The sequence below is a fragment of the Kitasatospora misakiensis genome (assembly GCF_042656005.1).
Classification (GTDB): domain Bacteria; phylum Actinomycetota; class Actinomycetes; order Streptomycetales; family Streptomycetaceae; genus Kitasatospora; species Kitasatospora misakiensis.
Window position 1 is genome coordinate 55,780 of sequence record NZ_JBHSOF010000030.1, and the last position, 46,249, is coordinate 102,028.

A 46,249-nucleotide genomic window follows, 5' to 3' on the forward strand; every position below is an offset into this window, starting at 1 on the left:
CAGGGGCAGCAGGGCGGCCACGCCGAGCAGCGGCGCGACCCGGACGGCGGGGTCGAGGGCGCGGTTGGCGACCCCGGTGGCGGTGCAGAGGGCGACGGCATCGACGGCGGCCAGGGCCACGGGCAGCGCGAGCCGGGCGCGGACCGGGCGGCGGTGCCGGCGGGCCGGTGCGGCGCTGCGGGCCTGCGCCGAGCGCGCCGGGCGGTCGAGCAGCCCGGTGGCGGGGCGGTGTGGGCCGGACAGGGGTCGCCCGGGCCTTGGCACGCTGTCGTGGTCAATGGTCATCAGCGCACGAACTCCCCTGCTGTGTGCCCGGGGTGACGGCGTCCCCGCACCGGTTGGTCGGGGGCGGCCGTCCCGGCCCGGTGGGCGCGGTCCTGACAGCACCTGCTGCCGCTGGCGGCTTTCGATTTCCTCACGAATTTCCGGCGTGAAATCGAAACGAAGCAGGCAAAATCAGACATTACCGAACGCTGGCTTGAATGCTGGAAGTTGACTTGCCATTTCATTCCAGCCGCCCATTAATAGGTATTTCTGATTTGGCCCCTCGCCCACAACCGGTTGAGGGTGCGAATAGGACGGCGCCGGATCGGCGGGCCATTCACGGCATGTGAAACGATCAGATCCGCTGCGGGACACGGGCGCGGCGGCGCCCGGCCGCTGGACCGGCCCCCAGCAGGTCGCGGTAGAGCGCGTCCACCTGTTCGACCACCGAGCGAACATCATGGCGAGCCGCGGCGTGCTCGCGCAGGCGGGTGCCCCGTCGCTCGCACTCGATCGGATCGGACAGGGCCTCGGCCATTCGGGTGATGAGCGCGGACACGTCCTCGGACGGCACCAGGGCCGACCCGCGTTCGACCGGCGGCAGGCATTCGCGCGCGCCCGGCACGTCGGTCAGCAGCACCGGACGCCCCGAGGCCATCGCCTCCAGCGGGGCCAGCGCCATGCCCTCCCAGCGCGAGGGCAGCACCACCAGGTCGGCCGCGGCCAGCCACGGCCGCGGGTCCGCGACGTCCCCGACCAGCCGGATCCGGGACGGCTCGGCGGACTCCCGGACCGCCGCCGCCAGCCGGGCCTCGTCCGGGCCGCCGCCGACCAGGGCCAGCCGGGCCGCCGGCACCCGGCGCTGCACCTCGGGCCAGGCGGTGAGCAGCACGTCCTGCCCCTTCTGGCGGCAGAGCCGGCCCACGCAGACCGCGAGCGGGGCGTCCAGCTCCAGGCCGAGCGCGATCCGGGCGGCCCGGCGGTCGGCGGGCGCGAAGTGGCGCACGTCCACGCCGTTGGGCACCACCGCCCAGTCGGCGTGCAGGCCGGCCGCGACTCCGTCGGTCCGCTCCTGGACCGAGACGCAGAGCAGCCGGTGCGCCCAGCGGGTCGCGTACCGCTCCCAACGCAGGGTGGCGGCGTGCAGCGCGCCGTCCACCGCGGCGAAGGACCAGGCGTGCGGCTGGAAGACGGTCGGCACCGCGCCGCGGACGGCGAGCCGGCCGGCCAGTCCGGCCTTGGCGCTGTGCAGGTGGAGCATGTCGGGCGCGGCGGCCCGGACGATCCGGCGCAGCCGCCAGGCCTCGGCGGCGGTGGCGGGGCCGGGTGAGCGGCTAGCGGGCCAGTCCTGGACCAGCGCCCCGACGGCGGCGGCCTCCTCGGCCAGCCGGCCGCCGCGCGGACAGGCGACCAGCACCCGGTGGCCGGCCTCGCGCTGACCGCGGACCAGGTCGACCACGACGCGGGCCACTCCGCCGTCGACGGGTTGGGAAATGTGAAGGATCGTCATATGCACGGCGGCGAGCCTAGGGTGGCCGCACGGTGCTGCGGGGCCCTCGTCACCCGGAGGTGGCGGGGGGTCCACCCGTACGGCGCGCCGCTCGCACGGGTGGGCGAACTCCTCGAATCCCTGGACGAGTCGACGGGCGGTCCGGAGCGCGCCCGCGGGGCCGGCCGGAGCCGGCCCCGGGAGGCGTCAGTGGACCTCGGCGGCCAGGTTGGCGAGCACCTGGTCGTGGATCCGGTTCAGGCCCTTGGGCGCGAAGGTCCGCTCGAAGAAGCCGCCGATGCCGGTCGCCCCCTGCCAGGCGGCCGTGACGGTGACCTTGGTCCGGCCCTCGCCGGCCGCCGCGACGGTCCAGGTGATCACCATGCTGGAGTTGGCGTCCTTCTCCACCAGCTGGTCGGGCCGCGGCGCCGAGACGGTGAAGAGGCAGTCGCGGATCCGCTTCTCGGTGGCCTGGAGCTTCCAGTGCACCTGGGTGCCCGCGCCGGTGCCGCCGACCCGGACCTCGTACTCGCTGTACTGCTCCGGCAGCAGCTTGGGGCGGATCACCTGGTAGTCGGCCAGGGCCTCGTACACCCGCTCCGGGGCCGCGTCGTAGACCCGCTCGGTGGTGGCCTGCACCTGTCCCATGGTCGTGCTCTCCTTGTCCGGTCGTCCGGCACCGGTTCGGTCCGGGGGTAGTCGGGGGTACTCACCGACAAGCCAACCACAGCACCCCGCCCACGCCCGGCGGCGCCCTCCGCTCCGGCGCGGGCAGGGCTTAGGCTGACGGATGTGCTCGAACAGGTGACAGCAGTGCGCTACGTCGACCCGCTGCGGGCCGGCGGTTCCGTCCCCGGCGTGGTGGAGACCGACGACCTGGGCACCTACGTGGTGAAGTTCGCCGGTGCCGCCCAGGGCCGGAAGGCGCTGGTGGCCGAGGTGATCGTCGGTGAGCTGGCCCGGCGGCTCGGTCTGCCGGTGCCGGAGCTGCGGCTGGTGGACTTCGACCCGGCGGTGGCCGCGCACGAGCCGGACCACGAGGTCCAGGACATCCTGCGGGCCAGCCACGGGCTCAACCTCGGTATGGACCTGCTGCCGGGCGCCCGCGACTTCCGGCCCGGCATGATCGACGTCGGGCCGGTCGAGGCCGGCCGGGTGGTGTGGCTGGACGCGCTGACCGGCAACGTCGACCGGACGGTGCACAACCCCAACCTGATGGTCTGGCACGGCGGGCTCTGGCTGATCGACAACGGCGCCGCGCTGATCTTCCACCACCGCTGGTCCGCGGCCGGGGCGGCGGTCGGCAAGCGGTACGACCTCAGCGCGCACGCCCTCGGCGGGTACGGCCCGGACGTCCGGGCGGCCGACGAGGAGCTCGGGCCGCTGGTCACCGTCGGGCTGCTGGAGCAGGTGGTGGCGCTGGTGCCGGACGCCTGGCTGGCCGACGAGCCGGGGTTCGACTCGGTCGAGGAGCTGCGCCGGGCCTATGTGCACCACCTGGCCGCGCGGGCGGCGCGCTCCGCCGAGTGGCTGCCGGACGGGTTCCCGACCCCCGAGCAGCTGCACGAGGCGGAGCGGCAGCGGGCCGAGCGGACCAGGGCGGGGCGGCCGGCCTGGCTGCGGGAGGTGCCGGACCTGAGCGGCAAGCCGTCGGTCGAGACGGTCTGGGAGCAGCACGTCGACTGATCCTCCGACACCCCGCACAGGACGCCGGACACGCGAAACGGGGGCGGGACTCGCGTCCCGCCCCCGTCGGTGGTTCAGGGGTTCAACCGGTCAGCCGTGGCTCACCGCCACCACTGGACCGCCTTCTCGGCGTTGATGATGCCCGCGCCGTAGAAGCCGTTGTCGTCCACGCCGCCCTCGCAGGTGGCCGCCCACTCGCCGGTGCCGCCCGGGTTGTACGGGCCCGCCGGGCAGGCGTGCGACTCGGCCTGGTTGGTCAGCAGCTCGGTCAGCTCCTCGGGGCTGGCCCACGGGAAGGTGCTGGCGAGCAGGGCGAGCACGCCGGCGGCGTGCGGCGAGGCCATCGAGGTGCCCTGCATGTAGCCGTACTGGCCGCCCGGGATGGTGGACAGCACACGGCCGTTCTTGTCCGGGGTGTCCGGGATCTGGTAGCGGCGGTCGCCACCGGGGGCGGCCACGGTGACCTTGTTCTTGCCGTAGCTGGAGTAGTACGACTTGTCGCCGTTGACACCCACGGAGGAGACCGAGACGACGCCGTCCAGCTCGGTCGGCAGGTTCAGGCAGTCCTGGGTGATCGGGCGCTCGACCGGCGTGGTGTCGTCCGGGCTGGCGACGTCCTTGGTCTTGTGGGCCAGGTCGATGTTCTCGTTGCCGGCCGCGGCGACGTTGAGGACGCCCTTGCGCTGCGAGAACTCGACGGCGCGGCGGACGGCGGTGGTGATCGCCGCCTGGTCCGCGTCGTTCTGGCAGTTGAACATCCACGGGTCGACGAAGTAGCTGTTGTTCGTGACCTTGAACTTGTGCTCACCGGCCCAGACGAAGCCGCAGATGGCGTACTCCGGGTAGATGAAGCCGCCGTCGTCGACGACCTTCACCGCGGCGAGCTTGACGTTCGGGGCGATGCCCTCGATGCCCTTGCCGTTCTTGGCGGCGGCGATGGTGCCGGCCACGTGGGTGCCGTGGGCGCCGTCGACACCCGGCTGCCAGGCGTCCCAGGCGGTGTTCGGCTTGCCGCCGTCGATGCAGGAGACCGACTGCGAGGCGTCGATGTTGGCGGCGAGGTCCTCGTGCTTGCCGTCGATGCCGGAGTCCAGCACGCCGACGGTGACCTTGTTGCTGCCGAGGGACAGCTTGTGGGCCTTGTCCACGCCGATCTGACGCATGTCCCACTGGTTGGCCCAGTAGGGCTCCTCGCCGGCGGCGGGGGCGGCGGTCGGGGCGGCGGCGACCTCGGCGACCTTGTCCTCGGAGGCGGTGATGCCCTTGGTGCGGCTCGCACCGACGGACTCGACACCCTTGGCCTTGCGCAGCTTGGCGGCGAACTGGGTGTCGGTCGAGCGGGCGATCACCACGCCGATCTGCTCGTAGGAGTAGACCACGGTGCCGCCGAGGGCCTTGACCGCGGTCTCGACCTTCTGCACCTGGCCGTGGTTGGCCTTGGTGTTGACGACGTAGCTGAGCAGCGGACCGGTGGTCGTCTCCGCCCCGGCGGCGAAGGCGGTGCCGGCCGGCAGCGCGAGGGCGCCGGCGGTGGCGAGGACAACGCCCACCGCCGCGATCCGGGTCCGGCGGATCCGAGGAACACTCATAGGGGTTGGCCCTCCCGAGTCGTCATGCGGGCAGCTGCGGTTGGCAGGTGCACCTGGAATGATCGGGACGCTAGTGAACAAGTGTTGCAATCCGCAAGAGGTAGTCATCCAATCGTCACAAGTCGTCCACCGCCGGAAGGTGTGATTCCGGTTCTGCTGGGCAAGGGCGGGCGGCGGACGACCGGATGGGCGACCGGACGAGTACAGACCCCTCCTGGCGGGCGATCCTAGTCAGCGCGGCCGACGGGGGGACAGGCATCCACGCGGCCGAAAGCGGCCACTGGCGGATGGCCGCCAAGCCGCCGCGCCGGGTACTCAGAGCGCGTACAGTCGACGGGCGTTGTCGGCCGCCACCGCGCGGGCCAGCCGCTCGGCGTCGGCCGCGGTGCAGGCGCCGTCGGCGCGCCAGCCGTCCAGCAGGGTGCCCAGGCCGTGGCGGAACTGCGCCGCGCCGACCAGGTACAGCTCCGGCAGCCCGTAGGCGTCGGTGGAGAACAGCACCTTGCCGAACGGCGCCAGCTCCAGCATCTCGCCGAGCACCGCCGCCGCCCGGGGGCCGACGTAGGAGGTCGTCAGCCCGAGGTCGGTGTAGACCAGCGGGAAGGCCTGGGCCAGCCAGGCGGCCTGCCGGTGGTACGGGTAACCGTGCAGCAGCACCAGCGGGACGGCGTACGGCTCGGCGGCGCGCACGAAGTCGGCCAGCAGTGACGGGTCGGCCCGGTGCAGGGTGACGTCGGGATCGCCGAAGCCGGTGTGCAGTTGGAGCGGCAGGCGCAGCTCGGCGCAGACCTCCAGCGCGCCGTGGAGCAGCTCGTGCAGCAGGACGGGGTCGGTCAGCCGGCCGCCCCCGGCGCGCTGCCAGGCGGTGGCGGCGGCCGTCACCGCGGCCGGGGACGGGCGCTCCGCGGGCACCGCGAGGCCGGCCCGGTAGGCCACCACCGACTTGACCGCGACGGCGCCGGCGGCCGCGGCGGCCAGGGCCTCGCGCGCCGCCCGCGCCCACTGCCCGGGCGGATCGGTGACGGCCTCGGCGAGCGGCTCCAGCCGGACCACCTCGCGCACCCGGGCGCCGGACGCCTCGGCGAACTCGCCGAGCGGCAGCAGCGGACGGCCGGCGGCGGTGGCCAGTCCGGTGTCCACCAGGCAGGTGTCCAGCCCGGCGGCGGCCAGCAGCCGGCGGGCGGCCTCCCGTGCGCCGAGCTTGCGCCGCCGGGCCAGGTAATCCTCGGCGGAGGCGTGCGCGGGCAGCCCCAGCGCGGGCGGGCACCAGCGGCGGACGGCGAGGCCGAGCGCGCTGTCGAACGGCGAGGTGCCGGGCGCGGGCGGGCGGTCGGACTCGGTGAGCAGCCCCGCCAGGGCGTCGTCGGGGAGGTCGGCCGTCAGCACGCTGTGGCAGTGGTGGTCGACCAGCGCGGGGACGTCCAGCGGCGGCACCGGTCAGTACCGCCAGCGGGTGGCGGCGGCCAGCCGCTCGGGGGTGGCGTCGGCGTACTGCTCGGCCTCGGCCTGCCGGACGGCCAGCACCGCCTCGAAGAGCGGCTCGCCGAGCGCCTCGCGGAGCACGGCGGAGCCCCGGTAGGCGGCGAGCGCTTCTTCCGGGCCGGCCGGCAGCCGGGGGACGGTGCCGGGCTCGGCCTGTGCCGGGTCCCCGGTGAACTCCGGGGGCAGCGCGAGCCGCTGGTCCCGCCCGGCGAGGCCGGCGGCGATCACCGCGCCGACCGCCAGATAGGGGTTGGCGGTGGCGTCGAAGCACTTGATCTCGGCGTTGGCCGCCGAGGACCGCTCGCCGGTGGAGCCGGTGACCAGGCGGAGCGCGGCCTCCCGGTTCTCCAGGCCCCAGCACTGGTAGGCGCCGGCCCAGTGCGAGGGGACCAGCCGCAGATAGCCGACCGGGCTGGAGCAGCCGAGCACCAGCAGCTCGGGCAGCGCGCCGAGCACCCCGGCCAGGAAGCCCTCGGCCTCGGCGGTCAGCCCGTGCGGGCCGGGGCCGCCGTGTGCGAGGTTGTGCCCCTCGCGCCAGAGGCTGAGGTGGAGGTGGCCGCCATTGCCGACCGAGCCGGCCTCGACCACCGGGGCGAAGGAGGCCCGCAGGCCGTGCCGCGCGGAGACGGCGCGGACGGTGTGCCGGACCAGCACCGAGGTGTCGGCGGCCTCGACCGGGCCCTCCGGGGCGACCGAGACCTCGAACTGGCCGGCCGCGTACTCGGGGTGGATCTGGAGCACGGTCAGGCCCTGCTCGCCGAGGGCGCGGAGCACGTCGCGCAGGTAGTCGGAGAGGTCGGTGAGCCGCTGCATGCCGTAGGCCGGGCCGGCGGTCGGGTACCGGGGCTCCTCCTGGGCCGGGCCGGCCAGCGCGACCACCCACTCGATCTCGATGCCGGCCCTGAGGGCCAGCCCGCGCTCGGCGGCGGCCGCGACCATCCGGCGGGCGAAGAGCCGCTGGCACCCCGGGTGCGGGGCGCCGCCCTGGGTGTAGCGGTCCCCCGGGGCCCAGGCCCAACCGGGCTGGGCGGCCAGCGGCACGATCCGCTCGACGTCCGGGTAGAGCCGGAGGTCGCCGGTGGGGCCGCCGATCAGCCGGCTGGTGACGATGGTGTCGTCGGCGAGGAAGACGTCGAAGCAGGGGGCCGCGCCGACGCCCCACTGCGCCGCGTGCACCAGGCCGGCGAGCGGCACGGCCTTGACCCGGGCGATGCCGGCGTTGTCCACCCAGGTGACGGCGACCGCCTCGATGTCGTGGGCGCGCAGCCGCTCGACGGCGGCCTGCGCGCGCTGGCCGCGCTCGGCCCGGTCCGCGCGCGGCGGCAGCGCGACGCCGCCGGGGGCGGGGTCGGGCGCGGCTGTGGACGCCGCCGCGGCGGAGGGCTCGGCGGAGGGCTCGGGACGACCCGGGGCGACGGTTCCGGTGCTCATGCCCCCATGCTTCCCCGCCCCGCGGGGGCGGGGAACTCCCCTATCGAGTGGTCCGAACGGACGTCCGTCCACCCTGTCACCCGTACGAGTGCACACCTCGAAATCGACGGACGGACGGCGCGTGGACGCCCCGGGACCGGCGCGCGGCCGGCCTCGGGCGATCACCCCGCGCGCGAGCAGCGGGAATCCGCCCTCCCACCCCCTTCCTACCGATGGGTAACTTCGCTACAGTGTCGGCACACACCACCGCCGGGCTTCGGGAGCCGCACCGGCGGGGGCGTCGTCCGTCGCGCCGGAACCGCGCGGAGCGGACGACGCGCGACGGTGCGTTCGTTCACCGGTCGGTGCCGCGGATCGCGGCCGGGGCCGGCTTTCTCTCCTCTGTGTTCAGAGCCGCTTCCTTCACATCGAGCGCCTGAGTACCACGGCACACCCGCAGCACCGCCGGAGCGGACCGGCGGCTGCGCGGTGGCCGCAACCGTCATCCCCCTGCCCCGCGCGCGAACCCTCCTCCGGGGGCGCGCCCTCCGGAGCGCGCGCGGGCTTTCCATGACAAGGAGTCAGGACAGATGGAGCGTCCCTTCCCCACGGTCGCCGTGGTCGGACTCGGCACGATGGGTGCCGGCGTCGCCGTCGCGGTCGCCCGGAGCGGCCGCCGGGTGATCGGCATCGAGGCCGACGCGGGCTCGGCCGCCCGGGCGCTGGCCCGGATCGAGGAGGCGACCGCGCACGCGGTCGCCCGGGAGCGGCTGACCGCCGAGGAGCGGGCCGGGCTGCTGGCCCGGCTCACCGTCGGCCACGCGCTGGAGGCGGCCGCCGAGGCCGACCTGGTGATCGAGGAGGTCCCCGAGCAACTGGAGCTGAAGCGGCGGGTCTTCGCCGAGCTGGACCGGATCTGCCCGGCCTCCACGGTGCTGGCCACCGGCACCACCGCGCTCTCGGTGACCCGGATCGCCGCCGCCACCGCCCGCCCGGACCGGGTGCTCGGCCTGCACTTCTTCAACCCGGTGCACACCATGAAGCTGGTCGAGGTGGTGCGCACCGTGCTCACCGCCCCGCAGGTCGCCGAGGACGCCGCGGCGTTCGCCCGGGACCTCGGCAAGGAGCCGGTGGCGGCCGGCGACCGGGCGGGCTTCGTGGTCAACGGCCTGCTCTTCGCGTACCTCAACCAGGCCGCCGCGATGTACGAGTCCAAGTACGCCACCCGGGAGGACATCGACGCCGCGATGCGGCTCGGCTGCGGCCTGCCGATGGGCCCGCTGGCGCTGCTCGACCTGATCGGCGTGGACACCGCCAGGACCGTCCTGGAGGCGATGTACGAGCAGTCCCGGGACCGGCTGCACGCGCCCGCGCCGATCCTCGGCCAGCTGGTCGCGGCCGGGCTGCTGGGCCGCAAGACCGGCCGCGGCTTCTACACCTACGAGGCGCCCGGCTCCTCCCGGGTGGTCGAGGCCGCCGCCGGCGCGGCGAAGTCCGCCGCGCCCGGCCGGGAGGTGCGCAGCATCGGCGTCTGCGGCTCGGGCACCATGGCCACCGGCATCGTCGAGGTGTTCGTCAAGGCCGGGTACCCGGTGCTGCTGGCCGCCCGCAGCCTGGAGAAGGCGGAGCGGGCCAAGGAGCGGCTGGCGAAGTCGCTGGAGCGCTCGGTGGCCAAGGGGCGGCTGACCGCGCGGCAGCGGGACGCCGCGCTGGGCCTGGTCACGCCGGTCGGGCAGTACGGCGAGCTGGCCGAGGTGGACCTGGTGGTCGAGGCGGTCGCCGAGGACCTCGCGGTCAAGCGCGAGCTGTTCGCCACCCTGGACGCGATCGTCAGGCCGGGCGCGGTGCTGGCCACCACCACCTCCTCGCTGCCGGTGGTCAGCTGCGCCTCGGCCACCCGGCGGCCGCAGGACGTGGTCGGCATGCACTTCTTCAACCCGGCGCCGGCGATGCGGCTGGTCGAGGTGGTCTCCACGGTGCTGACCGCGCCGGACGTCACGGCCACCGTGCTGGAGCTGTGCGCCAAGGTGCGCAAGCACCCGGTGGAGTGCGGGGACCGGGCCGGGTTCATCGTCAACGCGCTGCTCTTCCCCTATCTGAACGACGCGGTGCGGATGCTCCAGGAGCACTACGCGACGGTGGACGACATCGACACCGCGATGAAGCTCGGCTGCGGCTACCCGATGGGTCCGTTCGAGCTGCTGGACGTGGTCGGCCTGGACGTCTCGCTCACCATCGAGCGGGTGCTGCACCAGGAGTTCCGCGAGCCGGGCCTGGCCGCGGCGCCGCTGCTGGAGCACCTGGTGGCGGCCGGCTGCCTGGGCCGCAAGACCGGCCGCGGCTTCCGCGACCACGCGCGCCGATGACGACCCCGCCGTCCTACGGGGGACAGCCCGGCCGGCCGCCGTTCCGCCCGGAGCGGCCCGGCTGGGGGGCGGGCGCGGTGTCCGCGCACTGGCCCAGACCGGCGGTCGGCGGGCCGGTCGCCCCGGTACGCCGGGGAAGGCCCGCTGTTCCGGCGCCCGGGACGTGTAGCGTTCCGGGCATGGATCGGGTTCAGTCAGTCTCCCCGCAGCAATCCGCCCCCGCGCGCGACGGCCGGTCGGCCGGGGCGGGCCCGGACGGGAGCCAGAGCGGTCGCCGGGCGGCGGCGCAGCGTCAGCAGATGCGCCAGGACCTGGCCACCGCCGCGATGGAGCTGTTCGCCTCGCAGGGCTACGAGGAGACCACGGTCGACCAGATCGCCGCGGCCGCCGGTGTGGCCCGGCGGACCTTCTTCCGGTACTTCCGGTCCAAGGAGGAGGCGATCTTCCCGGACCACGACGACACCCTGGTCCGGGTGGCCGACCTGCTGGCCAGCGCCGAGTCCGAGGAGCACCCGCTGGACGTGGTCTGCCGGGGCATCAAGGAGGTGCTGCGGATGTACGCCTCCACGCCCGGGGTCTCGGTGGCGCGGTACCAGCTGATCCGTCAGGTGCCGGCGCTGCGCGAGCGGGAGATCGCCGTGGTGGCCCGGTACGAGCGGCTGTTCACCCGCTACCTGCTGGGCCGGTTCGACACGGCCGGGGAGATCCCCTCGGGCTGGCAGCGCGGCGGCGAGGACGACTCGATGCTGGCCGAGGTGTCGGCGGCGGCCGTGGTCGCGGCCCACAACCACGTGCTGCGGCGCTGGCTGCGGGCGGGCGGTCGGGGCGACGTGGAGGCGCAGCTGGACCACTCCTTCGAGGTGATCCGGCGGACCTTCTGGGCGTCCAGCGAGCCGGGTGCGCGGCGGCGCGGTGCCCTGGTGGCACCCGGTGCCAATGGTGCGGAGGCGGAGGCCGCGGCGACCGGCGCACTGAGTGCCACCCGCGGAGGTGAGGTGCTCATCACAGTCGCCCGGACGGACGCTCCGCTGGACGTGGTGGTGGATGCCGTGCGGGCCGCCCTGGAGGGCGCCAAGCTGGCCTGACCGCAGGCGTTTTCGCAGGTCGTAGTGGGTTTTCGGGCCCGTGCCGAAGTGTCGGCACGGGCCCTTTCCATGCCCGTCGCGGGCCCTCCGGAGGTGGCCGCGAGGCGACGGAATTGATGGCACCCCGTGTCTTTACGAGTGGCACAGGGTGCCATTACCTTGTTACCCACCAGTCGCGGCGCCGCGGCTCCCCACCTCGGCGCGCCGTCGTACCGGCGCTCCCCCACCCCGGGGGCGACCCAGCGCAGTGCCCGGCCCACCAGCCACCCACCCACCACCCCGTTCAGCGAAGCCGGTGTCCGCTCCCGGCTCCCCCAGACGCCCTGTGCCCTCACACAGGTACGCCTTCGGAGGCAGCCATGAAGGAAATCCTCGACGCGATCCTCAGCTCCGACAGCACCTCGGCGGACTTCGCCCACGTGAAGCTGCCGGAGTCCTACCGGGCGGTGACGCTCCACAAGGACGAGGAGCAGATGTTCGCGGGCCTCGACAGCCGCGACAAGGACCCCCGCAAGTCCCTCCACCTCGACGAGGTCCCGCTGCCCGAACTCGGCCCCGGTGAGGCCCTGGTCGCCGTCATGGCGAGCGCGGTGAACTACAACACCGTGTGGAGCTCGATCTTCGAGCCGGTCTCCACCTTCGGCTTCCTGGAGCGCTACGGCCGGCTCTCCCCGCTCACCAAGCGCCACGACCTGCCGTACCACGTGCTCGGCTCGGACCTGGCCGGCGTGGTGCTGCGCACCGGCGCCGGGGTGAACGCCTGGAAGCCGGGCGACGAGGTGGTCGCGCACTGCCTGTCCGTCGAGCTGGAGTCCTCCGACGGCCACAACGACACGATGATGGACCCGGAGCAGCGGATCTGGGGCTTCGAGACCAACTTCGGCGGCCTGGCCCAGCTGGCGCTGGTGAAGACCAACCAGCTGATGCCCAAGCCCGCCCACCTGACCTGGGAGGAGGCCGCCTCCCCCGGCCTGGTCAACTCCACCGCCTACCGCCAGCTGGTCTCGCGCAACGGCGCGGGCATGAAGCAGGGCGACAACGTGCTGATCTGGGGCGCCAGCGGCGGCCTCGGCTCGTACGCCACCCAGTACGCGCTGGCCGGCGGCGCCACCCCGATCTGTGTGGTCTCCAGCCCGCAGAAGGCCGAGATCTGCCGCGCGATGGGCGCCGAGGCGATCATCGACCGCTCCGCCGAGGGCTACCGGTTCTGGAAGGACGAGCAGCACCAGGACCCGCGCGAGTGGAAGCGCTTCGGCGGGCGGATCCGCGAGCTGACCGGCGGCGAGGACGTCGACATCGTCTTCGAGCACCCCGGCCGGGAGACCTTCGGCGCCAGCGTCTACGTCACCCGCAAGGGCGGCACCATCGTCACCTGCGCCTCCACCTCCGGCTACATGCACCAGTACGACAACCGCTACCTGTGGATGTCGCTCAAGCGGATCGTCGGCTCGCACTTCGCCAACTACCGCGAGGCCTGGGAGGCCAACCGCCTGGTGGCCAAGGGCAGGATCCACCCGACCCTCTCCAAGGTCTACCCGCTGGAGCAGACCGGCCAGGCCTCGCTCGACGTCCACCGGAACAAGCACCAGGGCAAGGTCGGCGTGCTCTGCCTGGCCCCCGAGGAGGGCCTGGGCGTGCGCGACGCCGAACTGCGCGCGCGGCACCTGCCGGCGATCAACCTCTTCCGCGAGCTCGACGAGCGAAGCATCCAGCCCAGCCGCGACATCTAAGGCGACCCGATGACCGATCAGAAGCGCGACCGGCCCTGGCTGATGCGCACCTACGCCGGGCACTCGACGGCCAAGGACTCCAACGCGCTGTACCGGCGGAACCTCGCCAAGGGCCAGACCGGCCTCTCGGTGGCGTTCGACCTGCCGACCCAGACCGGCTACGACTCCGACCACATCCTCGCCCGCGGCGAGGTCGGCCGGGTCGGTGTGCCGGTGGGCCACGTCGGTGACATGCGGACCCTGTTCGACGGCATCCCGCTCGAACAGACCAACACCTCCATGACGATCAACGCCACCGCGATGTGGCTGCTGGCGCTCTACCAGGTGGTCGCCGAGGAGCAGGGCGCGGACATCGCCAAGCTCACCGGCACCACCCAGAACGACATCGTCAAGGAGTACCTGTCGCGCGGGACGCACGTCTTCCCGCCCGGGCCGTCGGTGCGCCTGATCACCGACATGATCGCCTACACGGTCGGGAACATCCCGAAGTGGAACCCGATCAACATCTGCAGCTACCACCTCCAGGAGGCCGGGGCCACCCCGGTCCAGGAGATCGCCTACGCGATGTGCACGGCGATCGAGGTGCTGGACGCCGTCCGCGACTCCGGCCAGGTGCCGGCCGAGCGGATGGGCGAGGTCGTCGCCCGGATCTCCTTCTTCGTCAACGCCGGTGTGCGCTTCGTCGAGGAGATGTGCAAGATGCGGGCCTTCGGCCGGCTCTGGGAGAAGGTCACCCGGGAGCGGTACGGCATCGAGGACCCCAAGCAGCGCCGGTTCCGCTACGGCGTGCAGGTCAACTCGCTCGGCCTGACCGAGGCGCAGCCGGAGAACAACGTCCAGCGGATCGTGCTGGAGATGCTCGCCGTCACGCTCTCCAAGGACGCCCGCGCCCGCGCCGTCCAGCTGCCCGCGTGGAACGAGGCGCTCGGCCTGCCCCGCCCGTGGGACCAGCAGTGGTCGCTGCGGATCCAGCAGGTGCTCGCCTACGAGTCCGACCTGCTGGAGTACGGGGACATCTTCAACGGCTCCGAGGTCGTCGAGGCCAAGACCGCCGAGCTGCTGGCCGGCGCCGAGGCCGAGATCGCCAAGGTGCTGGAGATGGGCGGGGTGATCCCGGCCGTCGAGTCCGGCTACCTGAAGTCCAATCTGGTCGCCTCGCACGCGGCCCGGCGGGCCCGGATCGAGTCCGGCGAGGACAAGATCATCGGGGTCAACTGCTTCGACACCACCGAGGAGAGCCCGCTGACGGCCGACCTCGACACCGCGATCATGGTCGTCGACCCGGCCTCCGAGCAGTCCGTGCTGGCCGCACTGGAGGCCTGGCGCGGGAAGCGCGACGAGGCCGCCGCGCTGCGCGCCCTGGAGGAGCTCAAGGCCGTGGCCGGCACCGACGAGAACCTCATGGCGGCCACCCTGGCCTGCGCCCGCGCCGGGGTGACCACCGGCGAGTGGTCCTTCGCCCTGCGCGAGGTGTTCGGCGAGTACCGCGCGCCCACCGGCGTCGGCGGCGCCCCGGTCGCGGTCGCGGCCGAGCCCGGCGGCGAGCTGGCCGCCGTCCGCGAGGCCGTCGCGGCGACCGCCGACGAGCTGGGCGCCGGCAAGCTGCGCCTGCTGGTCGGCAAGCCCGGCTTGGACGGGCACTCCAACGGCGCCGAGCAGATCGCCGTCCGGGCCCGCGACGCCGGGTTCGAGGTGGTCTACCAGGGCATCAGGCTGACCCCCGAGCAGATCGTCTCGGCCGCCGTCGCCGAGGACGTCCACTGCGTGGGCCTGTCCATCCTCTCCGGCGCCCACTCGGAGCTGGTGCCGGACGTGCTGCACCGGCTCCGCCGGGCCGGGGTGGAGGATGTCCCGGTGATCGTGGGTGGCATCATCCCGGCAGCGGACGGCGAGGCCCTCAGGGCCGCCGGCGTCGCCGCCGTGTTCACCCCGAAGGACTTCGGCATCACGACCATCATCGGCCGGATCGTGGACGAGATCCGGCTGGCCAACAGGCTCCAGCCCTGGACGCCCGCCCCGGCCACGACCACCGGCTGACCCGGAAGGACCCCACCCAGATGACTCTCAACCGCCTCCGCCCGCGCCGCTCCTGCCTGGCCGTGCCGGGCAGCAACCCGCGCTTCCTGGAGAAGGCCCAGGGCCTGCCGGCCGACCAGGTCTTCCTCGACCTGGAGGACGCCTGCGCCCCGCTGGTCAAGGAGAGCGCCCGGCACACCATCGTCGACGCCCTCAACAACGGCGACTGGGGCGGCAAGACCCGGGTCGTGCGCGTCAACGACTGGACCACGCACTGGACCTACCGCGACGTGATCACCGTGGTCGAGGGCGCCGGCCCGAACCTCGACTGCATCATGCTGCCGAAGGTCCAGGACGCCGAGCAGGTGCGGGCGCTCGACCTGCTGCTCACCCAGATCGAGAAGACCATGGGCTTCGAGGTCGGCCGGATCGGCATCGAGGCGCAGATCGAGAACGCCAAGGGCCTCATCAACGTCGACGCCATCGCCCAGGCCTCGCCCCGGCTGGAGACCATCATCTTCGGCCCGGCCGACTTCATGGCCTCGATCAACATGAAGTCCCTGGTGGTCGGCGAGCAGCCGCCCGGCTATCCGGCCGACGCCTACCACTACATCCTGATGCGCATCCTGATGGCCGCCCGCGCCCACGACCTCCAGGCGATCGACGGCCCCTACCTCCAGATCCGCAACCAGGAGGGCTACCGCGAGGTCGCCGGCCGCGCCGCCGCGCTCGGCTTCGACGGCAAGTGGGTGCTCCACCCGGACCAGGTCGCCGCCGCCAACGAGATCTTCTCGCCCTCCCAGGAGGACTACGACCACGCCGAGCTGATCCTCGACGCCTACCACTGGTGCACCTCCGAGGCCGGCGGCTTCAAGGGCTCGGCGATGCTCGGCGACGAGATGATCGACGAGGCCAGCCGCAAGATGGCGCTGGTCGTCTCCGGCAAGGGCCGCGCCGCCGGTCTGCAGCGCACCTCCAAGTTCGAGCCCCCGCAGGCCTGAGACCCCAAGGACCACTGAGATGCAGTTCGGACGCACCTACGAGGAGTTCGAGGTCGGCGCGGTCTACAAGCACTGGCCCGGCAAGACGGTCACCGAGTACGACGACCACCTCTTCTGTCTGCTCACCATGAACCACCACCCCCTCCACATGGACACCAACTACGCGGAGCGGACGACGGACTTCGGCAAGAACGTCGTGGTGGGCAACTACATCTACTCGCTGCTGCTCGGCATGTCCGTCCCGGACGTCTCCGGCAAGGCGATCGCCAACCTGGAGATCGAGTCGCTGCGGCACATCGCGCCGACCTTCCACGGCGACACGATCTACGGCGAGACCACCGTGCTCGACAAGTGGCCGTCCAAGTCCAAGGACGACCGCGGCATCGTGTACGTCGAGACCAAGGGCTACAAGCAGGACGGCACGGTCGTCTGCGTCTTCCGCCGCAAGGTGATGGTGCCGACCGCGACGTACATCGAGGCGCGCGGCGGCGAGCAGCCCGCCCGCCCGACCCCGCTCGCCTGAGCCCTCCCGCAGGTCTCGAAACCCCTCAGGACCCCGGACGGGCCGGCCGCCGTCATCGGCCGTGCCCCCACCCGGTTCACGGGGGCTCCGCGGAGCCACGCCCGCGGAGCCCCCGTCCACTCCCCCCACTCCGCTTTCCAGGCATGACAGGAGCCGCACGATGGGACGCCTCGCGCAGACCGACGGCCTCACCGAGATCCAGCGGGACATCCTCGCCACCGTGCGCGAGTTCGTCGACAAGGAGATCATCCCGGTCGCGACCGAGCTGGAGCACAAGGACGAGTACCCGACGGCGATCGTCGAGGGCATGAAGCAGCTGGGGCTGTTCGGCCTGACCATCCCCGAGGAGTACGGCGGCCTCGGCGAGTCGCTGCTCACCTACGCGCTGGTGGTCGAGGAGATCGCCCGCGGCTGGATGTCCGTCTCCGGCATCGTCAACACCCACTTCATCGTCGCGCACATGATCAACGCGCACGGCACCCAGGAGCAGAAGGACTACTTCCTGCCGAAGATGGCGGCCGGCGAGATCCGCGGCGCCTTCTCGATGTCCGAGCCCGGGCTGGGCTCCGACGTCGCCGCGATCAGCACCAAGGGCGTCAGGGACGGCGAGTTCTACGTCCTCAACGGCCAGAAGATGTGGCTGACCAACGGCGGCACCTCCACGCTGGTCGCGGTCCTCTGCAGGACCGACGAGGGCGGCTCCACCCCGTACAAGAACATGACCACCTTCCTGATCGAGAAGACGCCGGGCTTCGGACCGAACCCGACCGTCCCCGGCCTCACCGTGCCCGGGAAGATCGAGAAGATGGGCTACAAGGGCGTCGACACCACCGAGCTGGTGCTCCAGGACGTCCGGATCCCGGCCGACCGGATCCTCGGCGGGGCGCCCGGCCGCGGCTTCTACCAGATGATGGACGGCGTCGAGGTCGGCCGCGTCAACGTGGCCGCGCGCGGCTGCGGCGTCGCCCGCCGCGCCTTCGAGCTGGGCATCTCCTACGCCCAGCAGCGCACCACCTTCGGCAAGAAGATCGCCGAGCACCAGGCGATCCAGTTCAAGCTCGCCGAGATGGCCACCAAGGTCGAGGCCGCCCACCAGATGATGGTCATGGCCGCCCGCAAGAAGGACGGCGGCGAGCGCAACGACCTGGAGGCGGGCATGGCCAAGTACCTCGCCTCCGAGTACTGCAAGGAGGTCGTCGAGGACGCCTTCCGGATCCACGGCGGCTACGGCTTCTCCAAGGAGTACGAGATCGAGCGGCTCTACCGGGAGGCCCCGATGCTGCTGATCGGTGAAGGTACTGCGGAGATCCAGAAGATGATCGTCGGGCGCCGGCTGCTGGAGGAGTACCGCATCGCGGAGTGAGGACTCCGCTGAGCGGAACTCGCGGCCGGTCCGTGAGACCGCCGGTCGACGGGCGTGCGGGCCCGTCCCGGCTCCGCGCCGTGCCCCGCCCCCGCCGCCTGGTCCGCCCCGGGGGCCGGCACGGCCGCTCCGAAGCGGCCGCAGGGCGTACAGCTGCTGTCACGCGCCCTGCGGCCGCTTCGGCCTCCCCTCAGCACGCCCTCGACGGGCCCGCGCCACGCCGTCACCGCTCCCTCGACACGCCCTCGACGGGCCCTCTACGGGCAGTGACGGGGCGACCGACCGGGCGGTCCTGAGACAAGAGTCACCAGCTTCGCCCGGTCCCTTGGGAACCGGGGCGGGGCGAGCTACGGTCGTATACAAGGGGGCGCACCGGCGCCTCTCGCAGGTCACATGAACGAGCAGGCGGGTTGCCCACCCACCGTGTGCTCCCGATAGCATCCACCGGGACAGCAAGACGTCCCTCTATTACCCGATCCCGCGGTGGCCCCCGTCCAGCGGCCATGATCCCCCGCGACAAAGGTCTTCGATGCCCATCAGCCCGTCCCCTCACACCTCCGTCACGGACCGCGACGCCCGCGCCGCCACGACGGCCGGTCGGCGACCCCGCGTGACCATCGCGCGCGGAGCCACCCCCTGGTTCGTCCCCACCCTCGCCACGGCCGCCGTGACCACCGCCCTCACCCGGCGCAGTGGCAAGTGGGCCCTGGCCGCGGTACCCGCCTGTGCGCTCGGCGCCGGCATGCTGTGGTTCTTCCGCGACCCCGAGCGTGAGATCGGCACGGGCAGAGTGATCTCCCCCGCCGACGGCGTGGTCCAGAGCATCGACGCGTGGCCGGACGGCCGGACCCGCGTGGCGATCTTCATGAGCCCGCTCAACGTCCACGTCAACCGGGCGCCCCTGCCCGGCGAGGTGACCTCCGTCGAGCACGTGCCCGGTGGCTTCGTGCCCGCGTTCAACAAGGACAGCGACCAGAACGAGCGGGTCGTCTGGCACTTCGACACCGAGCTCGGCGACATCGAGATGGTCCAGATCGCGGGCGCCGTGGCGCGTCGCATCGTGCCGTACGTCGACGCCGGTACCAAGGTCGAGCAGGGCGAGCGGATCGGTCTGATCCGGTTCGGGTCCCGGGTCGACACCTACCTGCCGGCCGGCGTCGAGGTCGGCGTCGAGGTCGGCCAGAAGACCACCGCCGGGGTGACGCGCCTTGACCGTGACTGATCCTGAGACGATCGTCGGCCTGGACGACGAGGAGACGGCCCTGCGCCGGCGTCGCTGGGCCCGCGACCGCGAGCTGCGCGCGCCGCGCTCACCGCAGCACCTCTCCACCGCCGACTTCCTGACCCTGGGGAACGCCGTCTGCGGCTTCCTGGCGATCTACTCGATCACCACCGGGGTGCTCGTCCCGCACATCACCAACCCGGACGCCGCGCCGGACAAGCACAGCGCCGCCACCGCGGTGACGCTGCTGCTGATCGGCTCGATGTGCGACCTGTTCGACGGGCTGGTGGCGCGCAAGCTGCGCTCCTCCGCGCTCGGCGCCGAGCTCGACAACCTGGCCGACCTGATCAGCTTCGGCATCGCGCCGGCCTACTTCGTCGCGGTCTGGGGCATGGTCTCGCCGGGCTCCAACAGCCGGCTCTCGGCGCTGATCGCGCTGACCGTGCTGCTCGCGGTGGTCCTGCGGCTGGCCCGCTTCTCCGCCGTGAAGATGCGGCCCGGGGTGTTCCAGGGCATGCCCTGCCCGATGGGCGCGATGACGGTGATCGCCATCGTGCTGCTCGACCCGCCGTTCCTGCCCGGTCTGCTCGCCATCTTCGGCGCCGCGTACCTGATGGTCAGCCGGATCGAGTACCCCAAGCCGCAGGGGCTGCTGGCCACCGCCACGCTCTGCTGGATCGTCGTCTCGATCGGCTGCCTGGCGGCCTGGGCGACCGGTCTGCCGGGCGGCGACAACCTGATGCACATCGGCGCGTTCGCGCAGATCGCGCTCGCCGCGATGGCGCCGCTGCTGGTGATCCGCCGCAAGGTGGGGCAGAAGGTCGGCGACGTGCGGGCCCGCCGTGCGGAGTCGCGGATCGGCTGAGCCGCCGCCGCGGACCCGCCGACCGGACATGTGGAAGGGCCCGGTTCCCCTCGGGGAGCCGGGCCCTTTCGCATGTCCTGGTGCCATGTCCTGCTGCTATGTCCTGGTGCGGCCGCTCAGGCGCCGCCGCGGTGGACGCTGAAGGCCGAGCGGCGGGCCGCGCGGGCCACGGCCGGGTCCGGGTGGACGCCGGAGACGGCGGTCAGCACCGAGGCCGCCCGGGGGTGCCCGGACTGCCGGGCCCGGGCGAACAGCCGGACCGGGTCACCGGCCGAGGCGCCCTCGACGTGGCCCACCAGGAGTTCCGTTTCGCCGTGGTCGAGCACGGCCGCGGCGGTGTCCACCCAGAGCCAGGCGGCGTCCTCCGCGCCCAGCACGTCGGCCGGGGAGACCTCCTCGTCCGAGCGCTCGGCCAGCCAGAGCAGCGCGTACGGGCGCAGCACCGGCTCGTCGACGGCGGCCCGGACGGCCTGCTCGGCGGTGGATCCGGCCACCCGCAGCGCCTCGAAGGCCAGACCGCGCAGCAGCGCGTCCTCGCCCTGGGCGGCCTCCAGCAGCTCGGCCACCGCCCGGTCGGCCGGGCGGGCGGCCAGCCAGGCCCGGTACTCGGCGCGGGCCGGGCCGGGCGAGTAGTCGGCGCAGGCGCTCAGCAGCTCCAGCGCGCTCTGCTCGATGTGGCCGGCGGCGGTCTGCGCGACGGTGCAGATCTCCTCCAGCTTGGCCCGCACCGCCCAGTGGCCGAGCGGGGAGAGCTCGGCCGCGTTGTCCCGGCGGACCAGGGCGCCGACGGCGGCCAGGCCGTCCAGCATCCAGTCCAGGACGGCGGCGACGTCGGCGGGCGAGGCCGGGGTGTCGATCTGCGGCTCGCGGCAGGTGCCGCGGACGGCCGAGACGGCGGTGGCCGCGTGCGGGACGGGCGAGACGCCGAAGGCGCCCTCGCCGCCGCCCACCCGGCGCTCGTCCAGGCCGCGCCGGAGCAGCTCCAGCAGCTCGACGTCGGCGACCGGGCCGTCCACCAGGTGCAGGAAGGAGAGCAGCTGCGGGGCCTGGTCGACGGCCTGCCCGGCGAGCAGCGCGAACACGCCGCGCAGGGCGGCGGGCGGCACCGGGGCGAGCAGCGTCCAGGCGTCGAACAGCGCCGACCAGCCGCGGACCACGGCCTCGTCGTCGTGCTCCCAGGCGTGCAGGCGCCAGCCGGGGACGGCGCCGCCGTCCCGGGGCTCGACCAGGCCGACCAGCAGGGCCTGGCCCCAGGCCTTGGCCGCGGCGCCCACCGTCATGGCGAGGGCGCGGCCGGCGGCGCGGGCGTCGTCCGGGAGCAGCTCGCCGCGCTTGTCGACCTCGTCGAGGTCGCCGGCCCAGCGGGCGATCCGGACGGCGTCGACCAGCATGCGGCGGGCCAGCGGGGCGAGTTCGGCGGGTGCGGGGAAGCCCTCCGGCACGGGGACCCGGCCGCGGCCGGGTGCGGGGGCGGGGCCTCGTCGGCGGGGTACGCCCTGGCCCCCCGGCCTCGCGCCGGCGGGGCGGTGGGCCGTTCCGGGGAGACGGGTCACCGTCGCACCGGTACCGATCGTCGGCGGGAGCGGGGCATCACGGTCGCGCGGATTCCGAGACGTCACGTCGAGCAGTCTTCCCCTTGTACCGGCCATCTGTCACATCCGGTTCTCCGCGCGGGGCGGGCGGAGGGCGCGGGGCCTCGACAAGATCGGGCAACAGAGCCCAAACCGACTGGCTTGATCTTTGTGACGGGTGCATGCCAGGTCAGAGAGTAGGGGCGGACGGGTGGTCCGTACGAGGTCCCTTGCGGCCCGCGCGCCGATCGCGGACCGTCCACGCTCCCCCGGCTCCCCCCGGCTCCCGTGCCCCGCGGGCCACGGCGGGCGACGACGGGACACGGCGGCCTGGGTCGGGCGCGGGGCCGGGGCCCGGGGTCAGGCCCGGGGTCAGCAGAAGGGCGTGAGCCAGCGGCGCAGCGTCTCGGCGTAGCGGTCCGGGGCGGCGTTCCACAGGGCGGCGTGGTCACCGCCGGGGAAGGCCTGGAGGTTCACCAGCTCCGGACGGCGCGCGGCCAGCCGCTCGGCGGCCCCGAACGGCGCCACCGGATCGTCGGGGCCGTGCAGCACCAGGGTGGGCACGCGCAGGTCGGCGCCCTCGGCGAGGCGCGCGAAGTCGGCCAGATCCACGCCGGTGCGGCCCTGGGCGGCCAGCGCGCCGAGTTCGGCGGCCGCGCCCCGGAAGCCGGCCCGGGCGGCGCCCCGGCGGGCGGTGGCCGGCCAGTCCAGGACCGGGGAGTCCAGGACCAGGCTGCTGATCGAGGGGGCGTAGTCGGACCGGGCGGCGGCCTGCAGGGCCATCGTGGCGCCCAGCGACCAGCCGTAGAGGATCACCCGGCCCGCGCCGCTGTCCAGGGCCAGCCGGATCGCCGCCTCGACGTCCCGCCACTCCGTCTCGCCGAAGTGGCCGAGGCCGTCCGGGGAGGCCGGCGCGCCCGCGTCGCCCCGGTAGCTGACGGCCAGCGCGGGCAGGCCGAGCCGCCGCAGGACGGGGAGGACCGGCAGGGTCTGGGAGCGGTCGGCGTCCGGGCCGTGCACCAGGATCACCCAGGTGCCGCGCTTGCCGTCGAGCCACCAGGCGGGCAGCGCGCCCAGCTCGCCCTCGACGGCGGTCTCGCCGAAGGTCAGGCCGAGCGCCGCGGCCGGGTCGCCGAGGTAGACCCGCGGGGTGAAGCGGACCTCGGTGCCGGGGGCGAGGGTGCCGCGGTCGGCGCGGACCAGACGGCGGGTCACCCCCTGCTCGTCGCGGTGCAGCACCTCCTCGACGACGGCGTGCCCGTCCTGGCCCCACTCCACGGCCCAGCGGCCGGGGCGCTCGCTCAGCGGGCTCCGGGTGAAGGTGATCCGGCCCGCGCCCAGGCTCTGAACGACCACCGGGCCGGTCCGCTCCCGGACGCCCGCGGCCGGGCGGACCATCCGCTCCGAGGCCCGGCGGCCGATCACCAGGACGGCCGCCCCGGTGCCGACGGCGGCGGCCGCCACGGTGGCCGCGATTCCCCAACGCATACTCGCTCCCCGCTGATCGGTGTCTGGACCCACTCCACAGCCCAGTCCACTCGGCGGGGCGGGGCGGGGCCAGCAGGACACGGCCGTACGGGTTGTCACGCTAGGAAGGTCACACCGGGAATGTCACCACCGCGGGCCCGCCCCGGCCGGAAGACGCCGGAACGGCCGGATCGGACCGGGCGGGATCGGACCGCAGGACGGCGGCGAGGTCCGCCCGGTCCACCCGCACGATCCGGCCGATCGCGTCGGCCCGCGCCTGTCGGCGGGCGCGGAGGCAGCGACGGGAAACGGCGGGCGCCGGGCGGGGTCCGCCGTGTGACCAACCCCTCCGCGACCTCGGTTGACTCCCGGATCGGGCCCGTGATGGGATCCTTCAGCCATTACGGAGGCATGCAGAGGAAGCCGGTGCGAGTCCGGCGCGGTCCCGCCACTGTCACCGGGGAGCACGACCGGAACCAGCCGCAGCGAGCCGTCAGAAGCCGCCGGAGGGCCCGGGAGCGCGTCCGACCCGGAAGCCAGGAGACTCTCGCCCCCGGTACGTCGATCCAGGGCGCGGACCCTGAGTGAGGACACGCACGCGATGCAGGCTGCCCCGCCGGGCCCGAACCCACCCTCGACGACGCCGCGCAGCGTGCCGTGCGCCCGCTGACCCGGGCCGCCGCGTTCGGCGCGGGCGCCGTCGCCGGATACCTGGCCGACGCCCGGTTCGGCGATCCGCGCCGCGGCCACCCGGTGGCCGGCTTCGGCACCGCGGCCGGCCGGCTGGAGCAGCGGCTCTGGCGCGACCACCGCGCCGCCGGCGCCGTCTTCACCGCCCTCTGCGTGGGCACCGTCGCGGCCGGCGCGCTGGCCGCGGACCGGCTGCTGGCCCGCCGTCCGCTCGGCCGGGCCGCGCTGGCCGCCGCCGCGACCTGGACGGTGCTCGGCGGCGCCTCGCTGACCCGGGAGGCCCGCACCGTCGGCCGTTCGCTGACGGCCGGTGACCTGACGGCGGCCCGGGAGCGGCTGCCGCACCTGTGCGGACGCGACCCGAGCGGGCTGGACGAGCGGCAGATCGCCCGCGCGGTCGTCGAGTCGGTGGCCGAGAACACCGCCGACGCCGTGGTCAACGCCCTGGTCTGGGGCGGGCTGGCCGGCACCCCCGGGCTGCTGGCGTTCCGCGCGGTGAACACCCTGGACGCGATGGTCGGCCACCGCTCGCCGCGCTACGCCCGGTTCGGCTGGGCCTCGGCGCGGCTGGACGACGTGGCGGGCTGGCCGGGCGCCCGGCTGACCGCGCTGCTGACGGTGGCCGCCGCCCCCGAACCGCGCACCGCCTGGCGGGTCTGGCGGCGGGACGGCTCCGCGCACCCCAGCCCGAACGCCGGCCAGGCCGAGTCGGCGTTCGCCGGCGCGGTGGGCGTCCGCCTCGGCGGGACCCTCCGGTACGGCGAGCGCACCGAGCACCGGCCGGTGCTGGGCGAGGGGCTGCGGCCGGTCGGGGTGGACGACATCGAGCGGGCGTGCGTGCTCTCCCGGCGGGTGAGCGCGCTGGCCCTGGGTACGACGGTCGCCGGGCACCTGCTGCTCCAGGCCGCACTGGGCAGATCGGGCAGGCTGGGCAGGTCGGGCGGTCCGGGCAGTCCGGGCGGTCCGGGCAGTCCGGCCCGGAAGGCAGCGAGCGGGAGAAGGGGCGGGGCATGAGCAAGGCACTGCTGGTCGCCGGGACGACCTCGGACGCCGGCAAGAGCGTGGTCACCGCGGGCATCTGCCGCTGGCTGGCCCGGCAGGGCGTCGCGGTCGCGCCGTTCAAGGCGCAGAACATGTCGCTGAACTCCTTCGTCACCGCGGACGGCGCCGAGATCGGCCGCGCCCAGGCGATGCAGGCGCAGGCCGCCCGGGTCGAGCCGGAGGCGGCGATGAACCCGGTGCTGCTCAAGCCCGGCGGGGACGGCCGCAGCCAGGTGGTGCTGCTGGGCCGCCCGGTCGCCGAGGTCGGCGCGCTGGACTACCGCGAGCGCAAGCCGGTGCTGCTGGAGCGCGCCCTGGAGTGCCTGGCGGACCTGCGCCGCCGCTTCGACGTGGTGGTCTGCGAGGGCGCGGGCTCGCCCACCGAGATCAACCTGCGCGACCGGGACATCGCCAACATGGGCCTGGCCACCGCCGCCGGGCTGCCGGTCGTCGTGGTCGGGGACATCGACCGGGGCGGCGTCTTCGCGGCGATGTACGGGACGCTGGCGCTGCTGTCGGCCGAGGACCAGCGGCACGTGGCCGGCTGGTTCGTCAACAAGTTCCGCGGCGACGCGCGGCTGCTCGCCCCCGGGCTGGAGATGCTGCGCGAGCTGACCGGCCGTCCGGTGCTCGGCACCCTGCCGATGCTGCCGGACCTCTGGCTGGACGCCGAGGACTCGCTGGACCTGTCCACCGTCGTCGACCGGACCGCCGCGCGCGGCCCGCTCGGCGCCGACGTGCTGCGGGTCGCCGTGCTGCGCTTCCCCCGGCTGTCCAACTTCACCGACCTGGACGCGCTCGTCCAGGAGCCCGGTGTGCTGGTCCGCTGGGCGACCCGGCCGGAGGAGCTGGCCGACGCCGACCTCGTCGTCCTGCCCGGCACCCGGGCCACCGTGGCCGATCTCGCCTGGCTGCGCGAGCGCGGCCTGGAGCCGGTGCTGAAGGCGCGGGCGGCGGCCGGGCTGCCGCTGCTCGGCGTCTGCGGCGGCTACCAGATGCTGGCGCGCTCGATCGTCGACGAGGTCGAGTCGAAGGCGGGCGCGGTGGACGGCCTCGGGCTGCTGCCGACGCAGGTGCGGTTCGGCGCGGAGAAGGTGCTCGGCCGCCCCGTCGGCGAGGCCTACGGCCAGCGCGTCGAGGGCTACGAGATCCACCACGGCGTGGTCACCGTGGAGGCCGGGGAGCCGTTCCTGGACGGCTGCCGGGAGGGCTCCGTCTGGGGCACCACCTGGCACGGGGCGCTGGAGAACGACGGCTTCCGGCGCGAGCTGCTGCGCGAGGTCGCGGCGGCGGCCGGCCGGGCGTTCGTCCCCGCGCCGGACACCTCGTTCGCCGACGCGCGGGAGGCCCGGCTGGACCGGCTGGGCGAGCTGATCGAGGAGCACGCCGACACCGACGCGCTGTGGAAGCTGATCGAGGGCGGGGTGCCGGCGGCCGGATCGCTGCCGACCCTGGCGCCCGGAGCCCCTGGAGAACACGCATGAGTGACGTCCGATACCCGTTCACCGCGATCGTCGGCATGGCCGACCTGCGGCTCGGCCTGCTGCTGAACGCCGTCTCCCCGGCGGTCGGCGGGGTACTGGTGCGCGGTGAGAAGGGCACCGCCAAGTCGACGATGGTGCGCGCGCTGGCCGGGCTGCTGCCGTCCATCGCGACCGTCGACGGCTGCCGCTTCGCCTGCGACCCGGCGAGCCCGGACCCGCAGTGCCCGGACGGCGCGCACGCCGGCGCCCCGGCCTCCGAACGCCCGGCCCGGCTGGTCGAGCTGCCGGTCGGCGTCTCCGAGGACCGGATCGTCGGCTCGCTGGACCTGGAGCGCGCGCTGTCCGAGGGCGTCAAGGCGTACGAGCCGGGGCTGCTCGCCCGAGCGCACCGCGGCGTGCTCTACATCGACGAGGTCAACCTGCTCCAGGACCACGTGGTGGACCTGCTGCTGGACGCCGCCGCGATGGGCCGCTCCTACGTGGAGCGCGAGGGCGTGTCGGTGCGGCACGCGGCGCGCTTCCTGCTGGTCGGCACGATGAACCCGGAGGAGGGCGAGCTGCGGCCGCAGCTGCTCGACCGGTTCGGCCTGACGGTGGAGATCGCCGCCACCCGGGAGCCGGTGGAGCGGGCCGAGGTGGTCCGCCGCCGACTCTCCTACGACGCCGACCCGGCCGCCTTCGCCGCCCGCTTCGCCGAGGACGAGCGGGCGCTGGCGGCCCGGATCACCGCCGCCCGCGCCCTGCTGCCCTCGGTCGAGCTGACCGACACCGCGCTGCGTCAGATCACCGCCGTCTGCGCGGCGTTCGAGGTGGACGGGCTGCGCGCGGACATCGTGATGGCCCGCACCGCCGTCGCCCTGGCCGCCTGGGCGGGCCGCACCGAGGTGCTGGCGGAGGACGTCCGCAAGGCCGCCCAGCTGGCCCTGCCGCACCGGCGGCGGCGCAACCCCTTCGACGCCCCCGGGCTGGACGAGGAGCAGCTGGACCGGGTGCTGGAGGAGCAGGCCCAGCAGGAGCCGGAGCCGGAGCCCGCGCAGGCCGAGGAGGCCGACTCCCGGGAGCCCGAGGACGACCCGGACGGCGAGGGCGGCCCGGACGGGCCCGACGGCGACGGCCCGCAGGACGGCGGCCCCGACGGCGGCGGTGGCGGCGCACCGGAGCCGACCGGCCCGGACGGACCGCCGGAGGGGGCCGCGGACGCGCCGGCCCCGGACGACGCCCCCGCCCCGCAGCCCGTCCCGCTGCAGCCCCCCTCCCCCGCCCGGGAGACCGCGCCGGTCGCGGCCGGCGACCCGTACCGCACCCGGCTGTTCGCGGTGGACGGCACCGGGCGCGGCGCCCAGGGCCGCCGCTCCCCCGCCGAGACCGACGGCGGCCACACCATCCGGGCCCGCCGCCCGCGCGGCCGGCTCGCCCGGCTGCACCTGAGCGCCACGCTGCGCGCCGCCGCCCCGCACCAACTGGCGCGCGGGCGGTCCTCGCGGGCGCTGGTGCTGCACAAGGACGACTTCCGCGAGCAGGTGCGCCAGGGCCGGGAGTCCAACCTGGTGCTGTTCGTGGTGGACGCCTCCGGCTCGATGGCGGCCCGGCAGCGGATGACCGCCGTCAAGGGCGCGGTGCTGTCGCTGCTGATGGACGCCTACCAGCGCCGGGACAAGATCGGCATGATCACCTTCCGGGGCGCCGGGGCCGAGCTGGCGCTGCCGCCGACCTCCTCGGTGGAGGTCGGGGCGGCCCGGCTGGAGTCGCTGCCCACCGGCGGGCGCACCCCGCTGGCGGAGGGGCTGCTGCGGGCCCACGAGGTGCTGCGGGTCGAGCGGCTGCGCGACCCGGACCGCCGCCCGCTGCTGGTCGTGGTGACCGACGGCCGGGCCACCGGCGGGCGGGACGCCATCGCCCGGTCGCTCCGGGCCGCCGGGCTGCTGGCCGGGCAGGGCGTGGCGAGCGTGGTGCTGGACTGCGAGTCCGGCCCGGTCCGGCTCGGCCTGGCCCGTACGCTGGCCGGCCGGCTGCGTGCCACCTCCGTGAGCCTGGACGAGCTGCGCGCCGACGGCGTCGCCGCGCTCGTCCGCGAGAACCGTCCGACCTCCTCCACTGCTTCTGCTTCTGCTTCTGCTTCTGCTTCGCGAAAGGCGGCCTGAGCCGACATGCCCAAGGGTGTCCCCGAGAGCGTCCCCGACGACGGTCTGACGACCCGTCAGCGCCGTACCCAGCCGATCACCGCCGTGCACACCGGCCCCGGCAAGGGCAAGTCCACCGCCGCCTTCGGCATGGCGCTGCGCGCCTGGAACCAGGGCTGGCCGGTCGGGGTGTTCCAGTTCGTGAAGTCCGCCAAGTGGAAGGTCGGCGAGGAGAACGCGCTGCGCGTGCTCGGCGCCTCCGGCGAGGGCGGCACCGTCGACTGGCACAAGATGGGCTCCGGCTGGTCCTGGATCCAGCGCACCGGCGAGATGGAGATGGACAGCGAGGCGGCGGCCAAGGAGGGCTGGGAGCAGGTCAAGCGCGACCTCGCCGCCGAGACCTACCGCTTCTACGTGCTGGACGAGTTCACCTACCCGATGCACTGGGGCTGGATCGACCCGGCGGAGGTGGTGGCCGTACTGAAGGACCGTCCGGGCAGCCAGCACGTCGTCATCACCGGCCGGTACGCGGCCGAGGCGCTCACCGACTACGCCGACCTGGTCACCGAGATGACCAAGGTCAAGCACCCGATGGACGCCGGACGCAAGGGCCAGCGCGGCATCGAGTGGTAGCCGTCGGGCGGTAGGCGTCGGGCGGTAGGCATCGCCTGGCGGGCCGTACGCGGTGGCGTACCGCGTACGGCCCGCCACACCCCGGGACCAGCGAGAGAAGCAGCAGCACGTGAACATCCCCCGTCTCGTCGTCGCGGCGCCCTCCTCGGGCGCCGGCAAGACCACCATCGCCACCGGCCTGATCGCCGCGCTCGCCGCGCGCGGACTGGCCGTCTCCCCGCACAAGGTCGGCCCGGACTACATCGACCCGGGCTACCACGGCCTGGCCGCCGGCCGGCCGGGCCGCAACCTGGACGCCTTCATGTGCGGGCCGGAGCGGATCGCCCCGCTCTTCCTGCACGGCGCGGCCGGGGCGGACGTGGCGGTGGTCGAGGGCGTGATGGGGCTGTTCGACGGCGCGTCCGGGCGCGGCGAGCTGGCGTCCACCGCGCATGTGGCGAAGCTGCTGCGGGCGCCGGTGGTGCTGGTGGTGGACGCCTCCTCGCAGTCCCGCTCGGTGGCGGCCCTGGTGCACGGCTTCGCCTCCTGGGACCCGGAGGTCCGGCTGGCCGGGGTGATCCTCAACCGGGTCGCCTCCGACCGGCACGAGCGGCTGCTGCGCGAGGCGCTGGAGGAGGGCTCCGGGGTGCCGGTGCTGGGCTCCGTGCGACGCTCGGCGGCCGTCGCGACGCCGTCCCGGCACCTGGGGCTGATCCCGGCCGTGGAGCGCTCGGAGCAGGCGCTGCGGGCGGTGGCCGACATGGGCGAGCTGGTCGCCGCCTCGGTGGACCTGGACGCGGTGCTGGCGCTGGCGCGCACGGCCCCGCCGCTGGACGCCGAACCGTGGGACCCGGCGGGCGAGATCGCCGCGCTGGGCGCCGCCTCCGCGCTCCCGACGGCGCGGCCTGCCTCACCGCCGCGGATCGCGGTGGCCGGGGGTGCGGCGTTCTCCTTCTCGTACGCCGAGAACTCCGAGCTGCTGACCGCCGCCGGCGCCGAGGTCGTACCGTTCGACCCGCTGCACGCCGAGGCCCTGCCGGAGGGCACCGCGGGCCTGGTGATCGGCGGCGGCTTCCCCGAGCTGTACGTCCGGGAACTCAGCGCGAACGGTCAACTGCGCACCGCGATCGCCGCGTTCGCCGCCTCGGGCGGCCCGGTCTCGGCCGAGTGCGCCGGACTGCTCTACCTCGGCCGGGAGCTGGACGGCCTGCCGATGTGCGGGGTGCTGGACACCTCGGCCCGGATGACCGAGCGGCTGACGCTCGGATACCGGGAGGCGGTCGCGCTGCACGACTCCCCCGTCGCGCCGACCGGCACCCGGGTGCGCGGGCACGAGTTCCACCGGACGGTCTGCGAACCGGGCGCCGGCGAACGGCCCGCCTGGGGCTGGCGGTTGCCGGACGGCCCGCGCACCGAGGGGTTCGCGGGCGGCGCGACGGGCGCGGCGAACGTTCACGCTTCGTATCTGCACCTGCACTGGGCGGGATCCCCGCAGCTCGCCGCCTCCTTCGCGGCGGCCGCCGCGGCGTACCGGGCCGGCTGAGCGGGGCCGCCGCGGATCCGACGGCCCTTCGGGTCTGGTTTTTTGGCCGTCCGGAGCGTCAGAATGGTGACAAACAACCGCATATCGCCCTTTTCGCAACCGGTACCGGCCAGACCCGACCGCCTTTCAACGAGCCGACCGATTGCCGGCGACCGCCTACTCGACGGGGCGCCGAACACGCCCCTGCGGCGCGGCACACGCCCCGGCGGGGTGAACAGGCTCGAAGGAGCCGTCACCATGCGTTACACATTAACCCCGCTGCATCACCGTCCCACCCCCCACCACCTCCCGCACGCCTGCCCCGTCCCGCTCTCCCCGACCGCGCTGGACGAGCTCCAGGACGAGTACCGCGACCTGATCGCGGCCCAGCGGCTCCCTGACAGCATCTCCTTCGGCGAGTACTACCGTGTGCTGCGCACCCAGTGGCGCGGCGAGAACGTCGTCGGCCTCGACGACGGCGCCCTCCGCCCCGGCCCCCGCACCGGCGCCCAGCTCATCGACCACCCGTCCGAGAAGCTCAAGGGCGTCGTCCCCACCCTGGTGCTGCTGGTGGACTTCCCCGACCAGCCGCACGACCCGGCCCACACCGTCGAGCACTTCCAGGAGTTGCTGTTCAGCTCCGGAACGTTCCCGACCGGCTCGATGCGCGACTACTACCGCGAGGTCAGCGGCTTCGACCCCGCCGCTCCGGGCGGCAAGGGCATCGACGTCCAGGGCGAGGTGCACGGCTGGTTCCGGCTGCCGCACCCGCTCTCCTTCTACGCCAACGGCCTGTCCGGCCAGGACTCGGACGGCTTCCCCCAGAACGAGGTCGGCATGGCCGCCGACGCCTTGAAGATCGCCCGCGACAAGGGCGTGCCGTTCCCCAAGACGCTGGACGTCCTGGACGAGGGCATCGTCACCGCGCTGTTCATCGTCCACGCCGGACGCGGCGCCGAGGCCGTCCCGAAGATCGAGCGGCCGGGTGCCCTGTGGAGCGCCAAGTGGAGCTTCACGCCCGGCTTCCCGGTCGGTCCGGGCCTGGAGATGCAGACCTTCCTCACCGTCCCCGAGGACTGCCGGGTCGGCGTCTGCTCCCACGAGTGGGGCCACCTGGCCGCCCGCTGGGCCGACTTCTACGACACCGGCGACCCGAACGCGGAGGCGGTCTCCAGCGGCCTCGGCAACTACTGCCTGATGGCCTCCGGGTCCTGGGGCGGGCCGGACAAGGCGCACGCCGGCGACCGGCCGGTGTACCCCAACGGCATGCTCCGGATGTTCCACGACTGGATCCGGCCGAAGAAGATCACCAACACGACCAAGGACATCGTCCTGCGCCCCGTCGCCGAGGGCGGCGACACCCTGCTCGTCCGCAGCCCGCGGATGACCCCGAAGCAGTACATCGTGGTCGAGTACCGCCGCAAGAGCGGCCAGGACGCCTTCCTGCCGGACGAGGGCATCGCCGTCTACGTGGTGGACGAGTCCATCGACAACGTCAACGACGAAACCCACCTCGCCATCGAGCTGATGCAGGCCGACGGCCGGCGCGACCTGGCGGACGCCGTCTTCCCCAACCGCGGTGACGAGGACGACCTCTACCCGTCCCTCGGCAACGAGCGCCTCGGCGAGCACACCAACCCGCCGCTGAACGAGCCGAACGGCCAGTGGAGCGGCGTCACCCTGGAGGTGGCCGGCACCCCCGGCGACGACCGCATGGAGGTGAGCGTCACCGTCGAATGAGGCACCCACCCCCGACACCCGGAGCGCCCCCACAGCACACCAGGACGATCGCCGCCCTGCCCCCCCGTGCCGCGCGGCCCCGACGGTGGCTCCGTCGGAGCCACGCCCGGCACGCAGAGTAAGGCCGGACCGGGCAAGCGGCGGCGATCAGGCCAACGCCCCGCCCCGACCCCGAAAGACGGCCGCGGCGGGGCTCCGCCGTGCCGGGCGTGACGGGCGGTCGGGTCAGGTCGTCGGCGCGTCAGGAACCGGTCGTCGACCCGGCGTCGGCGTCGGCGGTGTCGGGGTCGTGCTCGGCGGGGGCGGACGGGAGGTGGAGGGTGGCGATGGCGCCGCCGGTGGGGTGGTTGGTGAAGGTGAGGGTGGCGCCGATGACGCGGGTGTGGCCCTGGGCGATGGTGAGGCCGAGGCCGTGGCCCTTGCCGCGTTCGCGGACGCTGGTGCGGAAGCGCTGGGGGCCGTCGCGGAGGAGTTCGTCGGGGAAGCCGGGGCCGTGGTCGCGGACGGTGATCCGGTGGCCGTCGACGTGCAGGTGGATGGCGCCGGCGCCGTGGCGGTCGGCGTTCAGGAGGAGGTTGCCGAGGATCCGGTCCAGTCGGCGGAGGTCGGTGCGGACCGAGGCGTCCGCCGCCATCTCGACCTCGACCTCCAGCCCGGTCAGCGTCACCGTGCGGCGGACCGCGCGTTCCAGCGGCACCGCCGAGAGGTCCGGCAGTTCGGCGTCGGCGTCCAGCCGGGACACCTCCAGGAGGTCCTCGACCAGGGCGCGCAGCGCCTGCACCCGGTTCTGCACCAGTTGGGTGGGCCGCCCCGGGGGCAGCAGTTCGGCCGCCGTGACCAGCCCGGTCAGCGGGGTGCGCAGCTCGTGCGCGACGTCCGCGGTGAACCGCTGCTCGTCCTCAAGACGCCGGTGCAGCTCCCGCGACATGAGGTCGACGGCCGCCGCGAGGTCGGCCACCTCGTCCCGCCCGTCGACGAGTTCGCCGATCCGGGTGTCGGTGCGGCCGGCGGCGATCCCGCGGGCCGCGGTCGCCGCCGTCCGCAGCCGCCGGCTGATCCGGTCCGCGACCAGCACCCCCGCGAGCACGGTGATGAAGACGGAGGCGACGACGGTGATCAGGATGATCCGGTCCAGATCGGCGATGGCCTGCCGGTCCTGGGAGAAGTCGACCCGGACGGACAGCACTTCGCCGCCGTCGCGGACCGCGGTCGCCGCCCACATCGCCTCGCCCTCGGGCCCCCAGGCCAGCAGCGAGCCGCGCCGCCCGGCCGCCGCGAGGGTGCGCAGCTTGGCCGGCAGCGCCGGGTCGTCGAGCGTGGCGTGCCGGGCGCCGCCCGCGAACTCCTCGCCGCGCTGGTACGCCCCGAGTGTCGCGTCCAGCGCGGTGAGCGCGGAGCCGCGCGCCTGGTCGACGTGCTGGCGGACCATCGCCTGGTGGACGAGCAGCCCGACCGCCACCGCGACCAGGACGGAGATGGTGGCGACGGCGGTGGCGATCTGCCGACGGAGCGTCATCCGCCGGAGGGTGATCCGGCGGCGCTTCACGGGGCGGGGTTTCACAGGACGTGCCTTCATTCGGGGCGCCGCAGCTTGTAGCCGAAGCCGCGGACGGTCTCGATCCGCCCGCCGCCGATCTTGGCGCGCAGCCGCTGCACGTGGACGTCGACCACCCGGGTGTCGGCGCCCCACTCGTAGTCCCAGACCCGTTCCAGCAGGACGGCGCGCTCCAGCACGATGCCGGGCGCGGCGGTGAACTCCAGGAGGAGCCGCAGTTCGGTCGGGGTCAGCGGGACGAGGCGGCCGTGCACCCGGACCTCCATGGAGTCGGTGTCCACCTCCAGGCCGTCGAAGCTGCGGACGGGTGTGCGGGGTTCCGGCGCCGGGGGTGTCGGGGGCACAGAGGGTGTCGGGGGTTCCAGGGGTTCCGGGGTTTCCAGGGCGGGCGCGGCGGGCTCGGGGGCGGCCGGGACGACGCGGATGCGGCGCAGCACCGTACGGATCCGGGCGACCAGCACCGCGCTCTCGAACGGCTTGACCACGTAGTCGTCCGCGCCCGCCTCCAGCCCGGACACCACGTCCACCGGATCGGTGCGCGCCGACATCATCAGGATCGGCAGCTGGCTCTCCTCCCGGATCCGCCGGCACAGCCCCACCCCGTCGAGCAGCGGCAGCATCACGTCCAGCAGGACCAGGTCGGGCCGCACGGCGTGGAAGGTCTCCAGCCCCTCCAGGCCGTCGGCGGCCGTGGAGACCGGGAAGCCGTAGCGCTCCAGGGCCAGCCGGGTCGCCTCCCGGATCACCTCGTCGTCCTCGACGATGAGGATGTGGGGGTGGCTGGGTGCCGTGGGGTTCATGGCTTGCTCTCCGGGACGGGCGGCGCGGCGCTGGGCGTGATCGGGCGGGGCTGGGCGGACTGCGCCTCCTTCGGGCCGACCGCTCCCGCGCCCGAGCCCTCGCCCCCGCGGCTGGGCGCGGGCGTCGCGTTGGGGGCGTCGGAGCGGCGGATCGTGGGCACCGGCTGGGCGGGCACCTTGTCGGACCCCTTGTCGGACCCGCTCGGGCGGGCGGCGGACGGCTTCTCGGGCGTCTGCGGCGTCGGCGCGGGCTCCTGGGTGGGCCCGATGCCCTCGACCTTCTGGTCGGCCAGGGCCAGCCGCACGCCGTCCCAGTGGTAGAGGCGGCTGGTCCGGGTGGAGGCGGTGGTCGGCTCGTACAGCCACAGCTCGGTGCCGACCGTCTCGGCGCCGAACAGCTTCATCAGGGGGACCCGGAGGACAGGCAGGAGCCGGTCGCCGGAGGCGGTGTAGACGTGCAGCACGGCAGCCTCGGCCAGGCTGACGGCGACCAGCAGTTCGGGGCGGCCGTCGCCGGTGAGGTCGCGGTACTCGGGGCTGCGCAGTTCGCAGCCCGCGCACGGTTGGAGGACCCGCCGTTCGTCCTGGGTCACGCCGGGGTCCTTCGCCAGCAGCGCGCGGACGTCCACGGCGGTGATGTCCTGCCCGGGGACGGCCACGTCCGGGACCGGTTGCGGCGACGGCTCCGGGGTGCGGCCGGCCGCGGAGTCCAGCGGCGTCCGCGAGGGGGCGGTGGCCAGGCCCGGCCAGAGCGGCACCTTGGCCGGCGGGCGGGTGACGGGCGCGGCGCCGCCGTGGTCGCGCAGTTCGCCGGGGGCCGCGCAGCCGACCGGCAGGGCGAGGGCCGCCGCGGCGAGGAGGACGGGGAGGAGGACGCGCGGACGGCGCCGGCCGGCGGTACGGCGGTGGGCGGTGCTCATCCTCCGGGGCCCTTTCTGGTGCTGCGTGCTCTGTCTGGTCTCGGTGCGCGTTGCTCGGTGACCCGCCCCGGCAGGACGTCCGGACGGCGCCCGGCGGTTCCCCCGCCGGGCGCCGTCCGGGCCGTCTCCGGCCACGTCAGCCTACGGGTGACGCCAGATCGGCCAGCACGATGATGTTGTCCGTCCAGTGGCCGTCGGTCCCGATCCGGCCGCCGCAGGTGATCAGGCGCAGTTCGGGCGCCGCCGTGTTGCCGTACACCGCCTCGGTGGGGAATTGGTCCTTGGCGGCCTGGATCAGCTTGCGGATCCGGAAGTCCACCGTGCTGCCGTCCTCCCGCCGCACCTGGATCAGGTCGCCGGGCTGCAGCTTCGGCACGCCGTGGAAGACGGCCGGGCCGTGCGCGGTGTCGTAGTGCCCGATCAGGACGGCCGGTCCGGTCTCGCCGGGGGTCGGCCCGTTGCGGTACCAGCCGACCTCGCCGGCCCGGTCGGCGGCCGGGACCTCGACCGTGCCGTCGGGGTTCAGTCCGAGGCCGGTCACCGGGGCGTCGACCCCGGCCGTCGGCACCAGCAGGCGGGTCGGCCGCGAGGCCGCGAACGGACGGGGCGCGGCGGCGGGTTTGTCGGCGGCGGTCCCGGAGGTGCTGCCGCCGGCAGTCCCGGGCGCCGGGTTGGCAGTGGCGCCGGTGGACACCGAGGCGGCGGGGGCGCCCTGACGGGCCGAGGTCTCCACCCGGACCACCGGCGGCTCGCCGTGGCCGGAGACCGCGACGGTCGCGCCGATCGCCAGGCAGAGCAGCCCGGCCGCACCGAAGACGCTCCGGTTCAGCCCGCCCGCCCCGCCGCTTCGGGCGCGCCGCCCGTGGCGTCCGTGCTGCGAGTCGTCCCGGTCGCGGTGGCGCCGCGCCGCCCGGACCCCGTCGCCGCCGTCCGGATCGGCGGCGACGGGGTACGGGGCGCGCCCGGGACGGTCGTCAGCCTCGCGCACCGGAGCGGCGGCGCAGCACGGCGAAGCCCAGCGCCCCGGCGCCGATGGCGGCCACCGCGCCGCCGCCGGCGAGCTTGAGGCCGGAGGAGTCGTCCGCGCCGGAGCCGTCGCCGGCCTGGGCGGCGCCCTTGGGCACGTCACGGACCTGCGGCGTGGTGCCGGTGGGCGCGTCGGGCTTCGCCGCCTCGGGCTTCGCCGGAGCGGCCGGAACCGGGGTCGCGCCAGCGCCGGAGCCGGCGTCCCGGCCGGCGGACGGGACCGCCGACGGGTGGTCGGCGGGCCGCTTCGACTCCTTCGGCGCGGCCGAGGGCTGTGCCGGGGCCGGCGTGGCGGTCAGCGGCACCGGGGACGGCGCCTGGTCCTTGACGGCGGCACCGCTGCCGGTGTCGGCCGCCGCAGCGGGCGCCTTCGGGACCGGGGTGGCGGACGCGCCACCGTCGGCCCAGGCCTGCCCGCCGGTGACGGCGGTCAGCAGGGCGGCGCCGGTCAGGGCGCAGACGGCCGACAGCCGGGAGACCGTGGTCGCCCGCCAGCCGCGGTTGGTGGTCGTACGCATGGCCATCCGAACTCTCCTTCATCGTTGGTGACGCGGGCTCCGGCACCCTGCGGCCGGTGCGTCATGAGTGACGGTAGGAAACCCGTGTCGCGGTCCCCGGCCGGTCGTGTCACGACGACTCATCGGCTGCGTAACAACCGTCCGGCGATCCGTCAGGCGGCTGCCCGGCCGGTCGTTCCCGGCCGGAAATCCGCTGGTCGACGCCCCTGCGGCGCCCGTAACATCCACGCGTGACCGAGAACGACAGCGAGAACGAGAACGACGGCGAGTACGAGAACGCGAACGCGCGCGAGGTGTGCTGGCGGGGCCGGAAGGTCGCGTTCGCGACCGTCGACGTCGACGACGCCGAGGTGCTGCAGCGCTGGCGCTCCGACCCCGTGGCCGTCCATCAGATCGGCTACTGGCCCCGCGCCCTCTCCGCCCTGCGCGAGCGGCTGGAGCACCAGCGGGACGACAACGACCGGGACGACTTCCTCGTGCTGCTCCCCGACGGCACGCCGATCGGCCACATCGCCCTCTTCGACCAGGACCTCGCCGACGGCACGGCGGAGATCTCGCTGCTGATGGACGCGGGGCACCGGGGGGCGGGCCACGGCTCGGACGCCGTCGACGCGCTGGTCGACCTCGCCTTCGGCGAACTGCCCCTGCACCGGCTCCAGGCCGTCACCCACACCGGCAACGCCGCCGCGCTCGCCGTGCTGGCCGGCGCGGGCTTCGTCCAGGAGGGCGTGCGCCGCTCGGCGTGCCTGCACCGGGGCAGCCGGTACGACGTCGCGGTGCTGTCGCTGCTCCGGCCCGAGTGGGAGGCGCTCACCCGGCCGCGGTCCTGGGAGCTCTGACCCTAACGACCTTGGGAGCAATATCAGCTCCCGGATCTGCGTGGCGGCCTGGGCCCTGCGCGATCAGGACGCCGCTGAGGAGGAGTGACGCCGGTCAGGCGGATCGCGGTTGATGCAATCTTGACCGGCGCGTCATGGTCAGGGAGTGGACCGCAGCGGCCGTGCCCGCCGCGTCATCCCCGGCGGCTGGAGTAGAGGCGGGGGCTCGGGGCCGGGGTCATCGCTGTCGACGACTCCGGCGGCTGCGTGGTCGAAGTCGGCGGGCCAGCGGGTGTGCTCGCTGGCCAGGGCGCCGGTCAGGCGTGCTTCGACAAGGTTGGCGGTGCTCAAGTCGGTGCCGCGCAGGTCGGCCATGCGGAGGTCGGCGCGGTGGAAGACCGCGCCATGGGCGTCGGCCTTGCGCAGGTTTGCCTCGCGCAGGTCGGTCTCGGTGAAGTCGGCGTCACGCAAGTCGGTTTCGACTAGCTTCGCGGCCCGTAGGTCGGCCAGAATGCAGCGAGCTCGGCGGAGAATCGCAGTCGTGAGGTCGGCGTGCCGCAGGTTGACCGAGACCAGGGACGCCTGGGTCAGATTGGCGTGGTACAGGCCCGCCGCCTCCATGCAAGCGCGGTCGAAGTTGACCTCGGGGAACCACAGTCCGTCGCAGTCGGCCCGGCGCAAGTCGGTGATGCTGAGATTGACCCAGGACTGCTCCCTGTGCTGGCACAGTACACCGAGCGCGGTCAGTGCCACCTGGGCGTCGGCGGCGCGAGTCTCCAGGGGGGCGATGTCGTTGATGGGCACGTCTGCCGCCGGTGATTCCGGCCCGGCGGGTGGCCAGGGCAGGTGTGTACGCAGATACGCGGCCTGGATGGAGATGATGGCCTCCCGGTCGCGGGCGGACTGCTCCGCGATCCGCCACAGCGCGTGCAAGCCGCCGATGCGCACATCCAGCTTGTCGCTGCCGAGCTGGTCGACAGCCCGGCTGAATCGGTCGGTGACATAGCCCTCCTGGGTGGCGCGCAAACCGTCCTGACTCACTCGCAGTTGCCGCCAGGTGGCGTATGCGCCGAAGAGCACGACCAGGCCGCCGACTACCTGTAGAAGCGTCGTACGGACATCGTTCACCGCCTTCAACTGATCCTGCGCGGCGACGCTCGCCCCGGCGAGATCGTGGTCGACCACCACCCCCGGCAGTACGACGAACACCGTACCCAGAATGACCAGCCCCGCCCCGGCCAGCAGACCTGCGACTACACGACGTCTGAGCAGCCCGTCGTGCCACGCCCGCCCCCCGCGGTCCGGTTCCCCCATCTCCATGCATGAGAGCCTAGGCGCCGCTTATAGGACGATCAAGAGTGCTGTGCCTCCGCCCCGTGACATGAGAACGGCCGTACGGGTTGGATGAGTTGTGAGGCTTACCTGGGCCCGTGCGGCCTGTTCCCAACCCGCCCTGTCCGGCATCTCGCGCACACACTTCGGCGAGTTGCTCGAAGAACTCGCGCCCCGGTGGCAGGCCGCGCGGGAGTCGGCGCTACACGAGCGGCGTGGCGGGGACCGGAGGCGGGCGGCCGGCGCCGGGCCCAAGCAGCGCCTGGTCTTCGTCGACCGGCTCCTGGTCACGCTGGTCCACCTGCGACTTGGGATCCCGCACGCTGCGCTGGCCGAGTTGTACGCAGTGGACCGTTCCACTGTCTCCGGAGCGATCCGTGAGGTCCGCCCGCTGCTGGCGGCCCGCGGTTTTGCCATCCCGGACCGGCCGGGGGTGCGGCTGCGGACGCTGGAGGACCTGTTCGCCTACGCTGGCGCGGAGGGCGTTGACCTGCGCATCGACGGCACCGAAGTGCAGGTCCGCCGCCCGCGCGCCCACCGCCCCGGCCGCAAGGCGTTCGTCTCCGGCAAGAAGAAACAGAACACCATCAAGACCACCACCTTCAGTGACCCGCAGGGTCGCACCCTGTTCAGCGGCGTGATCCGTCCAGGCCGCATGCACGACCAGACCGCCGTGCGCACCAAGGGCATCGCCGAGCAGTTCCACCTGCACCCCAAGGTCAAGGCCGAGGTTGACGAGGGCTACCGGGGCCTGGCCAACGAGTTCCCCAGCCAAGTCAGCGCCCCGCCGAAGAAGCCGAAGGACGACGCGCCGCTGGGTGAGCACCACGCCTGGCGCGAGGCGCGACGCCGTCAGTCCTCCGCGCGGATCTGCGTGGAGCACACCAACGCCGAGTACAAGCAGTGGCGGCCCCTGCAGCGGTTCACCGGCCGCCGCGAGACCTACGCCGAGACCCACCTCGCGATCGCCGCCCTCGTCTCTGACCGCTCCGCCCGGCGGGCGACCCGCCGCAAGGCGAGCACAGAACTGGTGCTCGCCCGGCAGGCCGCCTGCTGATCACCCACCAGCCAACCCGCCGGTCCGGCACGCCCCGAACTCAATCGCTCCCAAGGTCGTAAGACGCGTCGGAGGCCGGGGAAGCCGCCGGGGCGGAGCGGGTGTGGGCGGCGAGGACGGAGTCGAGGAGGCCGGGGAAGCGGTGCTCCAGGTCGACCGCGCGGAGGGCGGAGAAGCGGCGGTTGGCCTCCTCGCGCTGGGTGATCAGCCCGGACTCGCGCAACACCTTGAAGTGGTGGCTGAGGGTGGAGGGCGCGACGTCCACCGGGAAGGTGCCGCACGCGCGCTCCGCCTCGGCGCGCAGCACCCGGACGATGGTCATCCGGGTGGGGTCGGCGAGCGCGTGCAGGACGTCGAAGAGGTCGATGTCCTCGGTTGCGGGGTGGGTGAGTGCCGGTCGGCGGCGGGTGCTGCGGGGCATGGTCGCCCTCCCTGATCTGCGATGTTCGACATCCATCGAAACTGTGTGGTACCACTGCCTCGGGTTCAATTTCGTAGTTCGTCGAACATCGTAGTCGAGGGGACCGACACCCATGCGCGCACTGGTGATGACCGCACCCGGCGGGGCCGAGAACTCGCAGGTCCAGGAGATCGGGGTACCCGAACCCGGCCCCGGGCAGGTGACGGTCGACGTCGCCTACGCCGGGCTCAACTTCGTCGACGTGATGACCCGCCGGGGCGACTCCGCGTACGCGCCCGAGTGGCCGTACCGGCCCGGCAAGGAGGTGGCCGGCACCGTCCGGGCGCTCGGCGCGGGCGTCACCGGACTGGCCGTCGGCGACCGGGTGGTCGCCGCACCCGTCGGCGCCGGGCTCGCCGAGGTGGCGACCGCCGAGGCGGTGCTCACCGTGCCGCTCCCGGACGGGGTCGGGCTGCGCGAGGCCGCCGCCGTCCCGCTGGGCCTGGCCACCGCACTGCTGCTGCTGACCGACGCCGGCCGCTTCACCGCCGGGGACACCGTCCTGGTGCACTCGGCCGGCGGCGGGATCGGCCACGCCCTCGCCCAGCTCGTCCCGCTGTTCGGCGGCGGCCGGCTGATCGGCACCGTCGGCCGCCCGGAGAAGACCGCCACCGTGCTCGCCACCGGCTACCAGCACGCCTTCGCCCGCGACGAGGCGCTCGCGGAGGCGGTCCGGGCCGCCACCGGCGGCCGGGGCGTCGACCTCGTGCTCGACCCGCTGGGCACCGAGGCCCTGGACCTCGACCTCGCCGTGGCGGCCCCCGGCGCCCGGATCGTGCTGTTCGGCAACGCGGGCGGCGGCGCCGTCGCCGACCTGCCCCCGCTGGCCCGCCTGCTGGCGGGCAACCTGACCGTCACCGGCTTCAGCCACCGCGGCCTCGCCGCCACGGCCCCCGAGCGGCTCGCCCGGGCCGTCCGCCGGGTGGTCGACCTGCTCGCGGACGGCCGCCTGGAGCTGCCCGTCACCGAACTGCCCGACCTGGCCGCCGTCCCGGCCGCGCACGACGCGATGGCGGAGCGGCGGGCGACCGGCAAGTACGTGGTGCGGATCGGCGGCTGAGCCCGCCCGGGCCCGGGGGAATCCGATCAGGTCCGACCGCTTCCGACCAGCTGTGACCAGCCGTGACCCGTCCTGACCGGGTCGCGGCGTGGACCTAGGTCGGAGGATCGAGGACGACCCGAACCGCAGCCGGAGGCCCGGCCACCGCTTGATCCGTACGGTGTCGGTATGAGCGTCGACCTCGGAAAGTACTTCGCACGCATCGGGTGGGACGGCGAACGGGCACCCACCCTGGCCACGCTCCGTTCACTGCAACACGCACACGTACTGGCCATCCCGTTCGAGAACATCGACGTGGTGGTCGGCACCGTGCCGTCGCTGGACCTCGCCGACCTGGAGGCCAAGCTCGTGGCCGGCTCGCGCGGCGGCTACTGCTTCGAGCACAACACCCTCTTCGCCGCCGTGCTGGAGCAGCTCGGCTACGGCGTCACCCGCTACACCGGGCGGGTGCGGGTCGGCGCCCGGCCCGGGGAGGTCCGGCCGCGCACCCACCTGGTGCTGGCCGTCGAGGTGCCCGGGTCGGACGCGGCGCCGCACCTCGTCGACGTCGGCTTCGGGTCGACGGACGCGATGCTGGAGCCGCTGCCGATGATCCCCGGGGTGGTGCGGGAGGGCCGGGGCCGCCGGCACCGGCTGGTGCTGGAGGAGGCGGACGGCCCCGCGCCGGTCTGGGTGCTCCAGGCCCGGTCCGGGGACGCCTGGATCGAGCTGGTGTCCTTCACCCGCGACACCGCGCCGCCGACGGACATCGACGTCGCCAACTGGCACGTGGCCACCCACCCGCGCTCGCCGTTCCGCCGCCTCTTCGTCCAGCGGACGCACCGCGCCGGTCACCTCGTCCTGGACGGCACCACGCTCACCCGCACCGCGCACGACGGCACGGTGACGGTGGAACAGGTCGACGGGGCGGAGGGGGTCCGGGAGCTGCTGGAGACGGAGTTCGGCATCACCCCGCCCCCCGGCATCCGCCCCGAGCGCTGAGGCCCGCCCGCCGTCCGCCCGCCCGAGTTGGCGTGATCAGGCCCGCGGCCGAGGCAGCATGCCCGCGCTCGCGGGGGCGCACACCATTTCGGGTGAACGTCGCCACCTTCGGGTGAAGCGCATGCGTACCACCCTTGGGGGCGGCGGCCCGCTCCATAAGGTGCCGCAGGGGGTCCGCTGCTCGGCGGGCCCGTACACTGCGCAAGGAGTCAACTGATCATGTCTGCTCCCGTCGTTGACGTCTGGGGCCCGGTCACTCCCGGAGCCCACTCCGAAGTTCCCTCCGCCCCGACCCCGGGTGCCGAGTGGCACCTCACCGGCGGAACGGCATGGGTCTACCACAGCCCGCTGAACCGCCGTCAGCTCGTCAGGCCCGTCATCCTCTCCGACGGCTTCTCCGCCGGGGGGAGCAAGCTCGACCAGCTCTGGAACGGTCTGGAGGAGAACGGCGAGTACCGCTTCATCTCCGAACTCCACGCGACCGGCCATGACGTGATCATCCTCGGCTACGAGGACCGGACGGCGTCGATCACGGCCAACGCCGACACCGCCATCGAGTGCATCCGCCGGGCCCTCAACGAGCGGGCTGGCAGGGCGAAGCTGGTCGTGGGCGGCTTCAGCATGGGCGGGCTGATCACCCGCTACGCACTGGCCAAGATGGAGCAGGACCCCGAGCTTCCCGACCACGAGACGGCCGTCTACCTCTCCTACGACACCCCGCACCAGGGCGCGTGGCTCCCCGTCTCCATCCAGGCGTTCACCCACCTCGCGACCGACAGCTGGGGGGACGATCCCACGCTGGGGCCCGTCCTGCGCCAGTTCTCCGGGCTGCTCAACAGCCAGGCCGCGAAGGAGATGTCGCGCTGGCACATCGCGACGGCGGACGCGACCCCGGAGCTGCCGCAGGAGCGGGTGGACTTCCTCCGTGCGCTCGACGAGGTCGGCGGCTGGCCGCGCACCCCCCGCAGGATCGGTGTCGCCAACGGCGTGGCCACCGGCAGCGGCAACGGCGTCAAGCCCGACGTGACCGCCGTGCGATGCGACGGTGAGACGCTGAAGGACACCTGGCTCAAGACCCAGGCCCAGGGCGAGCAGATCGTCGCCCGGCTGCAGAAGACCGGTAGCGACGCGCTGCTGGTCCGCACCAACGGGCTGCCCGAGATCGACGGTGCTCCCGGTGGCCTGTTCACCATGCCGTCCCCCCAGGGCGACCCCGGCAGCTTCGGCCTGGCCGCCCTCCTCATGGGCTTCCTCGGCAACGCCGTGGACCCGGAGGTCATCCTCACGTCCTGTTTCATCCCCAGCGTCAGCGCCGTCGCCGCCGGGGAGATCGACGACCAGAAGGCCCTCTACAAGCCGATCTCGTCGGAGGACAGCGCCCTCGACGCCTTCGCGTGCGCCGGCCGCAACGAAGGCCACACCACCATGACCGAGGAACTCGGGTCGTGGATCATGAGCGAGATCCTGAACAACGCGTGACCACAGGGGTGGGCGGGCCGCACCGACGCGAAGCCCGCCCACCCCGGCCCGCGTCGACCACGGCGCCCACCGTGCCGAAGCACACGCTAGGCGCGACGCGCGGTGGTGGCGAGGCCGCGGCCCAGGTCGAGGAGGCTCAGGCCGAACATCAGCACGCCCAGCGGCACGTGCAGCGCGGGCTTGTGGGTGACGCCCAGGACCACCTGGACCGAGGCGAGCGCCAGGAAGCCGGTGGCGTACAGGATCGGCCGGGCCGGGCCGCCGCCCGGGCGCCAGGCGAGGATCGCGGCCAGCAGGTAGAGCATCGACGCTCCGTACATCACCCGCGCGCCGACGCTGTGCAGTGTCTCGCCGTACGAGGTGGAGAGCAGCAGGCCGGCGGTGGTCGCCTGGAAGAAGATCGCCAGGGTCTGCAGGGCGACGGTGAGTTGGAGGAGCGTGAAGCCGCGGCGCGCGGCCGGGGTCGTCGTCGTGGTGGCCATGGTGCGGTCCCCTCTTCCTGCCTCGCGGCGGTGGATCGGTAGTGTCCCGATCGTTCGACGAAACGGGCCCGCGAAGTGTGAGGCGGGTGGGAGCGACACAGGGGGCGGGCTGCATGGGCACCGAGGGCGAGAGATTCGAACGGCAGGCGGACGCGGTCGTCGGCGAGCGGCGGCACCTGATCAACCTCGCCTACCGGCTGCTCGGTTCACCCGCCGAGGCGGAGGACGCCGTGCAGGAGGCGTACGCCCGCTGGTACGCGATGACGCCGGACCGGCGGGGAGGCGTCGCCTCGCCCGGCGGCTGGCTGACCACGGTGGTCAGCCGGATCTGCCTGGACGTGCTCGGCTCGGCGCGGGTCCGGCGCGAGCGCTACGTCGGCGAGTGGCTGCCCGAGCCGCTGCCGGACGGCGCGGAGTGGGCGGTCGGGACGGCCGCCGATCCCGCCGATCCCGCCGACCGGATCACCCTGGACGAGTCGGTGAGCATGGCGTTCCTGGTGGTGCTGGAGTCGATGACCCCGGCCGAGCGGGTGGTGTTCGTGCTGCACGACGTCTTCCGGTACCCGTTCCCCGAGATCGCCGCGATCGTCGGACGGACGGCCGTGGCCTGCCGCCAACTGGCCTCCTCGGGACGCCGGCGGGTCGGCGCCGCGCGCGTCCCGACGGCCGGGAACGCCGCCGTGGTGCGGGAGTTCCGGCAGGCCTGGGAGGCCAAGGACATCGGCGCCCTGGTCGGCCTGCTCGACCCGTCGGCCGTGCTGGTCGCGGACGGCGGCGGCCTGGTCAGCGCGGTGGCGCGCCCGGTGGAGGGCGGCGAGCGGATCGCCCAGTACCTGGCGTTCATGGCGGAGAAGGCCCCGGGCCTGGTCCTGCTGGAGCGCGCCGTCAACGGCCGCCCCGGCCTGGTCGCCCAACGGGACGGCGCCACCGCGACGGTGGCGGCCCTCGACGTCGTGGACGGCCGGATCACCCGCATCTGGGCCGTCCGCAACCCCGAGAAGCTCGGCCGCTGGGCGGCGGCCTGACCTGCTCGCTTGCGCAATCGTCCAGCAGGGCCGCAAGGCGGTTGGGGAGCGAGTGACGGGCGTGCCTCCAGGGCCTGTTGGCCTGGAGGCACGGTTCGCCGGGGGCTATTCGGCGGGGGTGCCGCGGAGGAGGAGGGGGAGGTGGGCGCCGCGGGTGAGGGCGTCGAGGGCGTGGGTGGTGCGGCGGTACTGGTCGGGGGCCATGGCGTCGGGGAGTTGGGTGCGGTGGAGCCAGTGGACGGCGGTGACGGTGTGCGGGGGGCGGTGGCGGGCGACGGTGCTCTCTTGGGCGGAGGTGAGGCGGCCGCCCCAGTGGATGAGGGTGAGGCCTTCGGGGAGGAGTTGGGCGTCGATGTGGTCGGCGGCGAGGATTCTGCGGAGCGGGAGGACGAGGCCGG

39 protein-coding genes and 1 riboswitch (1 of these 40 cut by a window edge) are annotated in these 46,249 nt (G+C 74.0%); of the genes, 22 read left to right on the top strand and 17 right to left on the bottom strand.

Features of this window, described 5'->3' with window-relative positions; all coding sequences use genetic code 11:
• From ACFP3U_RS22135 to ACFP3U_RS22145, 3 genes are all read right to left on the bottom strand, one after another.
• Window positions 1–285: the beginning of an exopolysaccharide biosynthesis polyprenyl glycosylphosphotransferase gene (locus ACFP3U_RS22135; RefSeq protein ID WP_380227339.1), read on the bottom strand. The gene continues 1,239 nt to the left of window position 1, outside the view; 285 of the gene's 1,524 nt are visible here — the first part of the coding sequence; the start codon lies at window positions 283–285; its stop codon lies off the left edge, out of view.
• Window positions 286–619: 334 nt separating this feature from the next.
• The gene (locus ACFP3U_RS22140) at window positions 620–1,774 is read right to left on the bottom strand and encodes a glycosyltransferase (protein WP_380227340.1); all 1,155 of its coding nucleotides are present in this window, start codon (window positions 1,772–1,774) and stop codon (window positions 620–622) included.
• A 186-nt stretch (window positions 1,775–1,960) separates the two neighbouring features.
• Entirely contained in the window at window positions 1,961–2,401 is a 441-nt protein-coding gene (locus ACFP3U_RS22145) for an SRPBCC family protein (RefSeq protein WP_380227341.1), read from the bottom strand.
• A gap of 144 nt (window positions 2,402–2,545) precedes the next feature.
• Between ACFP3U_RS22145 and ACFP3U_RS22150 the strand changes: the two genes are divergently transcribed.
• Complete coding sequence (locus ACFP3U_RS22150; RefSeq protein WP_380227342.1) at window positions 2,546–3,439, top strand: HipA family kinase; 894 nt, start codon at window positions 2,546–2,548, stop codon at window positions 3,437–3,439.
• Between the two features lie 101 nt (window positions 3,440–3,540).
• Here ACFP3U_RS22150 and ACFP3U_RS22155 read toward each other — a convergent pair whose 3' ends face one another.
• The 3 genes from ACFP3U_RS22155 to ACFP3U_RS22165 all read right to left on the bottom strand — a co-directional run bounded on the left by ACFP3U_RS22155 (window position 3,541) and on the right by ACFP3U_RS22165 (window position 7,941).
• Complete coding sequence (locus ACFP3U_RS22155) at window positions 3,541–5,028, bottom strand: S8 family peptidase (protein WP_380227344.1); 1,488 nt, start codon at window positions 5,026–5,028, stop codon at window positions 3,541–3,543.
• Window positions 5,029–5,343: 315 nt separating this feature from the next.
• Window positions 5,344–6,462, bottom strand: coding sequence for an amidohydrolase family protein (locus ACFP3U_RS22160; RefSeq protein WP_380227345.1), 1,119 nt, complete (start codon window positions 6,460–6,462; stop codon window positions 5,344–5,346).
• A 3-nt stretch (window positions 6,463–6,465) separates the two neighbouring features.
• On the bottom strand, window positions 6,466–7,941 hold the full coding sequence (locus ACFP3U_RS22165; RefSeq protein ID WP_380227347.1) for a type I glutamate--ammonia ligase: 1,476 nt from the start codon (window positions 7,939–7,941) through the stop codon (window positions 6,466–6,468).
• 569 nt (window positions 7,942–8,510) lie between these two features.
• Between ACFP3U_RS22165 and ACFP3U_RS22170 the strand changes: the two genes are divergently transcribed.
• The 9 genes from ACFP3U_RS22170 (at window position 8,511) to ACFP3U_RS22210 (ending at window position 20,091) form a co-directional block, all read left to right on the top strand.
• A complete protein-coding gene (locus tag ACFP3U_RS22170; protein WP_380227348.1) occupies window positions 8,511–10,286 on the top strand; it encodes a 3-hydroxyacyl-CoA dehydrogenase family protein in 1,776 nt (591 codons plus the stop codon).
• Window positions 10,287–10,465: 179 nt separating this feature from the next.
• Window positions 10,466–11,371 carry a TetR family transcriptional regulator gene (locus tag ACFP3U_RS22175; protein ID WP_380227349.1) on the top strand — a complete coding sequence of 302 codons (906 nt, stop codon included), beginning with the start codon at window positions 10,466–10,468 and terminating at the stop codon, window positions 11,369–11,371.
• A 359-nt stretch (window positions 11,372–11,730) separates the two neighbouring features.
• Window positions 11,731–13,101, top strand: coding sequence for a crotonyl-CoA carboxylase/reductase (gene ccrA / locus ACFP3U_RS22180; protein ID WP_380227350.1), 1,371 nt, complete (start codon window positions 11,731–11,733; stop codon window positions 13,099–13,101).
• A 9-nt stretch (window positions 13,102–13,110) separates the two neighbouring features.
• Complete coding sequence (locus ACFP3U_RS22185; RefSeq protein ID WP_380227351.1) at window positions 13,111–15,138, top strand: protein meaA; 2,028 nt, start codon at window positions 13,111–13,113, stop codon at window positions 15,136–15,138.
• Window positions 15,139–15,158: 20 nt separating this feature from the next.
• Window positions 15,159–16,118, top strand: a complete 960-nt coding sequence (locus ACFP3U_RS22190; RefSeq protein WP_380227352.1) for an HpcH/HpaI aldolase/citrate lyase family protein — start codon at window positions 15,159–15,161, stop codon at window positions 16,116–16,118.
• 19 nt (window positions 16,119–16,137) lie between these two features.
• Window positions 16,138–16,641 carry a MaoC family dehydratase gene (locus tag ACFP3U_RS22195; RefSeq protein WP_380227353.1) on the top strand — a complete coding sequence of 168 codons (504 nt, stop codon included), beginning with the start codon at window positions 16,138–16,140 and terminating at the stop codon, window positions 16,639–16,641.
• Window positions 16,642–16,801: 160 nt separating this feature from the next.
• Entirely contained in the window at window positions 16,802–18,004 is a 1,203-nt protein-coding gene (locus tag ACFP3U_RS22200) for an acyl-CoA dehydrogenase family protein (RefSeq protein WP_380227354.1), read from the top strand.
• A 529-nt stretch (window positions 18,005–18,533) separates the two neighbouring features.
• Window positions 18,534–19,226: a phosphatidylserine decarboxylase gene (locus tag ACFP3U_RS22205; protein WP_380227355.1), complete on the top strand. Its 693-nt coding sequence runs from the start codon at window positions 18,534–18,536 to the stop codon at window positions 19,224–19,226.
• Window positions 19,213–20,091: a CDP-alcohol phosphatidyltransferase family protein gene (locus ACFP3U_RS22210; RefSeq protein WP_030305816.1), complete on the top strand. Its 879-nt coding sequence runs from the start codon at window positions 19,213–19,215 to the stop codon at window positions 20,089–20,091. Before ACFP3U_RS22205 ends, ACFP3U_RS22210 begins: the two co-directional genes overlap by 14 nt.
• A 116-nt stretch (window positions 20,092–20,207) precedes the next feature.
• Here ACFP3U_RS22210 and ACFP3U_RS22215 read toward each other — a convergent pair whose 3' ends face one another.
• Together ACFP3U_RS22215 and ACFP3U_RS22220 are read right to left on the bottom strand one after the other, a co-directional pair.
• Entirely contained in the window at window positions 20,208–21,533 is a 1,326-nt protein-coding gene (locus tag ACFP3U_RS22215) for a hypothetical protein (protein WP_380227356.1), read from the bottom strand.
• Window positions 21,534–22,034: 501 nt separating this feature from the next.
• Complete coding sequence (locus ACFP3U_RS22220; protein ID WP_380227357.1) at window positions 22,035–23,150, bottom strand: alpha/beta hydrolase family protein; 1,116 nt, start codon at window positions 23,148–23,150, stop codon at window positions 22,035–22,037.
• A gap of 369 nt (window positions 23,151–23,519) precedes the next feature.
• A riboswitch (cobalamin riboswitch) is annotated at window positions 23,520–23,698 on the top strand.
• Between the two features lie 88 nt (window positions 23,699–23,786).
• Here ACFP3U_RS22220 and ACFP3U_RS22225 point away from each other — a divergent pair.
• From ACFP3U_RS22225 to ACFP3U_RS22250, 6 genes are all read left to right on the top strand, one after another.
• Window positions 23,787–24,833 (top strand): cobalamin biosynthesis protein, encoded by a 1,047-nt coding sequence (locus ACFP3U_RS22225; RefSeq protein ID WP_380227358.1) that lies wholly within the window; start codon window positions 23,787–23,789, stop codon window positions 24,831–24,833.
• Window positions 24,830–26,344 carry a cobyric acid synthase gene (locus ACFP3U_RS22230; protein WP_380227359.1) on the top strand — a complete coding sequence of 505 codons (1,515 nt, stop codon included), beginning with the start codon at window positions 24,830–24,832 and terminating at the stop codon, window positions 26,342–26,344. The genes ACFP3U_RS22225 and ACFP3U_RS22230 overlap by 4 nt, the downstream gene beginning before the upstream one ends.
• Window positions 26,341–28,485: a putative cobaltochelatase gene (locus ACFP3U_RS22235; RefSeq protein WP_380227360.1), complete on the top strand. Its 2,145-nt coding sequence runs from the start codon at window positions 26,341–26,343 to the stop codon at window positions 28,483–28,485. The genes ACFP3U_RS22230 and ACFP3U_RS22235 overlap by 4 nt, the downstream gene beginning before the upstream one ends.
• A 6-nt stretch (window positions 28,486–28,491) precedes the next feature.
• Complete coding sequence (cobO, locus tag ACFP3U_RS22240) at window positions 28,492–29,097, top strand: cob(I)yrinic acid a,c-diamide adenosyltransferase (protein ID WP_380227361.1); 606 nt, start codon at window positions 28,492–28,494, stop codon at window positions 29,095–29,097.
• A gap of 109 nt (window positions 29,098–29,206) precedes the next feature.
• Window positions 29,207–30,619 carry a cobyrinate a,c-diamide synthase gene (locus tag ACFP3U_RS22245; protein ID WP_380227362.1) on the top strand — a complete coding sequence of 471 codons (1,413 nt, stop codon included), beginning with the start codon at window positions 29,207–29,209 and terminating at the stop codon, window positions 30,617–30,619.
• 237 nt (window positions 30,620–30,856) lie between these two features.
• The gene (locus tag ACFP3U_RS22250; protein ID WP_380227363.1) at window positions 30,857–32,338 is read left to right on the top strand and encodes a M6 family metalloprotease domain-containing protein; all 1,482 of its coding nucleotides are present in this window, start codon (window positions 30,857–30,859) and stop codon (window positions 32,336–32,338) included.
• A gap of 241 nt (window positions 32,339–32,579) precedes the next feature.
• Here the strand turns inward: ACFP3U_RS22250 and ACFP3U_RS22255 are convergent, their stop codons facing one another.
• From ACFP3U_RS22255 to ACFP3U_RS22275, 5 genes are all read right to left on the bottom strand, one after another.
• Window positions 32,580–33,854 carry a sensor histidine kinase gene (locus ACFP3U_RS22255; protein WP_380227364.1) on the bottom strand — a complete coding sequence of 425 codons (1,275 nt, stop codon included), beginning with the start codon at window positions 33,852–33,854 and terminating at the stop codon, window positions 32,580–32,582.
• Window positions 33,855–33,910: 56 nt separating this feature from the next.
• Entirely contained in the window at window positions 33,911–34,693 is a 783-nt protein-coding gene (locus ACFP3U_RS22260; protein WP_380227365.1) for a response regulator, read from the bottom strand.
• On the bottom strand, window positions 34,690–35,613 hold the full coding sequence (locus ACFP3U_RS22265; RefSeq protein ID WP_380227366.1) for a hypothetical protein: 924 nt from the start codon (window positions 35,611–35,613) through the stop codon (window positions 34,690–34,692). Before ACFP3U_RS22265 ends, ACFP3U_RS22260 begins: the two co-directional genes overlap by 4 nt.
• 136 nt (window positions 35,614–35,749) lie before the next feature.
• Entirely contained in the window at window positions 35,750–36,601 is an 852-nt protein-coding gene (locus ACFP3U_RS22270; protein ID WP_380227367.1) for a class F sortase, read from the bottom strand.
• A complete protein-coding gene (locus ACFP3U_RS22275; RefSeq protein ID WP_380227368.1) occupies window positions 36,588–37,163 on the bottom strand; it encodes a hypothetical protein in 576 nt (191 codons plus the stop codon). The genes ACFP3U_RS22270 and ACFP3U_RS22275 overlap by 14 nt, the downstream gene beginning before the upstream one ends.
• A 224-nt stretch (window positions 37,164–37,387) precedes the next feature.
• On the opposite strand from ACFP3U_RS22275, the gene ACFP3U_RS22280 reads away from it, so the two are divergent.
• Window positions 37,388–37,996 (top strand): GNAT family N-acetyltransferase, encoded by a 609-nt coding sequence (locus ACFP3U_RS22280; RefSeq protein WP_380227369.1) that lies wholly within the window; start codon window positions 37,388–37,390, stop codon window positions 37,994–37,996.
• A gap of 138 nt (window positions 37,997–38,134) precedes the next feature.
• Here the strand turns inward: ACFP3U_RS22280 and ACFP3U_RS22285 are convergent, their stop codons facing one another.
• Window positions 38,135–39,289, bottom strand: a complete 1,155-nt coding sequence (locus ACFP3U_RS22285; protein WP_380227380.1) for a pentapeptide repeat-containing protein — start codon at window positions 39,287–39,289, stop codon at window positions 38,135–38,137.
• A gap of 172 nt (window positions 39,290–39,461) precedes the next feature.
• Here ACFP3U_RS22285 and ACFP3U_RS22290 point away from each other — a divergent pair, with 172 nt between their 5' ends.
• The gene (locus tag ACFP3U_RS22290) at window positions 39,462–40,364 is read left to right on the top strand and encodes a transposase family protein (protein WP_380227370.1); all 903 of its coding nucleotides are present in this window, start codon (window positions 39,462–39,464) and stop codon (window positions 40,362–40,364) included.
• Between the two features lie 40 nt (window positions 40,365–40,404).
• Here the strand turns inward: ACFP3U_RS22290 and ACFP3U_RS22295 are convergent, their stop codons facing one another.
• The gene (locus tag ACFP3U_RS22295) at window positions 40,405–40,785 is read right to left on the bottom strand and encodes an ArsR/SmtB family transcription factor (RefSeq protein WP_380227371.1); all 381 of its coding nucleotides are present in this window, start codon (window positions 40,783–40,785) and stop codon (window positions 40,405–40,407) included.
• Window positions 40,786–40,897: 112 nt separating this feature from the next.
• Here ACFP3U_RS22295 and ACFP3U_RS22300 point away from each other — a divergent pair, with 112 nt between their 5' ends.
• From ACFP3U_RS22300 to ACFP3U_RS22310, 3 genes are all read left to right on the top strand, one after another.
• Complete coding sequence (locus ACFP3U_RS22300; RefSeq protein WP_380227372.1) at window positions 40,898–41,884, top strand: quinone oxidoreductase family protein; 987 nt, start codon at window positions 40,898–40,900, stop codon at window positions 41,882–41,884.
• A 168-nt stretch (window positions 41,885–42,052) separates the two neighbouring features.
• Window positions 42,053–42,865 carry an arylamine N-acetyltransferase family protein gene (locus ACFP3U_RS22305; protein WP_380227373.1) on the top strand — a complete coding sequence of 271 codons (813 nt, stop codon included), beginning with the start codon at window positions 42,053–42,055 and terminating at the stop codon, window positions 42,863–42,865.
• 219 nt (window positions 42,866–43,084) lie between these two features.
• On the top strand, window positions 43,085–44,344 hold the full coding sequence (locus tag ACFP3U_RS22310; RefSeq protein ID WP_380227374.1) for an esterase/lipase family protein: 1,260 nt from the start codon (window positions 43,085–43,087) through the stop codon (window positions 44,342–44,344).
• A gap of 86 nt (window positions 44,345–44,430) precedes the next feature.
• Here ACFP3U_RS22310 and ACFP3U_RS22315 read toward each other — a convergent pair whose 3' ends face one another.
• Window positions 44,431–44,826 carry a hypothetical protein gene (locus ACFP3U_RS22315; RefSeq protein ID WP_380227375.1) on the bottom strand — a complete coding sequence of 132 codons (396 nt, stop codon included), beginning with the start codon at window positions 44,824–44,826 and terminating at the stop codon, window positions 44,431–44,433.
• 113 nt (window positions 44,827–44,939) lie between these two features.
• Here ACFP3U_RS22315 and sigJ point away from each other — a divergent pair, with 113 nt between their 5' ends.
• Window positions 44,940–45,851, top strand: coding sequence for an RNA polymerase sigma factor SigJ (gene sigJ, locus ACFP3U_RS22320; RefSeq protein ID WP_380227376.1), 912 nt, complete (start codon window positions 44,940–44,942; stop codon window positions 45,849–45,851).
• Window positions 45,852–45,956: 105 nt separating this feature from the next.
• Here the strand turns inward: sigJ and ACFP3U_RS22325 are convergent.
• A partial coding sequence (locus ACFP3U_RS22325) for a hypothetical protein (protein ID WP_380227377.1) occupies window positions 45,957–46,249 on the bottom strand: 293 nt, incomplete at its 5' end.

Excerpts from the sequence above, each read along its gene's own strand:
- ACFP3U_RS22140 (WP_380227340.1), bottom strand. The coding sequence starts at position 1,774 with ATGACGATCCTTCACATTTCCCAACCCGTCGACGGCGGAGTGGCCCGC.
- ACFP3U_RS22145 (WP_380227341.1), bottom strand. The coding sequence starts at position 2,401 with ATGGGACAGGTGCAGGCCACCACCGAGCGGGTCTACGACGCGGCCCCG.
- ACFP3U_RS22155 (WP_380227344.1), bottom strand. The coding sequence starts at position 5,028 with ATGAGTGTTCCTCGGATCCGCCGGACCCGGATCGCGGCGGTGGGCGTT.
- ACFP3U_RS22165 (WP_380227347.1), bottom strand. The coding sequence starts at position 7,941 with ATGAGCACCGGAACCGTCGCCCCGGGTCGTCCCGAGCCCTCCGCCGAG.
- ACFP3U_RS22170 (WP_380227348.1), top strand. The coding sequence starts at position 8,511 with ATGGAGCGTCCCTTCCCCACGGTCGCCGTGGTCGGACTCGGCACGATG.
- ACFP3U_RS22175 (WP_380227349.1), top strand. The coding sequence starts at position 10,466 with ATGGATCGGGTTCAGTCAGTCTCCCCGCAGCAATCCGCCCCCGCGCGC.
- ccrA (WP_380227350.1), top strand. The coding sequence starts at position 11,731 with ATGAAGGAAATCCTCGACGCGATCCTCAGCTCCGACAGCACCTCGGCG.
- ACFP3U_RS22185 (WP_380227351.1), top strand. The coding sequence starts at position 13,111 with ATGACCGATCAGAAGCGCGACCGGCCCTGGCTGATGCGCACCTACGCC.
- ACFP3U_RS22190 (WP_380227352.1), top strand. The coding sequence starts at position 15,159 with ATGACTCTCAACCGCCTCCGCCCGCGCCGCTCCTGCCTGGCCGTGCCG.
- ACFP3U_RS22195 (WP_380227353.1), top strand. The coding sequence starts at position 16,138 with ATGCAGTTCGGACGCACCTACGAGGAGTTCGAGGTCGGCGCGGTCTAC.
- ACFP3U_RS22200 (WP_380227354.1), top strand. The coding sequence starts at position 16,802 with ATGGGACGCCTCGCGCAGACCGACGGCCTCACCGAGATCCAGCGGGAC.
- ACFP3U_RS22205 (WP_380227355.1), top strand. The coding sequence starts at position 18,534 with ATGCCCATCAGCCCGTCCCCTCACACCTCCGTCACGGACCGCGACGCC.
- ACFP3U_RS22220 (WP_380227357.1), bottom strand. The coding sequence starts at position 23,150 with ATGCGTTGGGGAATCGCGGCCACCGTGGCGGCCGCCGCCGTCGGCACC.
- ACFP3U_RS22230 (WP_380227359.1), top strand. The coding sequence starts at position 24,830 with ATGAGCAAGGCACTGCTGGTCGCCGGGACGACCTCGGACGCCGGCAAG.
- ACFP3U_RS22235 (WP_380227360.1), top strand. The coding sequence starts at position 26,341 with ATGAGTGACGTCCGATACCCGTTCACCGCGATCGTCGGCATGGCCGAC.
- cobO (WP_380227361.1), top strand. The coding sequence starts at position 28,492 with ATGCCCAAGGGTGTCCCCGAGAGCGTCCCCGACGACGGTCTGACGACC.
- ACFP3U_RS22250 (WP_380227363.1), top strand. The coding sequence starts at position 30,857 with ATGCGTTACACATTAACCCCGCTGCATCACCGTCCCACCCCCCACCAC.
- ACFP3U_RS22255 (WP_380227364.1), bottom strand. The coding sequence starts at position 33,854 with ATGACGCTCCGTCGGCAGATCGCCACCGCCGTCGCCACCATCTCCGTC.
- ACFP3U_RS22260 (WP_380227365.1), bottom strand. The coding sequence starts at position 34,693 with ATGAACCCCACGGCACCCAGCCACCCCCACATCCTCATCGTCGAGGAC.
- ACFP3U_RS22265 (WP_380227366.1), bottom strand. The coding sequence starts at position 35,613 with ATGAGCACCGCCCACCGCCGTACCGCCGGCCGGCGCCGTCCGCGCGTC.
- ACFP3U_RS22275 (WP_380227368.1), bottom strand. The coding sequence starts at position 37,163 with ATGGCCATGCGTACGACCACCAACCGCGGCTGGCGGGCGACCACGGTC.
- ACFP3U_RS22285 (WP_380227380.1), bottom strand. The coding sequence starts at position 39,289 with ATGGGGGAACCGGACCGCGGGGGGCGGGCGTGGCACGACGGGCTGCTC.
- ACFP3U_RS22295 (WP_380227371.1), bottom strand. The coding sequence starts at position 40,785 with ATGCCCCGCAGCACCCGCCGCCGACCGGCACTCACCCACCCCGCAACC.
- ACFP3U_RS22300 (WP_380227372.1), top strand. The coding sequence starts at position 40,898 with ATGCGCGCACTGGTGATGACCGCACCCGGCGGGGCCGAGAACTCGCAG.
- ACFP3U_RS22305 (WP_380227373.1), top strand. The coding sequence starts at position 42,053 with ATGAGCGTCGACCTCGGAAAGTACTTCGCACGCATCGGGTGGGACGGC.
- ACFP3U_RS22310 (WP_380227374.1), top strand. The coding sequence starts at position 43,085 with ATGTCTGCTCCCGTCGTTGACGTCTGGGGCCCGGTCACTCCCGGAGCC.
- ACFP3U_RS22315 (WP_380227375.1), bottom strand. The coding sequence starts at position 44,826 with ATGGCCACCACGACGACGACCCCGGCCGCGCGCCGCGGCTTCACGCTC.
- sigJ (WP_380227376.1), top strand. The coding sequence starts at position 44,940 with ATGGGCACCGAGGGCGAGAGATTCGAACGGCAGGCGGACGCGGTCGTC.